Here is a 57,671-nt window from a genome sequence, read left to right as displayed (position 1 = left end):
TTACCTGTGCTTGATCAAAGCATGGATGCATGTACCAGTTTGTTTAGCCCAATTCCACAAGCAGAAATTGCACGTGTTTTAAAAGATGATGGCTATTTAATTGTTGTCACGCCTGCCTCTGAACATTTATATGCAATGCGTGAAGCTTTATTTGAACAAGTTAATCCTCACACGCCAGAAAAGTTTGTGGAGCAGTTGCAAGATTTGTTTGAGCTCAAGCAAGAGCAAATTATTGATGCCCCTTTTGTGCTTGATCAGCAGGCCTTAAAAAATCTAATTGCTATGACGCCTTATGCTTATAAAGCTTCTCCCGAACGTCGTTTGCAGTTAGAGCAGCAGTCACAATTAGAAGTAACGGCCTCTTTTCAAATTTATGTCTTTCAGAAGCGTAATAAAGAAGCTAGCTAATAGACTATTTTTAAAGCATAATAAAAAAGCCATCTAACGATGGCTTTTTTATTATTTATTCAATCTGATTAATCAGATTTTCTAGTTCATCTTTTTCTCGCTTAGGCGCAGGTTCCTGTGAAGGTCTCATGGCAGGAGGTGCAGCTTTTGATGGAATAACAATTTCTTCGCCAGGTAAATCGGCAAAGTCATTGTTATTGTTGAGCTTCGGTTGCGGTGGTGCTGGACGATATAGTGGACGAGCCAATGGTGGAGCCGCACGATAAGTTTTCTTGTCGCTAACTTCTACTACCGCTTGAGTTTTGTCACGTGAAATAGGTGCTTGAGCATCTTTGTCGAGGCGAACCCAAGCTGATGGTGTACCTTCCAATGCTTGACCCATAAAGTTGATCCAGATCGGTAATGCAGCAATACCACCGTACTCACGACGACCTAGTGTCGTCGGTTGGTCAAATCCAACCCACGTCACAGTAACTAACTTGCCATTGAAGCCAGCAAACCATGCGTCTTTTGCATCGTTGGTTGTACCTGTTTTACCGCCTAAGTCATTACGACCAATTTTAAGCGCAGCACGGCCTGTACCATGTTCAATAACGTCTCGTAAAATATTAGCCATGTCATACGCAGAACTTGATTTTAAAATACGCTGTGCCTGACGATATTCACTGTTCGCTTTATCAGTCTGTTTAAGATTAAGTTGCTTAGCTGCCTTTTCTTTCTGCTCTACATCTTTATTAGTAACTTCAATCACTTCATCATCTGTTGTCGTCGTTTTTTGCTCGTCATCAGTTGTGTCAGGCGCGTTAATACATGGAATACATGCATATTCTGGTTTAGCTTCATAAATCACTTTACCGTATGCATCTTCAATGCGTTGAATAAAGTGCGGTTGAATGCGGTAGCCGCCATTGGCAAAAGTCGAATATCCCGTTGCCATTTGAATTGGCAAGACTTGAGGCGTACCTAAGGCAATGGTGTAGTTACGTGGAATTTGATCTTCTTGTAAACCAAAATCCATAAATAACTGGCGAGTACGTTCAATTCCGACTGTCTGTAAAAGACGTACAGATACGGTGTTACGAGATAAATACAACGCACGGCGTAATGGAATCATTCCTAAATAACGACCGTCTGAGTTTCTCGGTGTCCACTTACCAATCGTGATAGGACTATCATTCACCATACTGTACGGCGTCATACCGCGCTCTAGTGCCAATGCATAGACAAAAGGTTTAATCGTCGAACCTGGTTGGCGCCAGCCTTGCAAAGCACGGTTAAATTTCGATTGATAGAAGTTATAACCACCTACAATTGCTTCAATTGAACCATCATTAGGGTTAATCGCAATAAGTTGACCTTGAACTTTTGGAACCTGAACTAAAGACCATGCTGTTTTTGCATCATTTGGACGTAAGCGAACGATATCTTTAACTTGAACAATTTGAGATGCACGGGAAGGAGCACCACCTACACTATTCGCATTGCGATAGGGGCGGGCCCATGACATACCTGACCACTGTACAGTAACCGTTGTACCATCTTGCATTAATGCTTCAAAAGAGCTGCTATTTACCTTAGTAACTTGTGCAGGGTAGGTGTTGGCATATGCTCTAAATTCACTTAATGGTTTGTCGTGTGCTTCAGCACCGCGCCAGCCATGACGACGGTCATAAGCTTCAAGACCATCTTGCACAGATTTTTCAGCAATCGCTTGGCGTTTAGCATTGATGGTTGTATAGACTTTATAGCCAGAATCAATTGCTTGTTCGCCAAAATGCTTTACGAGTTCTGAACGAACCATTTCACCTGCATATGGGTGAATATTATTTAGATCCCGATTGGGCATATTGAGGTTGATCGGTTCAGCCACAGCTTTTTGATATTCTGCTTGAGAGATATAACCCAGCTGTAACATGCGACCTAAAATCCAGTTACGTCTTTCAAGTGCACGCTCTGGATTAACCACAGGGTTGTATTTAGAAGGAGCTTTTGGCAAACCTGCGATCATTGCCATTTGAGCAATGCTTAGCTCATTAATACTTTTGTTGTAATAAATTTTGGCTGCTGCTGCGATACCGTAAGCATTTTTCCCTAAGAAGATTTTATTCACATAGAGACTGAGAATTTCTTCTTTGGATAAATTTTGCTCAATTTTTCGAGCCAAAAAGATCTCGGTTATTTTGCGTTTTAATGTTCTTTCTGGACTCAAATAATAGTTCTTTGCAACCTGCATAGTGATGGTTGAACCACCAGTTTGCACATCAGAACCAGTCACACTTTCACTTAAAGCACGCCCTAAACCCTTAAAACTGATCCCGCTATGTTCAAAGAAAGAAGAGTCTTCTGCTGCTAAAAATGCATGAATAAAAGCAGGAGGAATTTGTTTGTATTCAACTGGAATAGACAGCTTACCACCATACTCGGCAATCAGTTGATTATCTGATGTGTAGACCTGTAGTGGTTTTAAAAGCGGAGCTTTTTTTAGTGAACTCATTTCTGGGAGCGATGGGGCGATATAGAGATACATGCCATAAAAGCCCATCGGAAGTGAGACTAAGATAATAATAATGATCAAAAAAATTGGACGCACGAAGCCCAAACTGGATAGCTTTTTCATGATAAGTAAGCTTTAATAAGATCGAATACAAACTAATTGTGGTCAGTATAGCCTTTAGACATGCGGATTGTTAGATGAGATATTGTATCCGTGTAAAAATAAAGACCTAGATTATTGGTTTGTAATTTTTTTTGGGGATAAAAAAATAATAGGACAATAGTGTGCTCAGGTTATATCGTAAACCGAATAAGGGGTTAATGGGTGTCGATATTAGTTCGACTTCTGTTAAGTTGTTAGAGCTCTCTGTTAAGAACGGTAAATATTGGGTAGAAAGCTATGCTTTGATGCCTTTACCCGAGAACAGTGTAGTTGAAAAAAATATCTTGAATCCAGAGGCAGTTGCGGAAGCTTTGGAACGGGCGATGAATTTAGCAAATCCCCAAACCAGTAACGCTGCAATTGCTGTTCCAACATCGACGGTTATTCATAAAACCATCGAAATGGATGCAGATATGAATGATGATGAACGAGAAGTTCAGATTCGATTAGATGCGGAGCAGTATATACCGTTCCCTTTGGATGAAGTGAGCCTTGATTTTGAGGTTTTACCAGATCGACTGCCTAATCCAAACCGCGTGAATGTACTTTTAGTTGCAACAAGAACAGAAAATGTTGAAACGCGAGTAGAAGTGCTGGAACTGGTGGACTTAACTCCTAAGCTTGCTGATGTAGAAAGTTATGCTGTCGAGCGTGCTTTTAGTGTATTTGCTGATAGCTTGCCAATGGGTGCAAATACCATTGGTATTTTAGATATCGGCCATACCATGACGACATTATCGGTTATGCAAAGTGGCAAAATCATTTATACCCGTGAACAAGTCTTTGGTGGCAAACAGCTGACTTTGGAAATTCAAAGTCGCTATGGCCTGTCTTTAGAGGAAGCGGGACGGGCTAAAAAAGAGCGCTCTTTACCAGATGACTATGACCTCGAAGTTTTAGAGCCGTTTTTAGATGCAGTCGTGCAACAAGCAGCCAGATCTCTACAATTTTTCTTCTCTTCATCACAGTTTAATGAAATAGACCATATTTTATTAGCAGGTGGGAATGCCAATATTCCTGGGCTTGCCAAATTGTTGCAGCAAAAACTTGGTTACCGTGTGACCATTGCCAATCCGTTTTTACAAATGGGTTTTTCTCCTCAAGTCGACTTTCAAAAAATTGAAAACGATGCTTCATCATTAATGGTGGCATGTGGCTTGGCTTTAAGGAGTTTTGATTAATGGCAACAATTAATTTACTTCCTTGGCGTGATGAGCTTAGGGAACAGCGTAAGAAACAATTTATTATTTTTTGTTTTGGGGTAGTTTTTTTGGGGATCACCACTGTATTTTCTGGGTGGTTTTATTTGAATCAAAAATTAGATGATCAAGAACAAGCTAATCAACTCATCACCAGTACAAACCAGAGTCTAGATCAACAGCTTAAAACATTAAATGGCTTGCAAGAACAGCGTGATGCCATTATCGAACGTATGAAACTTATTCAGGGATTGCAAAGTCAGCGCCCTGTTGTTGTACGTTTGGTAGATGAATTGGTACGGATGACTCCGGCAGCGATGTATTTGACTAAATTTAGCAGAACTGGAGATAAATTTACCATTGAAGGTAAAGCAGAAAGTCCCAATACGGTCGCGGAGTTATTACGTAATCTCGAAGCATCACCATGGTATCGCAACGCTTTTATGAAGTCTTTCTTGGCGATTGAAGAGAAAAAAGATAAGACGGCGAGTTCGCTGCTTCCTAGAGTGGAAGATGGCTATGGTAGTTTTGTGGTGACTGTTGATTTAGGGGAAATGGGGGTGACTACAACAGATGATACCGCCAATACGTCTGTAAGTATGGATAAGGGGGCGGTTAAATGAATCCGGATGAACTTCATGAGTTGTCGTTAGAACAAGCTCCATCTAAGAAAAAACAGATCACTTTAGAAAAATTTCTTCAGCAATTTAACACATTAGATATGAACAGTTACGGTAGCTGGCCATTATCTGTGAAAACTACATGCTGGGGTTTTATTTTCTTTGCTGTGTTGGCTTTGGGATACTTTGTTGTTATTCAGCCAAAGCTACAAGCAATTGATACTGCGCAGGCGCAAGAAAGTAATTTGTTGAATGAATTTCGCGAAAAGGATTCAAAATTACGTAACTTGCAGCAATTTCAGCTTCAACTTCAAGAGATGCAAGCAAACTTTAATCAGCAGTTAGAGCAACTGCCAAAAGAAACCGAAATTCCAAGCTTGGTTGAAGATATTAACTTAACTGGGGTGAATTCTGGCCTGAAGTTTAAAAACATCCATTTAGAAGATGAAGTGAAGCAGGAAATTTTTATTGAACAGCCTATTACGATGGAAGCAACTGGCGATTATCACGCTTTTGGTGCTTTTGTCAGTAGTATTGCGGCATTACCACGTATTGTGACAATGCATGACTTTGTTGTAGAAGCTGCGCCTGTTAAAGATAGTAAGTCAGATATTCCTGTACTTAATTATTCTATTAAAGCAAAAACTTATCGCTATATGGGCGCCGTAGAAAATGCTGAACATCCGGAAAACAACGCTTCGGCTTCAGTAGCACCTGTTTCCTCTACTGCTAATACACAGTCGAAATAGGAGCATTACAATGAAACTTAAGCAAATTTCTTTTTCTATTTTAGTATGTTTAGTTTTAGTCGGATGTGACTCGAGAATCGACGCTGTAAATCAGCAAATGGCAGATATACGTAACCAGCCACCACAGGCAATAGATCCAGCACCTGTTTTCACACCTGTGCCACAGTTTAATTATGCGGCTCATCAGCTAAAGAGTCCATTTTTACCAAGCTCACTTGCTGCTGAGCTCAAAATTATGGCAGGAAAACGGGTATATCCGAATTTCTCACGGGCACCTCAGCCTCTAGAAAGTTATGCATTAGAATCCTTAAATATGAAAGGAAGTATCCGTAATAACCGCGGACAAATGCTGGCTCTTATCCAAACACCTGATCAACAAATTGAGCGAGTACAGGTGGGTAATTATATTGGGATGAATCAAGGGCGTATTACCCATATTGGTCCAACTCAGATTGATCTGGTAGAAATTGTCCCCGATGGGCGCGAAGGCTATGTGGAGAGACCAAGAACCTTAGTGTTAATTGGACCCGCACCCTAAAATTTAGGGAATAACAAAGAAAAAGTATTTTTAAAGATTATTTAATTGGGGATGGTCAGACAATGAATCACGTATTCCGTCAGTTTTCTATGGGGGCTGTAGCCATTGCAGTTATGCAGGTTGCATCTGCACAGGTCAGCATGACCAATATTGTACCGACACAAATTGCAGGTCAGGGTACAGAAATTAGAGTTATGTTTAATGGTTTGCCGCCGCAACCACAGGCATATCAACTTGAAAATCCTTCGCGTTTGATTTTGGATTTTAATAAAGCTCAGCAGACTTTAACACAGTCAAAAGTGGCAATTGGTACAAATGAAGCGAGCTCGGTCGATGTAAGTTCTGACGATCAGCGCTCACGTTTAACTGTAAATTTAAAAGAGGCAGGTGCGTTTACAACACGCATTGAAGGCAATACCTTCATCTTAAAAATTAATTCGGCCAAAACGAGTAATAAGCCTATACTCGTAGCTGCTGTACAACCACAAGGTGTTTCAAATATTGGTTTTCAGCGTGGTAGTCAGGGAGAAGGTTTAGTTGTTGTAGATCTTTTGGGAAGTAATACTCCTGTTGATGTTCAACAACAAGGTAGCAAAGTTGTCGTGCGAACATTGGGCTCTAAAATTCCCACCGACTTAGCTAAACGTTTAAATGTGAACGATTTTGCGACCCCTGTTTCAATCATCGAATCTTATAACGAAAAAGGCAATGGCGTTATTACGATCCAATCTACTGGTAGCTATGAATATATGGCTTATCAGGCAGAAAATAAACTCACCATTAGCTTAAAGCGCCCGCAGGACAAAAATGTAAGTTCTTCATCTAAGCCATCTAATTACTCTGGCAATAAGCTTTCTCTCGATTTCCAGGATATTGAAGTTCGTAGAGTTCTACAGTTACTTGCCGATTTTACTGGCATTAATATGGTGGCTGCCGATAGTGTGCAGGGTAATATTACTTTGCGATTGAAAGATGTTCCATGGGATCAGGCACTTGATATTATTTTAAAAACTAAAAATCTGGATAAACGTAAAAATGGTAACGTTATTTGGATTGCTCCCGTTGCTGAGTTAATTAAAGCAGAAGACGATCAGGCAAAAGCTTTAGCACAAACTATTAAGTTGGCGCCGATCCAAACAGATTATATCCGCTTGAGTTATGCGAAAGCGATTGATGTGCTGAAGCTAATTGAAGATACTCGTGATGGTAAGGGCGCTGTTGCAAACCGTACCACAAATTCAGACTCTCTTGCTTTAGAAAGTTTATTGAGCTCACGTGGCAGTGCTGTTGCCGATACGCGTACTAATACTTTGATTGTAAATGATACGGCACAAAATATTGATAAAGTTCGTAAAATGATTGAGTTGCTTGATGTACAAGTTAAGCAAGTTATGGTTGAAGCACGTATTGTCAGAGCTTCTACTTCTTTTACCAAAGAACTCGGCGTTAAATGGGGAATATTATCGCAAGGTATTACTAATAATAATAATTTGTTAGTTGGAGGTAGTGAAACAACCTTGTGGAATTTACGAGAGCCTAAAAAAGATGAGACTACGGGAGGCTATAAATATACGATTGAGCGCCCCGATAACTTAAACGTCGATTTAGGAGTTTCTAATCCGGCGGGAAGTATCGCCTTTGGTCTTATCAGCATGTCTGACTTTATGTTGGATCTTGAGTTATCTGCTTTACAAGCTGATGGCTATGGCGAAGTTATTTCAACTCCTAAAGTTATGACTGCCGATAAGCAGACGGCGAAAGTTGCAACTGGTCAACAAGTTCCTTATCTAATGACTACCACTTCTGGAGCGGGTACTACGGCAACGACCTCATTTAAAGATGCCCTCTTAAGTCTGGATGTTACTCCGAACATTACACCTGATGGCAAGATTCAAATGAAATTAGATATTTCTAAGGATTCGATAGCCGGTGAGGCACCTAATGGTGAGTTAATTCTGAATAAGAATAATATCAATACCAATGTGTTGGTTGATAATGGAGAAACTGTCATTTTAGGTGGAGTATTTGAACAGACAACAAAGAATTCTCAAACTAAAGTCCCTTTCTTTGGTGATATTCCTGTAGTTGGGCGTTTATTCAGAAAAGATGTGAAGTCTGATGATAAACAAGAGTTGCTGATTTTCGTAACACCACGAATTGTTAATGACACTTTAGCGAGAAATCATTAATATATTTTTCAATGAAAGCAATTGAAATAGGTGGCGCCTTGCCAAGCAAAGCGTTTGAAACCCTGCCAAATATTTATTTGGTAGGGCCCATGGGGGCAGGAAAAACAACCGTTGGACGTCATTTAGCCGAACTATTGGGGCGTGAATTTTTAGATAGTGATCATGAAATTGAGCGCAAAACGGGTGCTACTATTCCTTGGATTTTCGAAAAAGAAGGGGAAATTGGATTTCGTACTCGTGAAACCATTGTTTTGAATGAGTTGACTTCCCGTAATGCCTTGGTATTAGCAACTGGGGGGGGTGCCATCACTCAAGCGCCAAACCGTGAGTTTTTAAAGCAGCGCGGTATTGTTGTTTACCTCTACACTCCTGTGGAACTTCAATTACAACGAACGTATCGCGATAAAAACAGACCTCTATTACAAGTTGAAAACCCTGAACAAAAATTGCGTGATTTGTTAAAAACACGTGATCCTTTATATCGTGAAGTTGCTCATTATACGATTGAAACCAATCAGGGCGCTGCTCGTGATCTTGCTCAAAAGATTTTGCAACTTATTTTGTCTAACACGCTAATATAGCCAAACTTACTCGTGGTTTTATAAATTCATGCAAACTTTACATGTTGAATTAGGCGAACGCCGTTACCCTATTTTTATTGGCAGTCAACTTGATCCTAAACAGTTGCTTGAGCCTTATATTCATGGTCAACAGGTCATGATCGTGAGTAACGAAACGGTCGCTCCTTTATATTTGTCTCATTATCAAGAAGCGTTAAAAAGTTTGGGTAAAACTATAGCTACTTGTATTTTGCCTGATGGTGAAAAATATAAAGATATTCAACATTTAAATTTAATTTTTGATGCATTACTTGAAGCTGGGTTTAACCGAGACTGTACAGTTTTAGCTTTAGGTGGTGGTGTTATTGGTGATATGGCTGGCTTCGCCTCAGCATGTTTCCAGCGTGGTGTATATTTTGTTCAGGTTCCGACCACACTTCTTTCACAGGTAGATTCAAGTGTGGGTGGTAAAACTGGAATTAACCATCCACTGGGTAAGAATATGCTTGGCGCATTTCAGCAACCTCAAGTTGTTTTAGCTGATATGTCTCAACTCAACACTTTACCAGATCGAGAGTTGTCTGCTGGATTGTCAGAAGTCATTAAGTATGCCTTGTTAGGTGATGCCGATTTTCTAGTTTGGTTAGAACAAAATATGGATGGCTTGGTTGGTCGAGATGCCAATCTTTTAGCAGAAGCTGTTTATCGTTCATGTGCCCATAAAGCCCGTATTGTTGCAAATGATGAAAAAGAGCAAGGCGAGAGAGCTTTACTCAACCTAGGTCATACGTTTGGTCATGCTATAGAATCTTACCTTGGTTATGGTACTTGGTTGCATGGTGAGGCAGTTGCTACCGGCATGGTCATGGCAGCTGATTTATCAAAGCGTTTAGGATGGATTTCGAGCGATGATGTAGAGCGTACAAAAAAAATTATTCAACGCGCTAATTTGCCGATATCATGTCCAAAAATTCCATTGGATGAATTCCTTGGATATATGGCACATGATAAAAAAGTCCTCAATGGTCAATTACGTTTAGTGTTGTTAAAGCAACTTGGACAAGCGGTAATTACTAAAGACTTTGATGTTGAACTCATGAAACAAGCTATTTTGGCAAATCAACACGGATAATAAATTAAGGTAACACATGACTGTATCACGTACACTTTGGCAGAATGTTCAACAATATATCTGGTTGGTGGGTGGTATCGTCTGCTTGTTTCTGGCTTTTATTTTCTGGGTAATGACTGATAGTAAGAAGCTTGTCGAAGTTGAAAAAGCAGCCGATTCAGACACGCCAGTGCAAATTCAGCCAGAAAAAGTGGCAACAACGGCTAACTTGGGGGCTTTAGCTGATGAAGTTAGGCCTCTTGATTTAACGACTCGGACGGTTGTATCTGGTCAACATGAGGCAGAGTTCCGCGGTACAAAGTTTATTAACGAAAACAAGAAACAATGGACGCTTGAGCTGTTCCGTGCATCTGACGAAGATATTATTAAAAACTTTTTAAAGAATCGTTCAGACCGAAATAAATTTATCTACTTCCGATTAAGTGGAGAAAAGCAATCTGAACAATATGTTTTGACATATGGCGTATTTAAACGTTCTGAAGATGCAATTCAGCAGTTAACACAACTGAATCTTAATTTGCCTGAATCAATTAAGCCGCAACCTCAACAATTTTCGACTTATGTGCCACTCGTCAATGACTTAGGTGCAGATGAAATGAAAGGTGGGATTAGCCAAACTTATGAAGTGCGGTTACGCCCAGCTGCCTTGCCTAAAATTGATGAGTCTTTGCTCATGGGCGCAGGTGTAAATGGCGCTATAAATATGCAACCTAAAGTGGCTGCTCCATCAACGAACTCTACAACTCGGACAACCATTATTCGTCGAGATGCCGAGGGAAATGTTGTAGATGTACACCAGTCTAATTCTGCTGCTGATACTGCTAAAAAGGCTCAACAAAATCGTGCAACTGAAGTTCCTCCAAAAAATGCAACAAATGAGGGCACAAGAGGGAACTAACGGTAAGAATAATTTGCACAAATATAGTGCAATAATAAAAAATACATATACTCCTTGATCAAGCGTGGTGCATATTTGGTCATTTATTAAAATGATAGCCTGAATAAAACTGATCTATTTTTAATAAATATAAACACTTAAGTTGTAAAAAATATATTGGCATAGTTTTTGCTTTATTCTTGTGCTTATTAATGTACTGCTAACTATTTTGGCGCTCTAAAGAGTGAAGTCTATGCAGAGTCGTGGGGTCGAACTGCTTTAAAAGAGTGCGAAATAAGTCAAAACATTTTTCTAGCAAAAACCAGTGTACGCATTTATGGAACAGCGTATATTGGCTTATCAGCCCAAAATTTTTTTTTGCGAAACATTGAGCTAACTATCGTCCGTAGGCAATATCGCAGAAATAAGTTGTTTGTTTGACGCTCGAAAGAGCCTTATTGAAAGAAGGGTACGCTATGCACATGCCATCGCCTAATACTGTAGCTCCCGCTCAAGGTTTATATCAACCTGATGAGTTTAAGGATAACTGTGGTTTTGGACTGATTGCCCATATGAAGGGTGAATCAAGTCATCATCTTGTAGAAACCGCGATTCACAGTTTAAGTTGCATGACGCACCGTGGTGGTATTGCCGCAGATGGCAAGACGGGAGATGGGTGCGGCTTATTATTGGCGATGCCAAAGCAATTTTTTCGTGATGAAGCAAAAAAACTGAGTGATATTACACTGAGCGAAGTTTTTGCTGTGGGTACGGTATTTCTAAATATTGATCCGGCATTAGCGCAACATTCTAAAAATATTTTAAATAAAGAAATTGAAGCAGAAGGCTTACGCGTACTGGCTTGGCGTGTTGTGCCTACAAATAACGATGCACTAGGTGAAATTGCACTTCAATCTTTACCTGCTTTTGAACAGGTCATTGTGAACTGTCCAATGGGTGTAACCGAAGTTGAGTTCAACCGTAAGCTATTTTTGGCGCGTCGCCGTGCGGAACAACAATTACAAAAAGATCCGTTATTCTATGTGACTACGCTTTGTTCGACAGTGATCACTTATAAAGGCTTGATGATGCCTGCTGCGATTGCTGAGTTCTATACAGACTTGGCAGACGAACGTTTAAAATCACATATCGTCGTGTTCCATCAACGTTTCTCGACCAACACTTTACCACGTTGGCCGTTGGCTCAGCCTTTCCGTTATCTTGCTCATAATGGTGAAATTAACACCATTACAGCAAACCGTAACTGGTCATTAGCACGTACTCCTAAATTTGAAAATCCATTGTTGCCGGGCTTAACTGAACTTAACCCGATGGTGAACCGTACTGGTTCAGACTCATCAAGCTTAGATAATATGCTTGAGATCTTGGTCGGCGGCGGTATGGATTTATTCCGTGCGTTACGTATGCTCGTACCACCAGCTTGGCAAAACGTAGAAACTTTAGATGCGGACTTACGCGCATTCTATGAGTTCAACTCTAAGCACATGGAAGCTTGGGATGGTCCTGCAGGCTTGGTAATTCAAGATGGTCGTCATGCAATCTGTATGCTTGACCGTAATGGTTTACGTCCTGCACGTTGGGTAATTACTAAAAATGATTACATTACCTTAGCATCAGAAATTGGTGTTTGGGGCTATGAACCTGAAGACGTGGTTTCTAAAGGCCGTGTAGGTCCAGGTCAAATTTTGGTAGTTGATACCTTAACAGGCAAAGTACTTGATACAAAAGATGTAAATACTCATCTTAAAAACATGCGTCCGTACCGTGAATGGTTGCGTGATCATGCAATTCGCTTAAAAGCTAATCCTGAACTTGAAGAACAATTAGTTGATCAAGGTTTAACTGGCGATGCTTTAAAAGCAGCTCAAAAAATGTTTATGGTGACATTTGAAGAGCGTGACCAGTTATTGCGTCCAATTGCTGAAAGTGGTCAGGAAGCTGTAGGTTCTATGGGCGATGATACGCCAATGGCTGTATTGTCTCGTCAAGTACGTCATGTGACGGATTATTTCCGTCAACAATTTGCACAGGTGACTAACCCGCCAATCGATCCATTACGTGAATCGATTGTAATGTCCCTTGAGACGTGTTTAGGTCGTGAGCAAAATGTATTTGAGCAAGGTCCAGAGCACGCAGATCGAATCATTATTTCGAGCCCTGTTTTGTCTAACTCAAAAATGCAGCAAATCCGTAGTATTGATCGTGCAGGCTATGAGTCTGTTGACATCAATTTGAACTATGCTGAAGAAGAAGGTTTGCAAGCTGCGATTACACGTATTTGTGAAGAAGCGGCACAAGCAGTTCGTGATGGTAAAACTTTAATTGTTTTAACTGATAAAAATATTCGCCAAGGTTTCTTACCTGCAAATGCAGCACTTGCAACAGGTGCGGTACACCATTACCTCATTAAAACTGGTTTACGTACTGATGCTAACATCATGGTTGAAACTGGTTTTGCACGTGATCCGCACCAATTTGCGGTATTACTTGGTTTCGGTGCAACCGCAGTTTACCCATACCTAGCATATGACGTGATCAATGATTTGATTGCTAAAGGTGAGCTTTTAGGTGATCCAATCCATGCGCAAGCGAACTTCCGTAAAGGGATTGAGAAAGGCCTATTAAAAGTTCTTTCAAAAATGGGTATCTCTACAGTTGCGTCGTATCGTGGTGGTCAGCTTTTTGAAGCAGTTGGTTTGTCGTCTGAAGTTGTAGATCAGTGTTTCTTAGGTGTTCCAAGTCGTATTCAGGGCGCAACATTTGCTGACCTTGAAAAAGATCAGAAAAAATTAGCTGCTACAGCATGGTCAAATCGCAAACCGATTGATCAGGGTGGTTTGCTCAAATTCGTGTTTGATAAAGAGTACCACGCGTTCAACCCAGACGTGATTAACTCATTACATACGGCTGTTCGCTCTGGTAAGTATGAAGACTTTAAAGTATATGCTGAGTTGGTTAACAACCGTCCGGTTGCAACCATTCGTGACTTATTCAAGTTAAAAACAACGAATTCGATTCCGGTTGAGCAAGTTGAGTCAGTTGCAGATATCTTGCCTCGTTTTGACTCGGCAGGTATGTCTTTAGGTGCTCTTTCTCCAGAAGCACATGAAGCAATTGCAATCGCGATGAATACAATTGGTGGTCGTTCAAACTCTGGTGAGGGTGGTGAAGATCCTGTTCGCTACGGCACAATTCGTAATTCGAAAATCAAACAGATCGCATCTGGTCGTTTTGGTGTAACACCTGCTTACCTAACTTCTGCTGAAGTATTGCAAATTAAAGTTGCTCAAGGTGCAAAACCAGGTGAAGGCGGTCAGTTACCGGGCGGTAAAGTAAATGGCTTAATTGCACGTTTACGTTACTCTGTACCGGGTGTAACGCTGATTTCACCTCCACCACATCACGATATTTACTCAATTGAAGATTTGTCTCAGTTAATTTTTGACTTGAAACAAGTTAACCCGAAAGCAATGGTGTCAGTAAAACTGGTATCTGAACCGGGTGTGGGAACAATTGCCGCTGGTGTTGCTAAGGCATATGCAGACTTCATTACCATTTCTGGTTATGACGGTGGTACAGCAGCATCTCCACTTTCATCAATTCACCATGCGGGTTCTCCATGGGAATTAGGTCTCAGTGAGGCGCATCAAGCACTTCGCGTTAATGACTTACGTGGCAAAGTACGCGTACAAACTGATGGTGGTTTAAAAACTGGTCTTGATGTCATCAAGGCAGCAATTTTAGGCGCTGAGAGCTTTGGTTTCGGTTCAACACCAATGATTGCTTTAGGTTGTAAATATTTACGTATTTGTCACTTGAACAACTGTGCAACTGGTGTTGCAACTCAACAAGACCATTTACGTCAAGAACACTATATTGGCGAGCCAGAAATGCTCATCAACTTCTTCCACTTTATTGCGGAAGAGACTCGTGAATGGTTAGCAGCTTTAGGTGTTTCTTCATTGAAAGACTTAATTGGTCGTGTTGATTTACTTGAAGTATTACCGGGCGAAACTGAAAAACATGCTCACCTTGATTTAAGTGCATTGTTAACATCTCATCCATCTGCTGACGGTAAAGCACAGTACTGTGAAGTACAAGGTAATGCACCATTTGATAAAGGTGTATTGGCTGAGAAAATGGTTGAAGAAATGCTTCCTGCAATTGAATCAAGTGCAGGCGGTCAGTTCAACTTCAAAGTTGTGAACTGTGACCGTTCGATTGGTGCTCGTGTGTCAGGTGAAATTGCTCGTCGCTACGGCAACTTAGGCATGGAAGTGCATCCTGTAGTCATGAACTTAACTGGTACTGCTGGTCAGTCGCTTGGTGTATGGAACGCTGGTGGTTTACACATCCGTCTTGAAGGTGATGCAAACGACTATGTGGGTAAAGGTATGGCAGGTGGTCGTATCTCAATCTTCCCACCACAAGGTTCGCCTTTCCAAACACAAAACACAGCAATTATTGGTAATACCTGTTTGTATGGTGCAACTGGCGGTAAGCTTTTTGCAGCGGGTACAGCGGGTGAGCGTTTTGCAGTTCGTAACTCTGGTGCATTTGCAGTAATTGAAGGCGCTGGTGATCACTGCTGTGAATATATGACAGGTGGTGTGGTGACTGTACTTGGTAAAGTAGGCCATAACTTTGGTGCAGGCATGACTGGTGGTTTTGCTTATGTACTTGACCTTGATAATGACTTTGTAGATTACTACAACCATGAATTGATTGATTTAAATCGTATTTCAACAGAATCTATGGAAGATCATAAAGAGTTCTTGTTGCGTATTATCGATGAGCATATCAAAGAAACAGGTAGTGCTTGGGCTTATAAAATCCGCAATGAGTTCGATTTCTACAGCCGTAAATTCTGGCTTGTGAAACCAAAGGCTGCTAATTTGCAAACGCTTTTGAAAACAACACAAGCTGATCCACAATAATTCCACGACTGCAACGACATAGGCAGGTGCGGGCAACAGTGAAATCCGCGCCTACCCACGGAGAGAGACATGGCAGAACGCCTAAATAATGACTTTCAATTTCTGGATGTAGCACGCCAAGATCCAGAGAAAAAAGATATTACTGTCCGCAAAGCAGAATTTGTGGAAATTTATAAACCTTTTACATCGGAAACTGTCGCTAATCAGACTCACCGTTGTTTAGGTTGTGGTAACCCATATTGCGAATGGAAATGTCCTGTACATAACTACATTCCAAACTGGTTAAAACTCATCGCTGAAGGCCAAATTTTCCAAGCTGCTGAGCTTTGCCATCAAACCAACACATTACCTGAGGTATGTGGTCGTGTATGTCCACAAGATCGTTTATGTGAAGGTGCTTGTACCTTAAATGATGGTTTTGGTGCAGTGACTATTGGTAATGCTGAAAAATATATTAACGACACAGCCTTCGCTTTAGGCTGGCGTCCAGATATGTCAGGCGTGAAATGGACTGACAAAAAAGTTGCAATCATTGGTGCCGGTCCGGCAGGCCTAGGTTGCGCGGATATTTTAGCTCGTGGTGGTGTTAAGCCAGTTGTATTCGATAAGCGTCCTGAAATTGGTGGCTTACTTACATTCGGTATTCCAGAATTTAAAATGGAAAAAGATGTAATGAAACGCCGTCGTGAAATTTTCACAGGTATGGGCATCGAATTCCGCTTAAATACTGAAATTGGTACAGATGTCACCATTGATGAATTACTTGCAGAATATGATGCTGTATTCATGGGTATGGGAACTTATACCTACATGAAGGGTGGCTTCCCAGGTGAAGATCTTGCAGGTGTTTATGATGCACTTGATTTCTTGATCTCTAACGTAAATCGTTGCCAAGGTTGGGAAAAAGACCCAAGCGAGTACATTAGCTTAGATGGTAAAAAAGTGATTGTACTTGGCGGTGGCGACACTGCGATGGACTGTAACCGTACTTCATTACGTCAAGGCGCTCATGATGTAACGTGTGCATACCGTCGTGATGAAAGCAACATGCCAGGCTCTGCGCGTGAAGTAAAAAATGCTTATGAAGAAGGTGTGAAATTCTTGTTCAATCGTCAACCGATCGAAATCGTAGGCGAAAATGGCAAAGTGACAGGCGTTAAAGTCGTAACGACTCAAATGGGTGAACCCGATAGTCGTGGCCGTCGTAGCCCTGAACCAGTTCCAGGTTCTGAAGAAGTTTTACCAGCTGATGCGGTTTTACTTGCATTCGGTTTCCGCCCAAGCCCAGCTGACTGGTTTGGTAACGCGAATATTAATCTTGATGGTTCAGGCCGTGTTGTGGCAGCTGAAAAGCAAGAATTCAAATTCCAGACATCGAACCCGAAAATCTTTGCTGGTGGTGATATGGTGCGTGGTTCAGACCTTGTCGTGACTGCAATCTGGGAAGGCCGCCAAGCTGCTGAAGGCATTCTAGACTACCTCGGTGTTTAATCTAAAAAATTATTTTTAAAGTTTTTAATAAAGCCTGCTTGATGCAGGCTTTATTTTTACCGCTAGTCACTTTGATGTTTTTGGCAAATACAATAAGCTTTTTTGCCCTTTTTAGCCTTTAACCATCACGACATACTCAAAGCTTCCTTCTTCAATACAATAGGTGTTGAATATGAACATCGCAGGTATGACGGCAGAAAAATCATATTTAAATCGTCGAAAAGCGTTGGGTATTACTGTGCGTCGCCTTGAATTTAATCCTAAGGCGATCAAGCGGCACTATTTCGCGAATTCTCCTCTTATGTCTCACTTTTTAACTGCACTATCTTCAACGTTTCCTGTAGGAGAGCAGTTTTTTGTAAATAGCGTGCGCAATGTACGTGATAAGGTTTCCGATCCACAATTACAGGCTCAAATTGCCGCTTTTATTGGACAAGAGGCAATGCATTCTAAAGCTCATGGTGAGTTTAATGAAGCTTGGCGGCGTGATGATTATAATCTGGACAGCTTTCAAAACTGGCTAAATCAGCGTGATAAATATTTAAGAACGATTCCTCCTAAACTGCAATTGGCCCTTACCTGTGCTTTTGAACATTTTACTGCTCTACTTGGAGGATATGTTTTACAGCACCCAGAGTTATTAAAAACGTTAGATCAAGATGCACTAAAACTTTGGGTATGGCATGCGATTGAAGAAATTGAGCACCGTTCAGTGGCGTTCGATGTCTATCAACATGTGTATGGGGATGATCGTATTCGCCGCTTACTCATGCGTAGTGTCACAACAGGATTTGCCAGTATCGCTTTTTATGGAACAACCCGCTTATTTTGGCAAGATAAATGGAATAGCTTACCTAAAATTGGAGGTAATTTATTTGGTTTATATTTGCTGGTTAAAATGCTTGTTCAGCTCATGCCGGAATATTTCGCATATTACAAAAAAGATTTTCATCCTAGTCAAAAGGATTATGGCCGTATGGTCGATTACTGGAAAAGTTCTTTAGCAGATGAATATCGAATGGCAAGTTTTCAACAAGAAAAAGACCAACTATTAAGTTAATAAATAACCGGATTGAAAAATCCGGTTTTTAAATCAATAAAATAAAAGCAACACAATAATGCCAAAATCATCATACAATCGAGGAAAGAGGTTAAAAATATAAAGAAAAACTTGAGGATAATGTGACGATGAAAACATTGAAACAACTCGCGATCGCGACGACACTTGCCAGTACCTTATTGTTTTCAGGGTGTGGCTATAACACTTTACAAGTCAAAGATGAAGCAGTAACGGCAGCTTGGTCTGAAGTTCAAAACCAATATCAACGTCGATCAGATTTAGTACCAAACCTTGTGAATGTTGTAAAAGGCTATGCTAAGCATGAAGAACAAGTCTTAACCGAGGTTACACAGGCACGTTCGAATGTTGCTGGTTTGAAGGTTGATAAAGAAGTTCTAGAAGACCCGGCTTTACTTGAAAAATACCAACAGGCTCAAAGTCAATTAACAGGGGCTTTATCTCGTCTGATTGCTGTTTCTGAAAATTATCCAGATTTAAAAGCCAATACCCAATTCCAAGAACTTCAGGTTCAACTTGAAGGAACAGAAAACCGTATTGCTGTAGCTCGTAATCGTTATATTACAACAGTGCAAGACTACAACGGATATGTACGCCAGTTCCCGCAAGCAGTGACAGCAAAAGTAATTGGTATGCATCCAAAAGCTAATTTCTCTGCCGAAGCATCTGCACAGCAGGCACCAAAAGTTTCTTTTGATTAATTTTAAGAATCAAAGGAGTGCTGCATGAGAAATAATATATTGCTTCAGCTTAAGCAAATTAAGGTATTTGTTATTACCTTAATTTTGCTCTGTTGCGGTGTTCTTTTTCAGAATGCAGCATGGAGTGAGACTAATATTGCAACTGCTACTGATAAAACTGACACCATTGTAGCGGGCAAAATTATTCAGAAGCAGCAGGCTCAAGCTTCCGCTTCTAAAAGTGAGCAGTCTGCTTCTGGCGTAGCTCCCCAAGCTAAAGTCGCCAACGATATGGCAGATGGTGAATCGATTCGTGGTTTGCCAACCTTAAATCAGCCTGTTATTGATCAAGCAAATATATTAAGCGAGGCAGAGAAGCAGCAGCTCGACCAAAAAATTCTAAGTTTATATCAACAAGGCAAAGCACAAATCGGTATTGTTATTGTTCCAACTACTGGCCAAGAAGATATCTTTGATTATGCATTGCGTGTAGGTGAAAAATGGCAACTTGGTTCAGCAAAGCGCGATAACGGATTGCTCATTGCGGTTGCGGTAAATGACCGCCGTATACAAATTTTAACCGGATATGGCTTAGAGGGTGTATTACCAGATATTGTCTCGAGTCGAATTATTAGAAACCAAATCACACCCTATTTTAAACAAGCCCAATATGCGCAAGGTTTAAATGCAGGTGTTGATGAAATTGGAAGAATTTTAAATCTTGATCCAGAAGTCGCTCAGCAAGCCGCTCAAGATTTAAAAGAACGACAACACCAAGCCGCAGAAGAGCAACAAGCCAAACAAACAACCCTCACAATGGCTCTATTTATTCTTGTTGCCGGAATTGTGGGGTCATTTATTGTAGGACGACCTCTTAGTGCATCTACTGCTGGTGTTGCTGCTGCGGTAGCAGGTTTTGTAAATGGTGCTGGCTTGGTCACTAGCTTATTACTTGGTTTTGGAATCTTCTTTTTACTCATTACTTCAATTGCCCAGCTTATTTTACAGGTTATCCTGAGTGGTGCAGGTGGAGGAGGGCGTGGTGGTGGCTTCGGCGGCGGAGGCTATGGCGGCGGTGGAGGTCGTTTTGGCGGTGGAGGTGCTTCAGGCTCATGGTAACAACATCAGAAACAACACAAATTATTACTCAACCTAAAATTGAGGAATTTGTAGAGCCAAGCTTAAAACGTTGGTTTAAACATCTATGCTATTTTCCGGCCAGTAGCCGTTATTTTTCAAAACAAGATAAGCAAACGATTGCTGATACGGTACAACAAGCAGAACATGGGCATGTTGGAGAAATACAAGTTGTAATCGAAGGTCATATTCCATGCTCACAGGCCTACAGACAAAATACACGTTTAAGGGCACAGCAGTTATTTGCAGAATTAGGTGTTTGGGACACCGCATTAAATAGTGGCGTACTACTTTATTTGAACCTATGTGAACGTACAGTAGAAATTATATTTGATCGCGGTATTAGAAATGCCACTAATGATCAAGTCTGGCAACAGATTTGTGAGTCTATAGTTCAACAACTTAAACAAAAACAATATCAGCAAGCTGTAGTGATTGGTGTTCATCAAATTGGAGAGGTGATGTCACATTTTTATGATGAAAACATGCCAGATCAATCCAATGAATTGGGAAATGCTCCAATTATTATAAATTAAGTTATTTTCTAAAAGTTCCATATCTCATAATTTTTTATTTCTCAAGGTGACTGACAAAAAATGTCACCTATTTATTTATTTTTAAAGAGAATTTGTTCACAGAAATAAATATAAAGTTTGATAAGTTTTGTTTACTTTTTTTTATGTGTGATCTGTTATGACTAAAAGTTATGTGACGATTTTTGTCAGTTATTTGCAGTGATTTTATATTTAGTAAATTGAAAAAATAATATAAGTTTTTGTTTTATAAATAAAATAAAAGTTGGCATGAATGCTGCTATATGGTTGATAGCTGAAAAGCTTATATAAAAACATACATACAATCTTTGGGGAAAAGGCTATGAATGCACAAAAAGGTTTTACATTAATTGAACTCATGATCGTGGTTGCCATTATTGGTATTTTGGCAGCATTTTCGATTCCTGCATATCAAGATTATATTGCACGTTCTCAGGTGGCTGAAGGTGTTAGTTTGGGCGACGGTATGAAGTCTGATATTGCAGATAATTTACAGAATAATCAATGTGAACCGGCTGCTGGTCTATCTGCAACAGGTAAATATAGTACTGTTGAAGTTGCTGGTGCTCCTGCAAGTGCTAGTGGTGCAGGCGCTACAGATACTACAGGGTGTCAGGTTCAAATTACTTATGCTGCGTCTGGTACTTCAGGGAAAATTGCTGGGAAAAAATTGTTCCTTGATGTCTTAAATAATGGAACATTGAAAAAAGCAACCTCTGGTTCAGATTTGGAAGAAAAATACACTCCTAAAGGCGTGCTATAAGATCTTGACGGCAAGAGCATTTAATATGCTCTTGCTTCTTTATTGTAAAGAATCATAAAACGAAACATTTAAATTAATTAAATTTGTGGTTAATTAAAAGAAAAATTTATTAAAACAAAGATATATGGCTACTATTGGGCCGTTTGCAAAAAACCTAATTATGCTTTCTTCCATGTATAATTCTCTCAAGTTTTAGTCTCTAACCTTTTACTATGCAAGTATTCTTCCTATTCCTCGCTGCAATCCTGTTGGGTTTTGCATGGTTGTCTCCATTTCACTATAGCCCTTGGGTCATGTTCTCGAGTGAAGTGAGTACTTTTGGGGCTGGATTATGCGTATTAGCCGCTCTACTTCAGCAAAATATTAAAATTCCTAGAGCACAACTATTGTTGTTGCCATTTACTTTAATTCCAATAGTACAGTGGGGTTTTGGTTTAGTTTTTGATCTGAGCACAGCCTTATTGAGTTCATTTTACTTGTTTGGTTTTTGGTTTATGGTCTTAGCTGGTTACAACCTATCTTTAGATCAACAAAAGCGAGATCAAATCTTTTCGGGTTTTAGCTTACTCGTAATTATTGTATCCCTTGCCACTAGCTTCATGGCAATTTGCCAATGGTTGAATATCGAGTCTCATATTCCGTATGTGCTTAAGTTACTGGGTAATCGTCCTTACGGTAATTTTGGTCAACCCAATAATATGGCAACTTTTTTAATTATTGGGTTATTAGGGTGTTTGTATTTATATGAAAAGAACAAAGTAACTATCTGGTTGTTACTACCTTCAACACTCATTATTTTATTTACAGTTGCATTGAGTCAATCAAGAACTTCATGGATAGTTTTTCCATTTTTACTTATCTATTGGGTGATCAAGCAGTTTAGAAAGCAAAAAAGATTTGGATTTGCTCAGGGCTTCTTGTGGTGCTTAACATTTTTCTTAATTGCTGGATTCATCTTACCGTATATTACTCAATTCATTGAATTCTCTACCAATACAGAGATTACTGAAACAAGTACATTTGTTGCTCGTGCAGGTTCTGGACATGAGCGAGTAGGTATGTGGATACAGATATTACATGCTATAGCTCAGCAACCATGGGCAGGGTATGGGTGGAGCCAAACTAGTGTTGCTGTAGTCGATAGTATTCAATATGGAACTGTACATGTATGGTTTAATAGCGCCCATAATGTACTGCTTGATTTAATTATCTGGAATGGTATTCCATTGGGTGCTGTAGTCATTGCGTACTTTGCTTGCTGGTTTGTTTGGTTAAATCAGCAGGCTAAAAATACCATCTCGATTGTAGCTATTATGATGGTATGTACAGTGCTTATTCATGCCATGTTAGAGTTTCCACAGCGCTACGCTTATTTCTTACTTACTTGTGGGTTCTTACTTGGTATTGTGCAAGCACAGGTTCCTGTCCTTAAAGGAGTTGTACTTAATAAACACCTTCTTCGCTTAATATGGACTGTAAGTTTACTGCTTATTATTGCGATTTTACGTGATTACAATGTCTATGTTCTGAATAGTGATTTGCTTTTCAGTAATAAGCGTCCAAATGCAGAGTTCATGGGAAGCCGTAACATTCTTGTTTTAACACAGTTTGATAAACGTTTAAAATGGATTGAACTTAATCCAGAAACTAAATTACCTGAAGCTGATTTAGTTGAGTGGGGAAATTCAGTAAAGAATAAAGCGACTCCCTATAATTTACGTAAATATGCAAAATTGTTAGCTTATAATGGAAAAGTAGAGCAGGCAGAGCAGCAAATATTTATTTTACAGCATCTCTATAAGCAAAAAATAACGCTACCAGATTTATTAAAAGAAAAGTAATAAAAAAAATCCCCTTGTACTCAAGGGGATTTTTTTATTAGAAATTACATCTGACTCTGGATGTAATTTTCAATGCCAACGTTGCCGATAAGGTCAATCTGAGTATCTAACCAGTCCCAATATTCTTCTTCTTTTTCTAAAATTTCTTGAACGAGATCACGAGTTACATAATCTTGTTCCGTTTCAGCGAGTGCAACTGTTTTTTGAATAGCCTCTATATTTTCTTTCACTTTACGAATGTCACAGTGTAGAATTTCTTCTGTGTGTTGACCAATATAAAGTTTACCTAAATGCTGAAGATTAGGTAGGCCTTCTAAAAACAAAATACGTTCAATAATTTTGTCTGCATGCTTCATTTGACGAATTGATTCTTTATATTCGGCAGAACCGAGCTGTTCAATTCCCCAATCATTAAACATGCGTGAATGTAAAAAGTATTGATTAATTGCAGTTAAATGATGATACAGCACTTGGTTAAGCTGATTAATGACATCACGATTGCCTTTCATTGTAGCTACTCCAAAACAATTTCTGCCTTAATTCAATTAAGGCAATCTATAAAACCATTTTAGTGAACAATCATGGATATGGCGAGTAGTTTATGGAACAGCAAATGAAAATCGCAATCAAAAACAACACAATATTAGTACAGGAGAGTTTTCTGCCAAAAAAAACCGCTTGAATGAGGAACTATTAACGTTCCGCAAAAAGCGGTGGAGGAGCTAATAAATACGGTTAAATGTTTATAATTCTTTTAAGCAGCTACGGAAATACGAGCAGCGATTTCTGATAATTCTTCACTAATAATAGCACGTGCTTCTGGTGCACAGCGTCCACAACAAGTACCGAGATCAAGCAAGTCGCGAATTTCGCGATAGCTTTCAGCGCCATTTTCAACAGCGTCTTTAATATCTTGATCGGTAATGCCACGACACAAGCAAACGTACATGGGAGTGATCCCCAAATATAAATGCGATAATTAATATTATTGATAATTATTATCGTTTGTCAATGAAATTCATTTAAAATCTCATTTATTATTATTGGGATTTTGGATAAAAAAATACCACCTGAGCGGAAATCTGAGTGGTGTTTAGATTTTACGCAAGAGTGGTATCTAATTTAGAGCTAAATATTTTTTAATTTCGAGTGTTTAATATTTTGTATCTTATTGATTGATAATAACAATACCATCCATCTCTACTAATGCACCTTTAGGTAGACTAGCTACACCTAATGCTGCACGGGCAGGATACGGTTGAGCAAAATATTCACCCATAATTTGGTTTACAAGTTGGAAATTTGATAAATCGGTTAGGAAAATATTAAGTTTGGCAATGTCTGCAAGTGAACCACCAGCAGCTTCACAAACCGCTTTTAAATTATCAAATACACGGCGAATTTGAGCTTCGATACCTTCTACAAGTTCCATACTGTATGGGTCTAAACCAATCTGCCCTGAGAGATATAGCGTATTGTCTACTAAAATAGCTTGAGAGTATGTGCCGATAGCAGCAGGGGCATTTTCAGTATGAATCACTTGGCGGGACATTTGGTTCTCCTTGATTAAATCTCTTTCCATCATAATCGATGATAGGTTTGGACAAAAGTATCATCGATTTAATTGATTAAGTGGATTTGGAAAGTTTGATTTTGTTAAAGAAACATAAATCTGACCAATAGCTCTTGTAAAGACTAGCTTACTTTGGAAACTTCCATTTGGGGATTAGCAGCATCCAAACGTTCAATACGCGGGAAACCATAATGCATACGTAAGTCACGGATGACTTTTGCAATATGTTTACGGTTGTTGACTACAATATTAACAAAAGTTCTTTGCTCATTTGAATGAACCATCTCTACCCCAGCATTATTTTTACGACATTGATAGATCAGGTCTGATACCTGTTCATCATTCATTGCCATATCTATAGCGAGGTAGGCGGTAAAACGAACATCTTCTACATCATCTGCTTTCCATTGAAGCGGCATAATATTTTCAGGATGTAGATGTTGTTCATGTAGCAAGTTATGGCAGCGGATGCGATGCACAATTAACCCACGACGTGTTAAGTGCCCCTGAATTGGGTCACCCAAAACTGGATTGCAGCAATGCGCATATTTAACGTCGATACCTTCAGTACTTTGAATGAGTCGATCTGAATTTTCCACTTGAGGGTGTTTGTCATGAGCAAATAAGTGATTAGCTACAAGTTGAGGTAGTAGGTCGCCAACCGCAATTTGTTCAAACAGCGTATTTTTATTATCTATATGGCGCCATTGAAGTAAATCTAACCAGTCAGCATCAGAGAGATCACTGATCGAACGATTGAAGAGTTTTAATGCGCGAGAGAGTGCTTGCTCACCCACAAGACGCTGTTCTTCAATTTCCTGATCTTTAAGAACATGTTGTAAAGCACGACGCGCTTTTTGCGTATTAATAAAGCTTAACCAGTCTGGATTTGGTGTTGCTAAAACATCCGTAATAACTTCGATAACCTGACCGCTAATTAATGGTGTAGATAATGGTTTAATCTCACCATCCACTTTTGCACCAACTGCATGGTTACCTAAAAATAAACTTGCTGAATAAGCAAAATCAACTACGGTAGCACCTTGTGGTAACTCATGGAGTTGGCCATGTGGTGTGTAAACCCAAATTTTTTCTTGATGTAAGTAATCTAATAAATCATTGAAGGTTGTTTTTGCACATTCTCCATCGATAAGCGTATTCAGGTTTTGCATAGAGGCCTGAATGGCTGAGCGACAAGTTTGTGGTGCATTTTCACCGAGCACTACCCCAAAACGGGCAGCTTTACGCATAAGCTCAGTTTGAATAGTAAGAGAGAGTGTGGTTTTTTCGCCTTTAAGTTTAATCAATAAAGATTGGTTGCCACCTGGTAACGGACGACGGATATGGTCCTGATATTGAATGACCTGAAAATTTTCTCTTAAGGCATCAACTAGGCGGTCACAGTCGGCAATTGTTTGTAAAACAATTTCAAAAGCATGGCTATGGGTAAGTTCTTGTAGATCCATCTCATTTTTAACGAAATGGCGTAATAATTCGATATTGTTATTTTTCTTTTTAATGCGGCCTTGAATATGATAGTTGTGGAGAAGTTCAGCGAGGTTTTGTTCCCAGATACTTTGATACTTACATCGCTCTGGTTTGGTTTGACGTAGTGCATTTTGCACGTTATCAAACATATCAAGATCAAGATTCTGATAACAAAGATTTTCTAGATTATCGCCCATTTCATTCATGCCGACTAATCTTGCCATTGGCACAAAGATATCAAGAGTTTCTTGAGCAATACGGGCGCGTTTATCTGGACGTAAAGCACCTAGAGTTGTCATATTATGATAGCGATCGGCTAATTTAATAATAATGACACGTGGGTCCTGTAGCGTCGCTTGCAAGATTTTTCGGAATGAGGCGGCCTTATTATATTCTTTATCACTTGACTGGCTAAGTTTGGTTACACCGTCAACCAGCTCGGCAACTGTCAGACTGAACTTTTCAGTAATATCTTCTTTTGTATATTGAGTGTCTTCAATAACATCATGCAAAAGTGCTGCCATTAAAGTTTCAGCATCTAAACGCATGTTCGCAAGAATACAGCTGACAGCAATTGGATGCAGAATGTAGGGTTCACCACTTTTACGTGTAATGCCAGTATGCGCTAGATCGGCAAAATCACAGGCAGCAAGCACTTTCTCGACCTCACTTACCGATAAGTAAGGGTCGATAATCAATTTAAGCTGTTGCTTGGCTTGGCTGACCTCTTCGCCTGGCATAAATCACCCTTTTTCCTAATGCTGAGAAACTAAATCTATCTACTTCTTAATGAAAAGCATATTGCGGAACTTGTCAATTTTTTCATTTGAAAAAGTGTATTTTTTTTTCAATGAAAATAATTGCTTTTTTCAATATCTTTAAATTCAAGACAAAGCCAAATAAAAAACCACCGCAGAAAAACGATGGTTTTTTTATGAAACAGAATTAATTAGAAAGAAAAACCTTCTAAATTCAAGCTGTTTGTAGAAAGAGCAAGATCAAGACTAGAAGTTTGATAATCTTGTTCACGTTGTTTAAGAATTTCTTTCGTAACGTGTCCTGCCGCGATTTCGCGCAAAGAAACTACAGTCGGTTTGTCGTTATCCCATTCTACAGTTGGCTCCATGCCTTGACGTGCCAATTGACGAGCACGTTTACTTGCAACGAGCACAAGCTCAAAACGGTTGTCTACATGATCTAAACAATCTTCAACGGTGACGCGTGCCATAAAAGTTCTCGTTTTGGAATGGTGAATTTGAACAGACTAAACAGTATAAAAGGCTTTCGATCCAGACTCAAGTTATTCCTGTTTTGGTTGAGGAGTAATCAAGTCTTGAATTAATGTTTGATAACGTTTTGCTTGCTGGGATAACACTAAACGGTTTGCTGTAATCACAGCTTCAAGCTCATGTAAGGCTTTATTAAAATCATCATTAATAATGATGTAATCAAAGTTCGTGTAATGCTGCATATCTTCAACTGCACAGCTTAAACGATGTTCAATGACGTCAACTGAGTCAGTACCGCGATTAGATAAACGCTGACGTAAGTCGAACTGTGTTGGCGGTAAAATAAATATTTGCTTGGATTCAGGAAAAAGTTTGCGTACTTGCTCTGCACCTTGCCAATCAATTTCAAGTAGAACATCGTGCCCTTGAGCTAACTGTTGTTTTACAGTTGCTTGAGAAGTGCCATAGTAATTACCAAATACTTCAGCGTATTCGATAAAGCCTTCATGGTTTACTTGGTCTAGAAAGTCATCTTTTGTAGTGAAGTGATAGTGAACACCATCTAACTCACCAGGACGTTGACCTCGGGTAGTATGCGAGACTGAAACATGTAAATTGCTTACACGGTCAAGCAGGGCTTTCACCAAAGATGTTTTGCCTGTTCCTGATGCAGCAGAAACGACAAACAATAGACCCGACATGATATTTTTCCTGATATGATAAAATATCTTCGCTATTGTAGTGTACCGTGCGTTTAAACTGAATAGTTTTAATTGCAAATATTCAAGAGAAATTCCCCTGTTTTATTAATTTTGAGGCTGTTATGGAAATTGTGTTAGCTAATCCGCGTGGTTTTTGTGCCGGTGTTGATCGAGCCATAGCAATCGTCAATCGGGCTTTAGAATGTTTTAATCCTCCTATTTATGTACGTCATGAAGTTGTACACAATAAATTTGTGGTAGATGACTTACGTCAAAGAGGGGCCGTTTTTGTTGATGAACTAGATCAGGTTCCGGATGACTCAATTGTAATTTTTAGTGCGCATGGTGTTTCAAAAGCTGTTCAGCAAGAAGCGGAGCGTCGAGGCTTAAAAGTATTTGATGCGACTTGCCCTTTGGTTACCAAAGTTCATATTGAAGTGACTAAATATGCGCGTGAAGGTACTGAAGCCATTTTAATTGGTCATGAAGGACACCCTGAAGTTGAAGGGACAATGGGCCAATATGACAAATTGAAAGGTGGGAATATTTATCTGGTTGAAGATGAAGCGGATGTTGCTGCACTTGCAGTAAGACACCCTGAAAAACTTGCATTTGTAACTCAAACAACTTTATCAATTGATGATACAGCTAAAGTTATTGATGCTTTACGTGCAAAATTTCCTCATATTCAAGGGCCACGTAAAGACGATATTTGCTACGCAACTCAAAACAGACAAGATGCTGTACGTGACTTGGCCGAACAGTGTGATGTGGTATTGGTCGTAGGTTCACCTAACTCATCAAATTCAAATCGTTTACGCGAGCTTGCTGAGCGTATGGGCAAAGCAGCTTACCTTGTAGATAATGCTGATCAGTTAGAACAGTCATGGTTCAATGATACTTGCAAAATTGGTGTGACAGCGGGTGCGTCAGCGCCGGAAATTCTAATTAAGCAAGTGATTCAACGTTTACAAGACTGGGGCGCACAAGCACCTAAAGAATTAGATGGACGTGAAGAGAACATAACCTTTAGTCTTCCTAAAGAATTACGCATTCACGTGACTCAAGCATAAAGTGTGACTTATTTAACACACTGATTTTGAAATAGTAAAACAGATAATTGTTGATATGACAGTTATCTGTTTTTTTATACCCTTTATCTGCTTTGTATTTGTTTTGTAAATCTAAAAAGTAAAATTTAAATAATAAATAAAAATTTTTAAGTTTATTTGGGGTTTCTGGGGATGAGGGGAATTATTCCGCAAGAAGGGTTCACCTTGGTTGAGCTCATGGTGACGATTGCGGTAATGGCTATTATCGCAATGATGGCTGCGCCGTCTATGTCAAATTTATTAGAAAGTATAAAGTTTGATACTAATCAAAGAAACTTAATCAACACGTTATCTGATGCGAAAAGTCAGGCTGTAATAAGTCATGCAAATGTTTCTGTAAATTTAAACTCCAATGCTGCTAATACTTTAACAACTTTTAACTGGATTGCAGACGAAGATAATAGTTTTGAGCTAAAACTTTTAGCAGCAGATGGAACTACAACATCACTATCTACATCAAACATCATATTTATAGCAAATGGAACGGTTTCTAATATTTCACAAGATTTGCTTATTTCTATGTGCAATTCTCAATTACACGTTAAGAAAAGTTTTGTTTTATCAAAATTGGGTTCCATCTTTATGAATCCAAAGGAAACTTGCTAATGCTAAATTATAAAAATCAAAAAGGTATGGGGTTGCTGGAGATATTAGTTGCCTTACTTTTACTCGCTATAGGTGTTTTAGGGTATGTGGCCTTGCAATATCGTGCAATAGAAGCTACTTCGGAGGCTACATATCGTGCACAGGGAATTAATATTGCACGTGATTTAGCGGAAAGAATAAGGGTAAACCGTTCAGCCTTAAATAAATATAAAACAGAAATTAGCACAGCTGAAAATCAAAAAATATCTCAAAAAAATTGTTCAACAAGTAATTGTACTTCAACTGAGTTAGCAGATTTTGATGTTTCTCAGGTTGCAAAAAATGCAGATGCCTTAGGTATGACTATAAATATGATGACGTGCAAAGGTAATAATAATGGGCGTAATTGTATTTATGTTGCCTGGGCGGATACCAGTGCGACAGATGGTGATGGTGTAACAGATTGTACTAATGGCACAAGTTATAACACGGCATCAACTTGTTTAATCATGGAGGTTTATTAATGAAAAACCAATATGGTTTTACTTTAATTGAGTTAATGCTGTCCTTAACCTTAGGCTTGATTATTACTGCCGCAGCAATTTTATTATTTTTTACTGGACAAAAAAGTTTAACGTTACAGCACGGTGCGACGGATTTACAGGATAATGCTAATTTTGGTTTGAACTACATAGTTAAAGATATCAGACTAGCTAATCTAGATGCTGGTCGGGCATTTATGAATGATCAAACAACATATGGTGGAGTTGTACTTACTTCTACAGCGAATGCCTTTGTTGATACATTAAATGCCAATACTAAAATTGCTAATTTACCCAATTCTATTTTAGAAGCAAAAGTTCCTTTAACCTTACTAACTCAAAGCGATGGAGATAGTGTAGGCACTGCCCCTGCATGGGCGGGCGCATCAAATGTTAATGATTTTACCAGTGATCAGTTAGTTATTCAGTATGCTCCTACTGAAATAGGTGGTTTTGATTGTGAAGGGCAGTCAATTAATACAACAAATAATTATATTGTAGAGCGATATTTTTTAAGAGTTGATACAAGAGCATTAACAAGTGAACCTAATAAGGCATTGTCGTTAGCTTGTGACTCTGGTCATTATCCAAAATCAGGTTCGCCTACAGAAATTACGGGTTTTGGAGATGCTGGGCAGATCATTATGAAACGCGTTGATTATTTTAGGGTTCTATTAGGTATTGATGTTGGGAATGGACAGTATCGTTATATTAGTTCTCATGATTATTTAACGAATTATGCCTCACCGAGACCTCGTATTTTATCAGTTCAATTGGGAATACTGACGCGTTCTGTGCAGTCTGTGGGACCAGATGCCGCTATTAAGGATAATCAAACATTTAATGTGCTTGATCGTACAGTAACGGTTAAGACTCCACAGTCCAATAGCCCGAAATATATTAGGCAAGTTATTTCCCAGACAATTGCCTTGAGAAATGGTTTTGGAAGCCGATAAAAATGAAAAAAAATCAAATAGGTGCAACTTTAATCGTTGTGTTGGTTTTATTGCTTGTAATTACGATAATTGGCACATTAGCTATCCGTCAAAGTTTGATGTCATTAAATATTGTCACAAATAGTCAAGCACAGCAGTTGCTTGTTCAAAACTCGGATGCTGCCCTATTTAATGTGGAAGATGGTAGTAATTTACTGCGTAATTTAGCCCGTGATGGAATGTTTGGTTATATCCGTGGTGATGCCAATAAAGATAAAGAATTAGTGTTTTGCTACAGAGGTGATCAAAGCCAGTTTTTTAGTCTAGCAAATGCCAGCATTATGCAATGGATAGCTGGAGCATCTGCTCCAACGGGAAGTGCTTTAGGAACCGATGGCTACTGTAAATCTAATTCTAGTGATAGTACAAAAAATTATTTTACGAGTGGTCGTAGTGTCGTAATGACACAGGTAGCAGTAAAGTTTGCATCTACTGCAAGTGATCCATTTCAGCATAGTTTACGTGGCACAGATACTAAAAATGTCAAAATGGAGGATACGGAAAAAGTTGTTGTTTTTGCTACATCTTTTATTCCATCTTTGTCGACTGCATCCAAGGCAGATATAGATCAATGCCTTTCGAGCAAAATGAATCAAGTTATACAACCATCTGATGTATTAACACCTGCTACAGGAGCGACAGAAAGCGTTTCAGCTTGTTTACACAGACTAAATGTTCCATATACGACGCAAGTAGCTGAATACACGATTGCACAAGGTTTTACTTAATTGGGGAAAGCATGAAAAATTATAAAAAAGACAGAGATTCTATCTTTCAGAATGGTAGTAAATTGGGAGTAATGACGGGAACATCCCTTCTAACAACACTCATCTGTTCTAGTGTAGTACATGCTAGTGATATTGATATTTATCAACAAGCTAGATCTGGAAAAATTACCTTAATGCTAATGCTGGATATTTCGGGGAGTATGAAAGGTCAAACAGCATGTGATCTACCAAGTGGGGCAAGTTATATTACTTCAGGCACTGAAGCAATAACATCAACAGTACCTTATACACGGGCCTATTGTGAAGCAACTGGAAGTAATAAGGTTTATTTATATAGAAGTTATAGTAAAGGTACAGGTAGGAATAAAGTTTATTATTATGAGGAATGCACTAATAAACCAACTAAATATCAAGATTGTTCTGGAGCTTATTTAGGAAAAACCATGACAGGCTTACCTCCTGCTACCACAGGAACTGAGGGGCCTTATAGTGGATATACGTATAGTTACAGTTCAGATGTCGTGAGATATTATGATCGTATTACCCGTGTGAAAGATGGGGTATTTGATTTATTAAAAGGCAATACCGCTAAAGGTATCGATGCTTTATCAGATGATAAAGTAATTGGATTATCAACTTTAGGAGTTGTATATAACAATCAGTCTTACAGTACGGGACGAGTTCTTGTACCCGCAAGACCATTAGGGGATTTAGTCGGAGGCTCTACTCAAAGGTCATTACTACTTTCAGCAGTTTCAGGGTTGCCAGCACAAACAAATACACCTACTGCACGTTCTTATGCAGAGGCTGCTTCTTACTTAATGGGAACATCAACGAATAGTGCAAACTTGCAGGTATATTTCCAGAATAACTATGGCTATTATGCTGTATGTGATAATTGGGATGCAAATGGTGCATGTATCGGGACTTGGAGTAACTGGAATAGTGGGTCACTGCCATCTGGTTATACAAAGGGAAGCAGTGGGACTTTAGGGGGATATAGTGGATATTATTATTATGGTCCGCATCCCTATAGTGGTTTTCCATTATCTGTTGGGGAAAGTAAAAAAACAGATCTTTTATTTTATAAAACACCAGATTCTTTAACTCAAACTGATAGCATTAAGCAGTGTAGTGGACAGGGTGTTTATGTCCTAACAGATGGTGAACCTAACAATAATTTGGGTTCTCAAAATTTGATGCAAACTGCTTTGTCAAATAAAGGAAGTAGTTTTAGCTGTACAAATACTGCTGATGGTTGGGATTGCATTCATAAGTTTGCTTTAAAGTTACTTGATGCAACTGCAAATCCTTTAGGTTTAAAAATAAGAACTGCTGTTGTTGGGTTTGGTTCAGAATTTAATGATGCTCCTTCTTATAACAAAACGCTTACGCAAGCACAGAATATTGCTAATCTCGGTACGATTGATACCAATGTAAAAAAAGCCGCTTATTGGGGAATTGTTGGAGAGGGAGGGTGGTATTCAGGATCAAGTTCTCAGGATATTGTAAATAGCGTAAATGATTTTATTGATAATTTGAGTACAGACATTCCTGCGGTGACTACTGGGACACCTACTATACCCCAAGATGAGTTGAATCCAACTGCTATTCAAAATTATGCCTATTACCCTCAATTTCAACCCACTCCAGATAAGAATTATCAACTATGGGCTGGAAACCTTAAAAAATATAATGTAAATAATAGTGGCCGTCTGACAGATAAAAATAATACTTTAATCGTTGATAGTGCGGGTAAATTACTGGCAAATAATGATTTGTGGGCACCTGATGTACAAAATGATGTGAAAGATGCAGATGAGACAACTTATGGAAGCCAGAAGTTTGCATGGATGGGAGGAGTTAAATCACAGTTAGTATTACGTACATCTGCAACAAATACAGATACAGCCAATCGTAAGTTATTAACTAACAGAAGTATAAGTGGAACAGGGGCTACATTAATAATAAATGAAAGTTCAGCAACTGCATTAAAGCAAATAAATTTAAGTTACTTAACTGAGGATAGTTACAAGGAAGATCCTCAGCGTGGTTATTTAATGAATTTACTTGGCTATGCAGTTGATGCAACTAAGCCAGAAACTATTAATTCAACATTACTGTCTACAGCATCCGAACTTCGTCAAGTTGGAGCTGTAATGCATTCATCACCTATATTAATTACAAACAAAGGTGAAATTACATATAGCAATAATACCTTAGGTTCAAAAAATAGAGAGGATTATATTGTCTTTGGTACAACACAGGGTTTATTACATGTAGTTGATGCTTCAACTGGTAAAGAAAAGTTTGCTTTTGTTCCCAATGAAATGGTTGATAATCAATATAAAGCTTTTGCAAAATTTGATTCAACGAATGGGGGAATGCAGAATCTGTTCTATGGCGTAGATGGTCCTTGGAGTGCTTATACAGAGTACGTAGCGGATAGCAGTGGTAACTTAACAGTGGGAACTGGTAAAAATAACCTAAACGGAAAACAATACGTATATGGTGGTTTACGTATGGGAGGAAATAGTTATTACGCACTTGATTTAGCAGATATCAATAATCCAAAACTGAAATTTCATATTGACCCTCTTAATCAAAAAATATATGCCAATGGTAGTTCAAAGACAGTTTCGGCTCTACAGTACATGGGACAAAGTTGGTCTAAGCCAACAATTGCTTGGGTAAAATGGGGTGGAGTACGTAAGCTGGTTATGTTTGTCGGTGGAGGATATGACGCTGGTTATGAAAGTGACAGCTATAGTCAGACAAATAAAACTGGTGCGGGTGTATATATGTTTGATGCTGAAAATGGCGATTTGCTTTGGTGGGCGAGTGATAATGCCACTGCATCAAGTGCAACTACAACAACTTCAGGTTTGGTTGCGACAAAGAATAGTAATCTTCAATATAGCGTTGTTAGTGAAATTAAAGCAATCGATCGTGATGCTGATGGCTTAGTGGATCATCTTTATTTTGGGGACCTAGGGGGGCAAGCTTTTCGCATAGATTTAAATAATAATTCTACTACTATAGGTGGTTTTGCGACACGTGTAGTTCGACTGTTAAATTTACATAATGGACAATATAGTCCCCGCTTTTATGAAGAACCAGCTTTTTCAATTTATGACTATGAGCGTACTCCATTTGCAGTAATTACCTTGGGTAGCGGTAATAGAAGTAAACCTTTGGCAGAGTATACTGTTGGTTCGTCATATGATTACGATGCAATTTATAATATTTATGATAAAGACGTTGCTCGTCGTGATTTATATACAAGTATTACATTAAATACAGAGGCTAAAAATACAACAGCTGCAAATCCCTTAGCCGAAATCACCGATACAAACCGTTTTTCGAATAAGATTTTAGTGGCACCTTATAGTAGCAATGGATGGTTTTATCGGTTTAAGTCAAATAAACAGCAAAGCGAAAAGATAATGAGCGTGCCATTGGTTATTAATAACGATCTGTTCATCAGTACTTTTGATGCAAGTAAGTCGGGATTGGCTGGTGATTGTGGTGCGGGAGTAAAGGGAGAAAGCTTTGTAAATTTATTCTGTATGCCTTATGGCCAGTGTGCAAGTGGTACAACTACTACTAGTCGTTTAAGTCTGGGGGCCGGTATTACATCAGCTTCTATTGGTGCAGCAGATACAGCGGGATCTACTCGTCTTATTGTTGCAAATGTTGATACTTCGAATATACAGGGAAACCTGATTAAGGATAAACGATATGGTACAAAGTTATCTTTAATTCCACAGCGTTGGTATGAGAAAAACTAGTAGGAAGATGGCATGAAACAAATAAAAACGTCATATTCCAAAGGTTTTACATTAATTGAGCTAATGGTAGTAGTGGCGGGTGTAGCTATTCTGGCAGCAATAGCACTCCCTTCATATCGAGCCTATGTTCTGCGTGCTGATGCTTCGCACGCAGAACAGGAAATCCAGCAAACTTCCATACAGCTCAATCGCCATAAATCTAGAAATTTTAATTATAAAGGTTTTTCTGTAGGTGCTACTGCACCTGTAATTTTACCTGTTGGTGCGACTGGCAGTGCTGTTAAATATACAATAACGGTAAGAGATGGTGATGATACGTCTAAAACCTTAACAGATACCACAGCTCTAGGACAAAACTGGGTTATCCGAGCAGAGGCTTCCGATCCTAATAATTTTACTTTTTTATTTAATAGTAGCGGGGTACGTTGTAAGAATAAAACCACTAGCAATGTTACTTACACAACTTGTGGCACTGGAGGTAAGCCATGGTAAATAAAATCAGAGGTTTTAACTTAATTGAGTTAATGATTGTTGTGGCAATTATTGCGATTTTAGCGGCGATAGCTTACCCCTCATATAAAGAACATGTTCGTCATACCAAGCGTGTGGATATGCAAACTACGTTGCAACAGCTTGCTATGCAGATTCAGCGTTATAAGGTAGCTAATTTAAAAGTTATTGGAGCGACTGCTTCAGATTTGGGTATCGCAACATCTTATCCTATAAATGATACTCCTTTATATACAGTCAATTTGACTCCAGTGACGGCAGGAGCTTTAAATGTGGAAACATGGGTATTGACTGCGACACCAATTGTAAATACTTCACAGACTGGCGATGGGGATATCGTTTTAAATTATCGTGGTGAGCGTTGCTGGACAAAGGGAACCGATATTAACAGTGGTACGGCTTGTGTTCCTTCTACAACTTCGAATTGGGATGGCCGCTAAATTAAATTCAAAACTGCGGATAACTCAAAATTTAATCTTTCTTTCAGGGCAAAAATCACGTAGAATGTTGCCCTCTATGAAAGGGGTTTGAAGTGTTGCCGATGGTCGGCGCAGGGATAATCCGTAAGAATTATAAGGCTTTTATCATGGTTGTTATTCGTTTAGCACGTGGCGGCGCAAAAAAACGTCCATTCTATCAAATCGTTGTGACTGATAGCCGCAATGCACGTGATGGTCGTTTCATCGAGCGTATCGGTTTCTTTAACCCGACTGCACAAGGTCAAGCAGAAAAACTTCGTTTAGATGCAGACCGTTTTGCTCACTGGGTTTCTCAAGGTGCTCAACCTTCTGAACGTGTTGCTTCTTTAGCTGCTCAAGCTAAAAAAGCTACTGCATAATTTTTTTGTAGTAGGTAACCCATGACATCAACACAGAATGTTCCCGAAGATCGTATTCAGATTGGACAGTTACGTTCAGCTTATGGATTGAATGGGTGGCTCTGGGTGTATTCAAATACAGAACCCATGAGCAATATGTTTGACTACCTGCCTTGGTACATTGAGACCAAGGCCGGTTGGCAAACAATAGATGTAAAACGTTGGAAACCACATGGCAAAGGTCTAGTTGTTGCTTTGAAAGGTGTGAGTGATCGCACTGGAGCAGAAAACTTGGTTGGCGCTAATATCTGGGTTGCTAAGTCTCAACTGCCAAAAGCAGATGTAGATGAGTACTACTGGTCAGATTTAAAAGGCTTAACAGTGTTAGGTCTGGATGATGAAGAACAGGAAGTAAACTTAGGTAAAATTCATGAGTTGTTTGAAACTGGAGCCAATGATGTGATGGTAGTGCATGCTACCCCAGACAGCATTGATTCAGAAGAACGCATGATTCCTTGGCATAAAGATGTAGTACAACGTGTTGATCTTGAAGCTGGTCGTATTTACGTTAATTGGGGCGTAGATTATTAATCCTTTTAGGATTAATACAGCAGGAAAATAGAGGAGTCTGTGATGTTTTTTGCAGTCATTACGCTTTTTCCTGAAATGTTTGAAGCGATTACAGCCTACGGCATCAGCGGACGTGCGGCAAAACGGGATATTGTACAAGTCACTTGTATTAATCCTCGTGATTTTGCTGAGGGAAACTATAGAAGAGTGGATGAACGTCCATTTGGTGGTGGCCCTGGGATGGTGATGATGGCTGAGCCTTTGGCGAAAGCAATTAACCATGCTAAACAGCTTGCCTCACAAGCAGGACATGTTCATGTTCCTGTAGTGTATATGTCTCCACAAGGCAAAACCTTAAATGAACAGGCAGTACAGCAGTTTGTTGATTACGACGGCTTGATTGTACTGTGTGGACGTTATGAAGGAGTGGATGAACGTTTGATCCAGCAATATGTTGATCAGGAATGGTCAATTGGTGATTATGTTTTATCTGGTGGTGAACTGCCCGCTATGGTGTTACTTGACAGTATTATTCGCCGTTTGCCGAATGTAATGTCAGATGAACAGTCAGCAGTACAAGATTCTTTTGTTGATGGTCTTTTAGATTGTCCACAATATACAAAGCCAGACCATTTTGAGGGGCTGGAGGTACCAGAAGTGTTAAAATCTGGACATCATGGCAATATCGAAAAATGGCGCTTTTTGCAGCGGTATCAACGAACTTTAGAACGTCGACCAGAGTTGGCTGAAAAAGTAGAGTTGAATAAGCAGCAGAAAAAATGGCTAAAAGATGCGCAAGGGAGTGGTGGTAATTCTTAACCGCTATTCTCAGGAACGAAAGTTCTGCAAAAATACGAGAAGCAATGCTTCGAGTTAAAGCATGATTCTATTTAATGAATAGTTTTATGTATATTCTAAGGCTCTTTATAGACATATTGTCATAAAGGGAAAGATAAACGGGTTGATATGCGTTTTAGCCTCTATCCCCAGCGGAACCTCAGACCTCTTCTGACTCCGCACATATTGGAGATTCCCACAATGAGTGGTAAACATCCTTTAGTTCAAATTATTGAAAATGCACAGTTAAAAACTGATATTCCTGCTTTTGCTCCTGGTGACACTGTTATTGTCCAAGTTAAAGTAAAAGAAGGTGAGCGTGAGCGTCTTCAGGCATTTGAAGGTGTTGTAATCGCGAAGAAAAACCGTGGTTTAAACTCTGCATTTACAGTTCGTAAAATTTCTAGCGGTGTTGGTGTTGAGCGTGTATTCCAAACTCACTCACCAGTTGTTGCTAAAATCGAAGTGAAACGTCGTGGTGACGTTCGTCGTGCTAAACTTTACTACCTACGTGAGTTGTCTGGTAAAGCTGCACGTATTCGTGAAAAATTACCAGCTCGTAAAGCGTAAGCTTATACTGAGTAAAAAAATGCGCCTTTTGGCGCATTTTTTTGTTTGAAAATTATAGTCCTTGTAGTTTTAAACGGTTTGCATGTTGACGGTAAACCGAGACAGGATCTGAAGCAAAAATAGAGCGTATTCCTAGTACTTGGTTCACCTCATCTAAATGATTCCAGTTGTAATCATCACGAATGGTTTTACCAAATTTGGCGCTGCATCGTGAAACAAGCCCATCATTATCACCAAACGGATCGACTACTAGACTACTGCCTGTAAGGGCAATATCAAATGGGTCTAGTGGATTAGTCAGAGCTTTATTTCCTGAGAAAGAATACATATAAATGCCTTTGTCTTGATATGTTCCCTCACCACAAGAAGTAGTTGGCATACCCATAGGGAATTGAGCATTAAATTGAGCTGAACCTTGGGTTGATAAGCTATGGGCGGCTGCTAAAGAGTCGTGCGGATAGCTTGTCGGATTTAGGCCTCCTGCCCAAGTAATTGCTGCTGAAAACCAGTTTACTAAAGTTGCCACGCCTGCAAGAGGAGTACCCTCGACATTCAGGATGACATCTGCCATTGGTGATCCCTTATGAGGTGCGCCAATCGTAGTGAGTGATGCTACTTTTTCTGGCATGATACCAGCCACATAGCGAATTGTTGGCCCCCCGTGGCTATGACCGATTAAATTGACTTTGGGCTTACCGGTAATGGCAATAATTTCTTCTACTTGCTGTGCAAGTTGTTCTCCACGCACTTCTGTTGAGTTAAATGGTGAGACTCTTGTTGCCCAGACATTTCCTCCATTACGGGCAAGATCAGGAAGAATTTGGTACCAATAATCAAGACCAAGCGTATCTGTTCCAACTCGGCTAAAGCCTGCCATACCGTGGTTAAAAACCAGTGGATATTTTGTTTGTGCGTAAGATGAATATACGAACGAGCTTTTAACTTGCTCAGCATTTGTTGCATGGGCCGCTGAAATACTCAGTCCTGAGAGCATTGCAGCGCAGAAAAACATTAACTTCCTTTTCATTTTTTACTCACTATTTTTATTTTGTATGAAAAGCAGCTTCTTACTGCTAGTGAATGTTAGCCAGTTCCCAAAAAAGGAAAGGCTTAGTAATTAAATGGCAGTTCACCTCCCTGATCATGGACCGTTTCAAAAGTTCGAAGTCTTAGTTGTTCTTGTGATGAATTGAATTGTTGTTGACGTAACTGCTGAATCGCTTGGTTTTTGGCGCTATCACTCATGTTACTTTTAATAATTTCATCTCGACTATCGAGGTAACTGGTGACCCTTTGTTGCCAAGCATTACGCTGTGTATCTAAAGTTTCTAATCTTTGAGTCGCCTCAGCTCCAACAAGTGCTGTACGCATCTGCCGAAGTTCTTCTGCTGAACCATTGCGTGCTTTAATTTGTTTGGTCAGTGTATGTAAATCATCGAGTTTGGAGAGTTCTTGTAGGTTGTGTTGCCAGTCTTCTGGAAGTTCTTCAAAACGCTCTTTAAGCTTTCGTGCTTTTTCAATTTCGCTTAAAGAAGAGTCCTCAAGTATCTGCATTCGATCTAGTGTGTAGTTCTGATAGATATCTTCGCTCGAGAAAAGCCCTTCAATTTCAGAGGCCGAAAAAAAGCGTTTTCTTATATCTTGGATCGAGTTAAAAATCTTTTGAAAATAATTTTTATCTTGTTGTTTTGCTGAAGGTGCTTGGATTTGAGCAAGCTGTTCACGATATTTTAAATAACGCGTCCATAAGTCCATAATCTGTGAGCGAGCTGGCTCTAGATATTGTCCTTGAATAAATTTCCCAAAGTGAATTTTGATTTGTTCTAAATCATTTTCCCCATATTGGGTAATAAAATATTCAAAGCAGTCACGGGTTTGACTATTCACGACCAAATGTTGGGAACTATCAATTTTTAATTGGCAGTTAACTTCTGTGTCTTGCTGACTTTTACTATGGTACGCATCTTCGTTTAGCGATGAATGATCTGTATGAGGAGATGATGCTAAGTTTTGAGCTTTACTTTCACTCATCTGAGCTGATGTGTTTTTTGGGTCAGGACTTAACCAATATACACATGCAATGAGGCCCAAAATAAAAAATCCGAGCACACACCACAATACCTTCTTCTGCATCCCTTGCATAAAGATATCTTCCTTAAGTTTTAATTTGTTGTTTTTTTACTCGATTATTAATGTGCCATAAAATAAGTGAAAAGGCACCTAAATATTGTGAAAATATCTTGCCGAATTTGCTAACATGTCGGCACTTTTTTCTAGCTTTGTGTTCCAGTAAAAATGACGACAAAAAATCAAAAAATTTCTCGTCGCCATATCAGTGGTGTATTTCTATTAAATAAACCATTAGGGCTCAGCTCAAATGCGGCTTTGCAAAAAGTGCGTTGGTTATATCGCGCCCAAAAAGCAGGTCATACAGGAGCTTTAGATCCTTTGGCGACAGGGTTGCTTCCTATTTGTTTAGGAGAGGCCACCAAGTTCTCACATTATTTGCTGGACTCAACAAAGCGCTACCAAACCACTGTTCGATTGGGACAAACCACAACGACAGGTGATGTGGAAGGGGAGATTCTACAAGAACGCCCTATTCCTGTTCTGAACCGAGAGCTTATTGAACAAACCCTAGAAAAATTTAGAGGTGATATTCAACAAATTCCTCCAATGTACTCAGCTTTGAAAAAAGAAGGCAGACCGTTATATGAGCTTGCTAGAAAAGGTATCGAGATTGAGCGTGAAGCACGTCCAATCATGATTTATGCTTTAGAACTCATTGAATTTACCGAAAATAGTATCACTCTGGATGTAACTTGTTCTAAAGGAACATACATTCGTGTATTAGGTGAAGATATTGGCGAAGCACTTGGTTGTGGTGGGCATTTAACGATGCTGAACCGGACTCAAACAGGACATTTTGAGCTTATTCCGAGTTATACCATTGAATATTTAGAGAGCTTAACAGAAGAGCAAAGAGAAGCTTTGTTACTTCCAGTTTATGCTCCAGTTGATCATTTCTTAAAAATTCAGGTTCCAGAAGGGCGTGAAAAATATTTTTGCAACGGTTTAGAAAGCAATATTGAGCATTCTGCAGAAGCAGAAGTTTTAGTTTTTTCGGAAGAGCGCTGTCTAGGTTTAGCCGAGATTACCGATAAAAAACGGTTGGTACCTAAACGTATCTTAAATTTGTAGTAGATGTAGAGTATAGAGCATGGGCATGGGCATGGAATGGGATGTTATCCTGAGTTTGATCTTTTTTGCGTTTACTGCGGGAGCGATTGATGCTGCTGTTGGGGGCGGCGGACTTATTCAGATTCCAGGCCTTATGAGCACTTTCCCGACCATGCAGACTGCAACGGTGATTGGTACTAATAAGCTTTCTTCAATTTTTGGTACAGCATCGGCTGCTTATACTTTTGCGAAAAGAGTGAAGTTGCAATGGAAACTTTTAGCAGTTATTGCCATTTGTGCTTTGATTAGCTCTTTTGCTGGCGCTGCTTGTTTATCCTTAATTCCTCAATCTGTATTGCGTCCTTTCGTATTCGTAATGTTGATTGTGATAGCAATTTATACGCTAGTTAAAAAGAACTTTGGACAGGTCCATACTGAGCAAAAAATTACTAATAAAATGCTGGTTTTGGCAGGCATAGGCAGTTTAGCGATCGGTTTCTATGACGGTATTTTTGGGCCGGGAACGGGAAGTTTCTTTATCTTCTTCTTTATCCGCTTTTTACAAGTCGACTTCTTGCATGCTTCTGCCTTATCCAAAATTGGTAATTTTATGACCAATTTGGCTGCATTGAGTTTCTTCATTCCGACAGGACACGCTATTTTGCACATTGGCTTAATGATGGCAGTAGCGAATGTATTGGGTTCTATTATTGGGGTGCGTACCGCACTTAAATACGGTAGTGGTTTTGTCCGTATTATCTTTTTAATTTTAGTCAGTGTTTTAATTTGTCGTTTGGGCTATCAATTGTTTGTAACAGGCTAAATATTTCGAAAAGTATGAACTGATCAGGAGGCGAAGTTCATACTTTTTACGATGCCATTCAAAATCATAAATATAAAAATAATTACAGAAGTTTACTAGAAAGAAAACTGTGTAAAAAATAGTCTCATTTTAAGCTACTTAAACATTATAAATTTCAACGTATGATAAGCCTTGAAATAAAAAAGATTTTTTAGCTAAAAAATGAGGAAGAGAATGAATATTTTCGAAGCATTAAGAGAAAGCCATGAAAATCAACGAAATCTCTCTGAACAATTAGTTCAGACACATGGTTTAACCGAAGAAAGAAAAGAATTATTTGATGCATTAAAAAATGAACTGTATGCCCATTCTGTTGCCGAAGACCGTTATTTATATATCCCTTTAATGTTTGATGATGTTGGTTTAGATATTACGAGGCATGCTTTATCTGAGCACCATGAAATGGATGAGTTGGTCGAACAGCTCGAAAAAACAGATATGAGTAGTCCAAGCTGGTTAGCGACCGCAAAACAGTTGAGTGAAAAAGTCCATCACCATTTAAAAGAAGAAGAGCATAAATTTTTTCAACAGGCGGGAAAAATTCTTAAAGACAGTGAAAAAGAAACGCTTGGTAATAAATATTTAAAGGAATATAAAAAGTATAAAAAGCAGCAATAGTATTTAACTATGCTACTTTTTTAGTACTTCTTAAAGTAACCCCAATCGACGCTAGCATTACACAAGCTAAAGCCACCCATTGCAGCATGCTGATTTCTTCGTGAAGTAATAAGAAACCTGTTAATGCTGCCAATGCTGGTGCTAAACTCGTGAGGGTACCGTAAGTTAATTTATTAAGTTGTTTGAGTGCCATTAAATCAAGAGCGTATGGAATAGCAGTCGCTAAAATAGCAATAAGTAATGCTTTACCCCAGTACTGGGTTTCAAGTAATGCGGGAGCATTATGCCAGATGCCAATGGGTAGTAAGGTTAGTGCAGATAATCCAATTCCGATGGTTAAAGCATGCATACCTATATTTTGGGTCACAACTTTCTGACCAAAATAAATATAGAAGGCCCAGCAAAATCCAGCCCCTAGCGCGCATGCAGCACCTACATAGGAAAAGTGGTGTTGCGTTGGGTCTTGCCAAGGTACCATCAGTGCAATACCTAACATGGCAAGTGCGACCCAAATGTAGTCACTCTTTTGTTTAATAGAAAGTAGAGCAAGACCTAATGGTCCAATAAATTCTAAGCCAACTGCGATGCCTTGAGGTAATTTTCCAAGCGACGTATAAAATAAAATATTCATGAGACCTAAAGATGCGCAGTACATCAATAAATCACGCCATTTTAAATAGGGTAAACGTGACCAGATTTTCCACGAACGGAACATGATAGCGACAATAACCGTTGCAAAGCTCAGCCTTAAAATTGTAACGGTCAGAGGGTCTAATATTGCAATGAGCTGCTTAGCAAATGAAGCACTGATTTGATATGAGACCATCGACAGAATCATATAGAGCACAGCAATAATGGAAAGATTCTGCATGGAAAATACCCGAGGGCCTCATCTAATATTACTTAAAATAACAATGTTCAATTATAGCGAATACCATGTTCCAACTCGCAGGTTGAGTCGATTTAACTGACTGTTTTTTCACGTTCCTGACGTGCTTTTTGGGTAGTTATGGTACAACCGACGGAAGCTGCAATAATTGTTGCGAGTGCCAGCCATTGATTCCATAACAAATATTCGCCTAAAAAGATAAAGCCAGAAAGTGCAGCAACTGCGGGTTCTAGGCTCATCAATGTTCCAAAACTTAACGGCGTTAAATTACGTAGTGCTAGCATTTCTAAAGAGAATGGTAATGCACTGGCTAAAATTGCTAAGCCAATAAAATAAAAAAGATAGGGGAGCTCTATAACTTGGCCCATTGACCCTGAAAAAAAAGTAATTGGTAGCAATACACATGCGCCTACAGTCATTCCTAAACACACAGTGTGGTTACCTGAAATGCCAGAAGGTTTTTGACCTGCAATAATATAAAGCGCCCAGCATGCCCCCGCACTAACCGCAAATAATACTCCGATCCAATCCAGACTATGAGCTTGATTGAAAGGGAAAAGTAAAATGAGGCCAATAATCGCGAAACTGACCCAGACAAAATCATATTTTTGGCGTGCGTGATATAAGGCTACACTTAAGGGACCAATAAATTCAAAAGCGACGGCAATACCAATGGGTAATCGCTCAATTGACAGATAAAAAAGTGCATTCATTCCGGCAAGAGCAAATCCATAAGCCAAGATCGCTTTCCAACGAACCTGACTAAAATTAATTCGCCAAATTTGGAAAATAAAGGCAAGAATCATTGCACCTAAACATAGGCGCATTGCGGAGACAGTGAGCACAGGAAAGTTCTGAAACAGAATTTTAGCTAAAGATGCACTGCTTTGTACGCTTAGCATAGCGAGAATGAGAAAGCCCAAAGCATGTAGCTGAGATTTCTGGTTCGAACTGGACATTTTATTATTTGATCGATTGGTATACTTTTCACATGATAATGTAAATGCCCATAAAAAAGCCACAGACAATGCTGTGGCTTTTAAATTTACAGTTCGTATTAGAACAATACGCGAACGCGAATTGTGCCTTCAACTTCATGCAACATATCTAAAGCTTCGTGAGAAGCAGAAGCGTCAACGTCCATTACGAGGTAACCAATGTCACCTTTAGTCATGAGTGATTGACCAGAAATGTTGATGCCTTGCTCAGCAAACAAGTTGTTGATTTTAGACAATACGCCCGGTACGTTTTTGTGGATGTGCAATAAACGGTGTTGGCCAGCAGTAAGTGGTAACGCGATTTCTGGGAAGTTCACCGCAGAAAGCGTCATACCCTTGTCAGAGTAAGCAACAAATTTCTCTGCAACTTCTAAACCGATGTTTGCTTGCGCTTCCATGGTTGAACCGCCAACGTGAGGAGTTAAAATCACATTGTCTAAGCCACGAAGTGGAGAAACAAACTCTTCACCATTTGCTTTTGGTTCTTTAGGGAATACGTCAACCGCTGCACCAGCAATATGACCAGACTTGATTGCATCTGCTAAATCTTCAATCACTACACATGTACCACGTGCAGCATTTAGGAAGATTGCGCCTTCTTTCATTTTTGCAAATTGTGCTTTAGTGAAGAAGTTACGTGTAGATGGAACATCAGGCACATGTAATGTAACTACATCAGCAGTCGCTAAGAGTTCGTCTAACGAACCAACTTGGCGAGCATTACCCATTGGTAATTTAGTTACTGCATCGTAATAAATCACATGCATACCTAAGCTTTCAGCAAGAACAGAAAGCTGAGAACCGATGGAACCGTAACCTACAATACCTAAAGTTTTGCCACGAGTTTCGAAAGAACCGACAGCAGACTTATCCCAACCACCACGATGACAAGCCGCCGATTTTTCAGGAACACGGCGAAGAAGAAGAATCGTTTGAGCAAGTACAAGTTCTGCAACCGAACGCGTATTTGAATACGGTGCGTTGAATACAGGAATACCACGTGCCATTGCTGCTTTAAGATCAACTTGGTTTGTTCCGATACAGAAACAGCCCACTGCGATCAATTTATTTGCAGCTTCGAAAACTTCTTCAGTCAATTGGGTACGCGAACGAATACCAATAAAGTGAGCATCTTTAACCGCTTCTTTTAGCGCTTCGCCTTCAAGAGCAGTTTTGCGATAGTCAATATTGGTGTAACCCGCAGCGTTTAAAGTATCGACTGCGTTTTGGTGAACGCCTTCTAACAAAAGGAAACGGATTTTATCTTTAGGTAGTGAAAGATGTTGGCTCATTACGGCTCCGCTACAAAGGCCAAATTTGGTGGCGGTATAATAACATAATGGGCGGTGCTATAGATATTTCGTTTGCGCCATCGTCTTATGGCAATTTTATCTAAGTCTAATCACTTCTATTTATGGCTTGTTGATAGTTTTAAAATGTGTTTGTCATTTGAACTTAAAAAATATTGATGCTTTGAAGGTTCATAAGTCATTTATGAAGGTTAAACATGTTTTGTAGTGACAGTATCTCTATTCTGAACTTTATCGCTTGTGCGGTTACATGTAGAATATAGCTTATGGCTTTGCTCAGTTGAAAACTCTGAGAAATATTACGCCATAGTCCCACCACAGTTTACTTCTTGCTAGGTCTGCAAACGATGAATGCTCCAGTCGCTTTAACACCTGAGTTACTTACCCAATTAACAGCAATCGTCGGTGAAAACCGCATTAAAACCGATGCTGATAGTCTCGAAAACTGGGGTAAAGATCATACTAAGCATTTTAATCCGAACCCATCGGTCATCGTTTTTCCATCGACCACTGAGCAAGTTCAAGCTGTTGTGAAGCTTGCGAACCAGTTTAATATCGCAATTACCCCTTCAGGTGGCCGTACTGGTCTCTCTGCTGGTGCTGTAGCAACGAATGGTGAAATTGTCATTAGCATGGACAAAATGAACCAGATTCTTGAGTTCTTCCCAGCAGATCGTATGGTTCGAGTACAAGCTGGTGTTGTGACTGAACAATTGCAAAATTATGCTGAAGAACAGGGTATGTATTATCCGGTGGACTTTGCGTCAGCAGGTTCTAGCCAGATTGGTGGTAATATCGGAACCAATGCTGGTGGTATTAAAGTCATTAAATACGGCATGACACGTAATTGGGTGCTTGGTTTAACCGTTGTCACTGGTAAAGGTGACATCCTACGTTTAAACAAAGGCATGGTTAAAAATGCAACTGGTTATGCATTACAGCATTTGTTTATTGGTGGTGAAGGTACATTAGGTTTAGTAACTGAAGCAGAAATTAAACTTGAGCGTCAACCGCAAAACTTACAAGTTTTAGTTTTAGGTGTTCCTGATTTTGATGCAGTAATGCCTGTCTTACATGCTTTCCAAAAAGATATCGACTTAACTGCATTTGAGTTCTTTGGTGAACTTGCAATGCAAAAAGTTTTAGATCATGGACATGTACAACGTCCATTTGAAACTCAATGTCCATTCTATGTATTACTTGAGTTTGAAGCTCCATATGAGCCGATTCTTGATAAAGCAATGGAAATTTTCGAGCATTGTATGGAGCAGGGTTGGGTACTTGATGGTGTAATGAGCCAGAGCCTCGACCAAGTAGAAAGCTTGTGGCGTTTACGCGAAGATATTTCTGAATCAATCGCGCCGTTCACTCCATATAAAAATGATATTTCAGTATTAATTACTCACGTACCTGCATTTATTCGTGAGATTGATGCAATTGTTCAAGAGAACTATCCTGACTTTGAAATTTGCTGGTTCGGTCATATTGGTGACGGTAACTTACACTTAAATATTTTAAAACCTGAAAACTTAACCAAAGATGAGTTCTTTGCGAAGTGTCAGGTTGTGAATAAATATGTGTTCGATACCGTTAAAAAATACGATGGTTCAATCTCTGCCGAGCATGGCGTAGGCATGACTAAAAAACCGTATTTGGAATATTCACGTTCGCCTGAAGAAATTGAATATATGAAAGCTTTGAAGAAAGTATTTGATCCGAATGGTTTGATGAACCCAGGTAAATTATTTGATCTTTAATGCCTGATTAGACAAAAGAATCTTTGTTAAAAGCGTATCGAAAGATGCGCTTTTTTTATCTATCATTTTTTATAAGCTTTCCAACCCGTCAAAATATGATAAATCAGCGGTAAAAGACAAAGAGCAAAGAAGCTACAAAGTCCAATGGCCCATATAGGCAAATTACGCGGATTACCTAAAAAGAAATAGGCAAAAATAGAATAAGACAACATTGCAAACATCGCCGTTGTAGCTAACGGAAGCACCACTCTAAAAATTAAAATGCTAGCAAATGTTTTGTAGGGTTCCATGTTCCGATTGAGGCTATAGGCAATAATCATGAGCAATACATAACCTAAAATAAACAACATAAATAAGGCGGCTGCAAACAATAGAATTGCTCGCCAGCTCTTTTCTTGCGCGGTGTGATCACCAGTTTCATAAACAACAGTAATATGTTCTCCCACTACCGGCATATCGCCAGAGCGGACCGGATTATCTAAAGTTAGTGTTTTGTTTTGATTATCTTTGAACTGAACCTGAGCGGTGTGCATGAGAGTTTGAGTTTTATATTTACGCCCATTGGAATCTGTACGTTCAGTATCGACCCACTCAGAGGTATAGTTCACTACAGTTGCATCGTAACTTGGTTTAGTCGCTAAACCGTATACTGCTTGCGAAACCCAATAAGTAAAAGGGAAAAATAAAGCGCTAATACTAAAAACAACTGCAAATAAATATGTAAATTCAAACTTACTACTTTTGCGATTTTTTGCTAAACGCTTGACCCAAAATTTGGTAAGCACAAATGACCAAACCATTAAAATTGCAACGACTACTAATAAAACTTGCCCTGCATAAGTCAGTTGCATGGATGATCCTATTTGTTGGATGAAATAGAAATTAATCTTATCAAATCATAATCGCTAAGGTTGGGTGAACAGGATAAATTATTTGATCTTTAAGTGATTAGGCATCTTTAGAACTACATAGTTTCTACAGAGTAACCGACCAAGGCATAGCATCATAAAGCTATGCCTTTTGTTTTTTGGTGATAAAAATGCAACGTTTATTTTTAATTTCAGCTCTCTGTGCTGGACTTTTCACTGGGTGTGCGACAACCAGTAAATTCATACCTTTTGTGGGTTCAGAAACCCCAATGCAACAAGTACTTAAAGCTCAACCTGAGATTGTAAAAGAGCACAATAATACCTCAGTTCAGCAAGTGTTTAACCGTGTGGAATCACCAACCGTTTCTCGTATTACTGTCATTCAAACAGGTTTAATGGACGACTCAGTCTCTGCAATCCGAACAGAGTATGCATTCAAATTGGTTGATGAAAAGTGGCAATTGCAAAATAAGCAAAAGAGCTATCAATGCGCTAGAGGGAAAGGCTCTAGAGGTTTCCAAACACAGCTTTGTTCTTAAAAATAAAAAAGACGATAAATATATCGTCTTTTTTTATGGGCTAAATTATACGCCACTTTCTAAAATTTTAATTTTGACATCAATTACATCATCTTTAACTGCTGCATGATGGGCTTGCATATGAGGTGTAGCCAAATGTGCTTCAAGATGGCTAACACTTTCCCATTTTTCTAACATCACAATCGTGTCAGGTTCTTTTGTTTGGAAACTGGCATTTGATATGTGATCAATCAAAGGCTCGTAGCCATGGCACCCATCTTCCGCTAAAACAGTAGGAATGATTTTTTGAAAGGCATCCAATACATTTTGGCGATGCTGTCCACCCGATTTAGTACGAATTTCCGCAATAATAGTAAGCATGGATTTTTCCTTATTAGGCTGCTGCAAATAGAGAATTTAAGTGGGTTTTATATTCTTCAACATAACTATCAACGTCAGGCATTTTAATCACATCATTGACAATAAAAGTTGGAAGTGTGCTCATGCCTAAGAACTGATTCGCTTTATGAAATGGTAAATAAACACCATCAACACCTACCCCATGGAAAAACTGATCTGCATCATCAAATGCTTCCATCGGAGCATTCCATGTTAATGACAACATATATTTTTTGTCATGAATTAAACCACCTGAACCATATTTTTTTGATGTATCAGAACGGCTACGACCATCGTTTGCGTAAAGTGAACCGTGACCCACAGTAAATACGTCATCAATATATTTTTTTACAGTCCATGGAGCACCCATCCACCAACCTGGCATTTGATAGATCACCACGTCAGCCCATAAGAATTTTTCAACTTCATTTTCTGCATCGTAATTGCTATCGGCACGGGTCACTTGAACTTCATGTCCGAGTTCGGTGAGATATGAGGTTGCCAGTGTGGTTAATGTGTCATTTAATTCACCATTTGAATGTGCAAATTGTTTGGCGCCGTTAATGACTAAAATCTTACTCATGGGAGTTACTCTAATTAAATTCCTAAATTTGAAATCTACTCTACGGAATTTACTCTTATAGAAAAATGCATGAATTGGAAAAATATTCTTGATTAAAAATCAATAATTAAATAGGAATTCGAATTGTGAAATAAATTTAGATGAATAATATCAATAACTTTAATCTTATTTTACAAAGTGCTACGGAAAAAACTATTTATGAGCTTTAGCATTAAGTTTGAGTAGGGCTAAGAGATTACATATGAAAAAAATGAGTTTGCTGACTGTTTTTAGCTTAGCAATGTTAACGGCTTGTGCTCCAGCTAAAAATTCTTCTGCTCAACTTGCTGATAGCCCGATTCAAGCAGTATTACTTGATCAACCAGATCTTCTAAATGATGCAAGTAATTTGGACATTTCACAGCAAATGAATGCTGCCGATGATCCCTCTAATGCTCAAGTCACTATTTTACAGACAGATCCTAGCGAAGATGCGATAACAAAAGTTCGTACGGAATATTTATTAAAGCGAGACCAGCAAGTCTGGAAAATTGTGAATAAAAAGCAAAGTTATCAATGTACGAAAGGGCAGGAAACCCCAGATTTCCAAGTTAATCCTTGTCCTTAATGATTACTTTTTATTAAAGATGTGGATAACTTTAAGGTTATTCACAATAAAAAAAGTATGGCTGTGGGTAAAAAAATAAGATTTAAACTTCTTATAATTGTCCGATTGCTGAGCAATTCAAAAAATGCTATTGTTGCGCTCGGTAATTATGCCAACTGGTAAAAATTATCAAATCTCACGTCATATAATTTTTCTATTCTTAGACACCCTGTGAATACGGTGTTTCACATTCTAAACATGCACTCTCACGGCATATAAAAACTTAATTAAAGATTGATTGACCATACTGTCATCATCATGACTACATCCTATTTTATATGTAGTTGTAGAGACATATGGCCGCTATTTTGAAGTGTACAACTCATGAAAAATATTCAAACGACAACGTTGAACCGTACAACGTTGATGTTTCCTTTGGCCTTAGTGCTATTTGAATTTGCGGTTTATATTGGTAATGACCTGATTCAGCCAGCAATGTTGGCAATCACTGAAGATTTTGGTGTAAGCGCAACTTGGGCACCGTCTTCAATGTCATTTTACCTATTAGGCGGTGCCTCGGTTGCATGGTTACTTGGGCCTTTGTCAGATCGTCTTGGGCGTAAAAAAGTACTTTTGGCTGGTGTCTTATTTTTCGCCTTATGTTGTTTTTTAATTTTATTAACCCGACAAATGGAACACTTTCTGACATTACGCTTTTTACAAGGTATTGGTTTAAGTGTAATTTCAGCAGTGGGTTATGCTGCTATTCAAGAGAGTTTTGCTGAACGTGATGCAATTAAAGTCATGGCACTCATGGCAAATATTTCATTGCTTGCACCTTTGTTGGGACCTGTACTCGGTGCTTTCTTAATTGATTATGTGTCTTGGCACTGGGGCTTTGTAGCCATCGCTGTATTGGCATTACTCAGTTGGGTGGGTTTAAAAAAACAAATGCCAAATCAGCAGGTCAGTGTTACCAAGCAACCTTTTAGCTATCTTTTCGATGATTTTAAAAAGGTATTTAGTAATCACCGCTTTTTAGGTTTAAGCCTTGCTTTGCCTTTGGTGGGTATGCCTTTAATGCTTTGGATTGCCTTATCTCCAATTATTTTGGTAGATGAGTTGAAGCTAACGAGTGTGCAATATGGTTTAGCTCAATTTCCGGTATTTCTAGGTCTAATTATCGGGAATATTGTTTTAATTAAAATTATTGATCGCCTGTCTTTAGGTAAAACGGTCATGATCGGTTTACCTATCATGCTGATTGGCACACTCATTTTAATATTAGGTGTAGTGTGGCAAACCTATTTAATTCCTTGTTTACTCACAGGCATGACATTAATTTGCTTTGGTGAAGGAATTAGTTTCTCAGTTTTGTACCGCTTTGCACTGATGTCATCAGAAGTATCAAAAGGAACTGTTGCGGCAGCCGTTTCGATGCTGCTTATGATGAGTTTCTTTGCCATGATTGAGCTGGTACGTTATCTCTATACTCAATTTCATTTGTGGGCCTTTGCATTATCTGCCTTTACATTTATTGCGCTCTGGTTTACCCAACCACGAAATGTTTTAAAGCAAGAAATGCAAGAAAGAAAGCTCCAAGGAAATGATTAAATTAAAAATACCGGAATTTATATTCCGGTATTTTTTTAACTATTCTTTTAACATTTTTTCCATTTCTTCACGGTCTGTTTCATAGGTACAACCTAGTAATGTCATCGGACTTTTTCCGGTCATTTCTGATAAGTTGAGATTATGATAAACAGTAAAAGAATCTGCCGTTGCTGGTTCTGTCTTGACGGTGCGAACACCTCTAAAAAAAGGTAATGTTTTAAAGTCTGGATGTTGAGGTATATCAAATTTTTTCGAAAGTTGATTAATATTTGCATTTCGGAAAACGGCTACTATGCCTTGACCCGCCAAAGCAATTTCATGAGTTTTAATACCAAATAACTGAATGGGCTGAGCTGTTTTATATAAATAGATGAAAGGCTGTTCTGGATCATCAACTTTTTTAAAACCAAGGGCTGATAAATTTTCATCATATTCAGAAGCAAAATTGGTATAAGTTTCCTGATCTGATTGACACTCTATAATCTTTTTTAAATCATTTATTTCAAATGCATATGATGTGCTACTCAGCAATAAAAAAGTGGCAGAAAGAAATTTATATATCTTTGGAAAGTACATTTTTATCCTCAATAAAGTGTTATAGCTATTTAATTTCTTGCTCTAAAAGTTTGTCTTTAAGCATTAGCAATTCTGGTAATGTTTCTAATAATAAACTGATTTGTTTCAAGACTAATGTATATTTCTCGGAAAGTTGTTCATGAGTGGTTAGGCCTCGAATTTCTTGTAATGTTTGCTCAATGTGTGTGTTGTCGGGTAGTGACTGCCCAAGTACGCTTTGACTAAGAATTTGCTGGCAACGCAGTAATAATTGTAAAACTTGTTCTTCATCAATTTTTTGTCGTTGACTGCCTAACGCTGCCACATAGCTGAGTTGACTGTGGCTATAAACTAAATAACGGAAAGCATAATGAATGAGCTCTGGATTAGGATTGGGCTCGGCACTTAAGCTTGAGATCATGTTTGATAGCTCAATTTGAGCATTATGGGCCGCACGACGAATTCGACGGTACTCTATATCTTGATTTTTGCCATATTGGTATTGCTCAACAATTACATTGAAATAGTCGAGCGTTGCTTTGCTGCTTTTCTTAATATTGTTAGGAATATTGCGAAAATTCCAATCAGGCCATATAAAACTTACCGCGAGCCATGCAATAAAACAGCCCAATAGGGTATCTATCAGGCGAGGTAAAATAATGCTGTAGCCTGCACCCTTTAAATTAAAAATTAATAGCACCATGAGGGTAGCCATAAGAGTGGCCAAAGCATATTTCTTTTGCCGTAAGTAAAAAAAGCATACTCCACAAATAATCGTAATGATGAGCTGGCCTTCAATACTCGGTACAAAATATAAGATTGGTATTCCTAATAAGACACCGATTAATGTCCCAATTGTTCGGAGCTTAAGGCGGCTTTTAGTCGCAAAATAAGTAATCTGACAAACAAATAAACTAGTCAGTAAAATCCAGTAGCCATGCTGAGCAAAGGGTAATAATGAAATGGCATAGCCCGCGGCGAAAACGACTGCAATTCTTATCGCATGTCGGAACAATGCAGATTGAGGTGTAAGCTGTTGCCGAAGTTTCAAGATCAGATCTGAAAACCCTTGAATATCATCATCAAGTAAATTTAAGTGCTCTTGCCTTGTTTGGGTATTATTTTCAGGGAAGGGCTGTGCATATTGCAGTTGTTCAAACTGTTCATGCATTCCTTTTAAATTATCAAAAATGAGTTTTAAATTTTTAACTTCAAAATTTTGTGGATGCTGTTGTATCCAGTCCTTTAAAGAACTCTCTAGGTGATTTAATCCTGTCTGGCTTTCTTGCGAAGGCTGAGATGGCCGATTATATAAAATACATTGGGCTAAGTCCTGACAAGCTTGTGCTTGTAGGCGCAGATTTTTTTGGAAACGGAAAATAAGATCACTACGGCTAAAGTTCTGTTGAATATGTTCGTAATGTAAATAATTAGAGGTGGCTTGCTCGTGAATGTCTCGCGCAAAAAAATACAGGTTTAGCCAATAGATACTTTTATTACTCACCCGTGAAGCCTTTAGCCGAGTGAGCAGGGAACTGCGTATTTGATTCAGACTTTGAGCAACTTGTGTATTTTGTAAGGACAGTTCATATAAGAGTTGTTCTACATTCTCTTTATTGTCTGGATCAAATAAACGTGCTTTTGCCTGTAGTAGAACAGAAATTTCTTTAAAAATTTGTGAGAGTTTATCTTGTAAGGGTAGTGTAGGTTTAATAATAAAAAATAAAATAGAGGTGAAACCGTACCACAAAGCTCCATAGACAAAGTAGGTAGGCTGCTGATACCAATGAGCATATTCTCCTAAACCAAACATGCTATAAATGGAAAGCAAAATAGTGCCAAACGAAATCGTGGCATAACGTTGCCCTAAAGCCCCTAATAAAATGAAAAAAGCGCTAGAAATTGAAAGATAGAGAATAAAGAAGATTTTGTAGGGAGCTAGAAATCCAAGAATGCTACTGACTGTAAAAAATAGCAGGCAGACATAGACTAAGTTGCGTAATCGAATACTTAAACGGTCATCAAAGTCGGTTAACGCTGCTGCAATTGCCCCTAAAGTCACAGGAACAATCAGCTCGTTATGGCCTAGCGAAAGCAAACCTAAAGTTGTGCCTGTGAGTACAATCAAAATTTGCAGGCAATAAATTAAAATCGAGTTTGTCTTAAAACTATTAAATATGTGGGTCAAATAATTCACGGCTTTTGTTCTAAATTAGAGAATACGTGAGAAAGCAGTATGTAACTTTAAATTTTTATTACTTCAAAAATATTATTCTTTTTATCTACAAAAGTCAGTCACTTTTTAAGATTTTATTAGGCTTAAACCAAGTTATAGTGATCAATAAATTAACAAAATTGTGGATATCTTTTTAGATACCCACAATTTAATAAACAGATAAATTATTTAATCACGCCACATGCAATTCGTGCTCCGCCACCGCCGAGAGGCAGAGGAGAGTCTGAATAATTATCTCCACCCGCATGAATCATGATCGCTCGGCCTTGAATATCTGCAAATTTCAAGCGAGGTGCGATCACAGCAGTTGTTGCAACACCAGTATTATCGACCACTAAAGCAGGTAAATCACCTAAATGGCCAGTCGTTGGCGTACCGTGATGAGGAGCTTGATTCGGATTGTAGTGACTACCAGCAGCTAAAGCAGCACCAGGTTTTCCATCTTTCTCAGCAGGGGCACAAGAGGCATTTTCGTGAATATGGAAACCACGAGTACCGCTAGGTAAGTCAGCTAAAGCAGGAGTAATAATTAAACCTTTGTCGCTATCTTGAAAGCTAATGGTACCTATTTTTTTACCAATACCATTTGCGGTAACTTCATTTACATCAACCACTTTTTTCGTATGCATTGTGGTTAATGAGTGAGCCGTGTCGGATACAGTTTTTGTGACTGAACTACAGCCGACTGCAAAAAAAGCTGTAAGCGCAAAGACTGCGCCAATTTTATTAAAAGTCTGCATGGTTGGATGCCCTTATAAATATATATGTCTGATTATTAGATTCAAACAAAGGAAGGCTTAGCCTACAAGTTAATTTAAATAGTCACTTTGTATCTTGAAACATTTTTAAATTAAATAAGTATGTCACTCTTTATGATTGGAAGATTCATTATCAGAATCATAAATCATGGTCGTTTTGGGCATAGGTTCAGGTTCAATAGTTTCATGTAACCATTCACGCCAAATCGCCAGTAAAATAGCTAAAATTACAGGTCCAATAAATAATCCCACCAAACCGAAACTCGCAATACCACCTAACACACCAAACATAATTAATAGGAATGGAATTTTAGTGGCACCGGAAATAACAAGCGGGCGAATCACATTATCTGAACTACTAACAATCACCACACCCCATACAATTACACCAATTGCTTCCATGGTTTGTCCCTGAGAGAATAACCATAAGCCGACGCCTAAATAGGAGATTGGAGTACCAA

General features: G+C 38.9%; 55 protein-coding genes and 1 pseudogene (2 of these 56 only partly in view). 36 read left to right on the top strand and 20 right to left on the bottom strand.

What is annotated here, in order from left to right; translation table 11 throughout:
• Window positions 1–408, top strand: the final stretch of a protein-coding gene (locus tag ACPF64_RS02615; protein WP_347019400.1) for a putative RNA methyltransferase. It extends 417 nt beyond the left edge of the window; 408 of the gene's 825 nt are visible here — the last part of the coding sequence; its start codon lies beyond the left edge, outside the window; it ends in the stop codon at window positions 406–408.
• Window positions 409–463: 55 nt separating this feature from the next.
• Here the strand turns inward: ACPF64_RS02615 and ponA are convergent, their stop codons facing one another.
• The gene (ponA, locus tag ACPF64_RS02610) at window positions 464–3,025 is read right to left on the bottom strand and encodes a penicillin-binding protein PBP1a (protein ID WP_426455508.1); all 2,562 of its coding nucleotides are present in this window, start codon (window positions 3,023–3,025) and stop codon (window positions 464–466) included.
• Between the two features lie 161 nt (window positions 3,026–3,186).
• Here ponA and ACPF64_RS02605 point away from each other — a divergent pair, with 161 nt between their 5' ends.
• The 16 genes from ACPF64_RS02605 (at window position 3,187) to ACPF64_RS02530 (ending at window position 23,430) form a co-directional block, all read left to right on the top strand.
• Window positions 3,187–4,245: a pilus assembly protein PilM gene (locus tag ACPF64_RS02605; protein WP_198078482.1), complete on the top strand. Its 1,059-nt coding sequence runs from the start codon at window positions 3,187–3,189 to the stop codon at window positions 4,243–4,245.
• Window positions 4,245–4,886 (top strand): PilN domain-containing protein, encoded by a 642-nt coding sequence (locus tag ACPF64_RS02600; protein WP_426455507.1) that lies wholly within the window; start codon window positions 4,245–4,247, stop codon window positions 4,884–4,886. The genes ACPF64_RS02605 and ACPF64_RS02600 overlap by 1 nt, the downstream gene beginning before the upstream one ends.
• Window positions 4,883–5,632, top strand: a complete 750-nt coding sequence (locus tag ACPF64_RS02595) for a type 4a pilus biogenesis protein PilO (RefSeq protein WP_198078484.1) — start codon at window positions 4,883–4,885, stop codon at window positions 5,630–5,632. The genes ACPF64_RS02600 and ACPF64_RS02595 overlap by 4 nt, the downstream gene beginning before the upstream one ends.
• Window positions 5,633–5,642: 10 nt before the next feature.
• A complete protein-coding gene (locus tag ACPF64_RS02590) occupies window positions 5,643–6,170 on the top strand; it encodes a pilus assembly protein PilP (RefSeq protein ID WP_426455506.1) in 528 nt (175 codons plus the stop codon).
• A 62-nt stretch (window positions 6,171–6,232) separates the two neighbouring features.
• The gene (gene pilQ / locus ACPF64_RS02585) at window positions 6,233–8,359 is read left to right on the top strand and encodes a type IV pilus secretin PilQ (RefSeq protein WP_426455505.1); all 2,127 of its coding nucleotides are present in this window, start codon (window positions 6,233–6,235) and stop codon (window positions 8,357–8,359) included.
• 11 nt (window positions 8,360–8,370) lie between these two features.
• Entirely contained in the window at window positions 8,371–8,940 is a 570-nt protein-coding gene (gene aroK, locus ACPF64_RS02580; RefSeq protein ID WP_003653807.1) for a shikimate kinase AroK, read from the top strand.
• Between the two features lie 28 nt (window positions 8,941–8,968).
• Entirely contained in the window at window positions 8,969–10,051 is a 1,083-nt protein-coding gene (aroB, locus tag ACPF64_RS02575; RefSeq protein WP_426455504.1) for a 3-dehydroquinate synthase, read from the top strand.
• Between the two features lie 16 nt (window positions 10,052–10,067).
• The gene (locus tag ACPF64_RS02570) at window positions 10,068–10,949 is read left to right on the top strand and encodes a hypothetical protein (RefSeq protein WP_426455503.1); all 882 of its coding nucleotides are present in this window, start codon (window positions 10,068–10,070) and stop codon (window positions 10,947–10,949) included.
• Between the two features lie 461 nt (window positions 10,950–11,410).
• Window positions 11,411–15,886 (top strand): glutamate synthase large subunit, encoded by a 4,476-nt coding sequence (gltB, locus tag ACPF64_RS02565; RefSeq protein WP_199989527.1) that lies wholly within the window; start codon window positions 11,411–11,413, stop codon window positions 15,884–15,886.
• A 69-nt stretch (window positions 15,887–15,955) separates the two neighbouring features.
• Window positions 15,956–17,377 (top strand): FAD-dependent oxidoreductase, encoded by a 1,422-nt coding sequence (locus ACPF64_RS02560; protein WP_056482450.1) that lies wholly within the window; start codon window positions 15,956–15,958, stop codon window positions 17,375–17,377.
• 172 nt (window positions 17,378–17,549) lie between these two features.
• The gene (locus tag ACPF64_RS02555; RefSeq protein WP_005044026.1) at window positions 17,550–18,437 is read left to right on the top strand and encodes a metal-dependent hydrolase; all 888 of its coding nucleotides are present in this window, start codon (window positions 17,550–17,552) and stop codon (window positions 18,435–18,437) included.
• A gap of 128 nt (window positions 18,438–18,565) precedes the next feature.
• Window positions 18,566–19,156 carry a LemA family protein gene (locus ACPF64_RS02550; RefSeq protein ID WP_003653797.1) on the top strand — a complete coding sequence of 197 codons (591 nt, stop codon included), beginning with the start codon at window positions 18,566–18,568 and terminating at the stop codon, window positions 19,154–19,156.
• A gap of 24 nt (window positions 19,157–19,180) precedes the next feature.
• Window positions 19,181–20,254: a TPM domain-containing protein gene (locus tag ACPF64_RS02545; RefSeq protein WP_426455502.1), complete on the top strand. Its 1,074-nt coding sequence runs from the start codon at window positions 19,181–19,183 to the stop codon at window positions 20,252–20,254.
• Window positions 20,248–20,808, top strand: a complete 561-nt coding sequence (locus ACPF64_RS02540; protein WP_426455501.1) for a TPM domain-containing protein — start codon at window positions 20,248–20,250, stop codon at window positions 20,806–20,808. Before ACPF64_RS02545 ends, ACPF64_RS02540 begins: the two co-directional genes overlap by 7 nt.
• Before the next feature lie 340 nt (window positions 20,809–21,148).
• Window positions 21,149–21,589, top strand: coding sequence for a pilin (locus ACPF64_RS02535; protein WP_426455500.1), 441 nt, complete (start codon window positions 21,149–21,151; stop codon window positions 21,587–21,589).
• A 212-nt stretch (window positions 21,590–21,801) separates the two neighbouring features.
• On the top strand, window positions 21,802–23,430 hold the full coding sequence (locus tag ACPF64_RS02530; RefSeq protein ID WP_426455499.1) for a pilin glycosylation ligase domain-containing protein: 1,629 nt from the start codon (window positions 21,802–21,804) through the stop codon (window positions 23,428–23,430).
• A 44-nt stretch (window positions 23,431–23,474) separates the two neighbouring features.
• Here the strand turns inward: ACPF64_RS02530 and bfr are convergent, their stop codons facing one another.
• The 7 genes and pseudogenes from bfr to gmk form a co-directional block, all read right to left on the bottom strand.
• Window positions 23,475–23,939, bottom strand: a complete 465-nt coding sequence (gene bfr / locus ACPF64_RS02525; protein WP_426455498.1) for a heteropolymeric bacterioferritin subunit Bfr — start codon at window positions 23,937–23,939, stop codon at window positions 23,475–23,477.
• A gap of 245 nt (window positions 23,940–24,184) precedes the next feature.
• Window positions 24,185–24,379: a bacterioferritin-associated ferredoxin gene (locus ACPF64_RS02520; protein WP_004639703.1), complete on the bottom strand. Its 195-nt coding sequence runs from the start codon at window positions 24,377–24,379 to the stop codon at window positions 24,185–24,187.
• A gap of 219 nt (window positions 24,380–24,598) precedes the next feature.
• Window positions 24,599–24,982, bottom strand: coding sequence for a RidA family protein (locus ACPF64_RS02515; RefSeq protein WP_002116996.1), 384 nt, complete (start codon window positions 24,980–24,982; stop codon window positions 24,599–24,601).
• 143 nt (window positions 24,983–25,125) lie between these two features.
• The gene (locus ACPF64_RS02510) at window positions 25,126–27,231 is read right to left on the bottom strand and encodes a RelA/SpoT family protein (RefSeq protein ID WP_426455497.1); all 2,106 of its coding nucleotides are present in this window, start codon (window positions 27,229–27,231) and stop codon (window positions 25,126–25,128) included.
• Between the two features lie 39 nt (window positions 27,232–27,270).
• Window positions 27,271–27,360 (bottom strand): annotated as a pseudogene (locus ACPF64_RS02505) (hypothetical protein); the annotation flags it as partial.
• An 80-nt stretch (window positions 27,361–27,440) separates the two neighbouring features.
• Window positions 27,441–27,719 (bottom strand): DNA-directed RNA polymerase subunit omega, encoded by a 279-nt coding sequence (gene rpoZ / locus ACPF64_RS02500; RefSeq protein WP_002116990.1) that lies wholly within the window; start codon window positions 27,717–27,719, stop codon window positions 27,441–27,443.
• A gap of 72 nt (window positions 27,720–27,791) precedes the next feature.
• Complete coding sequence (gene gmk, locus ACPF64_RS02495) at window positions 27,792–28,421, bottom strand: guanylate kinase (protein WP_005044005.1); 630 nt, start codon at window positions 28,419–28,421, stop codon at window positions 27,792–27,794.
• 122 nt (window positions 28,422–28,543) lie between these two features.
• On the opposite strand from gmk, the gene ispH reads away from it, so the two are divergent.
• From ispH to rplS, 12 genes are all read left to right on the top strand, one after another.
• Window positions 28,544–29,494, top strand: coding sequence for a 4-hydroxy-3-methylbut-2-enyl diphosphate reductase (ispH, locus tag ACPF64_RS02490; protein ID WP_198078162.1), 951 nt, complete (start codon window positions 28,544–28,546; stop codon window positions 29,492–29,494).
• A 171-nt stretch (window positions 29,495–29,665) separates the two neighbouring features.
• Window positions 29,666–30,139 (top strand): pilus assembly FimT family protein, encoded by a 474-nt coding sequence (locus ACPF64_RS02485; RefSeq protein ID WP_426455496.1) that lies wholly within the window; start codon window positions 29,666–29,668, stop codon window positions 30,137–30,139.
• Window positions 30,139–30,642, top strand: a complete 504-nt coding sequence (gene pilV / locus ACPF64_RS02480) for a type IV pilus modification protein PilV (protein WP_056482475.1) — start codon at window positions 30,139–30,141, stop codon at window positions 30,640–30,642. The genes ACPF64_RS02485 and pilV overlap by 1 nt, the downstream gene beginning before the upstream one ends.
• Window positions 30,642–31,616, top strand: a complete 975-nt coding sequence (locus tag ACPF64_RS02475; protein ID WP_056482478.1) for a PilW family protein — start codon at window positions 30,642–30,644, stop codon at window positions 31,614–31,616. Before pilV ends, ACPF64_RS02475 begins: the two co-directional genes overlap by 1 nt.
• Before the next feature lie 2 nt (window positions 31,617–31,618).
• On the top strand, window positions 31,619–32,383 hold the full coding sequence (locus ACPF64_RS02470) for a PilX N-terminal domain-containing pilus assembly protein (RefSeq protein ID WP_198078159.1): 765 nt from the start codon (window positions 31,619–31,621) through the stop codon (window positions 32,381–32,383).
• A 71-nt stretch (window positions 32,384–32,454) separates the two neighbouring features.
• The gene (locus tag ACPF64_RS02465; protein WP_426456099.1) at window positions 32,455–36,174 is read left to right on the top strand and encodes a PilC/PilY family type IV pilus protein; all 3,720 of its coding nucleotides are present in this window, start codon (window positions 32,455–32,457) and stop codon (window positions 36,172–36,174) included.
• A 12-nt stretch (window positions 36,175–36,186) separates the two neighbouring features.
• Window positions 36,187–36,666 (top strand): type IV pilin protein, encoded by a 480-nt coding sequence (locus ACPF64_RS02460; RefSeq protein ID WP_056482487.1) that lies wholly within the window; start codon window positions 36,187–36,189, stop codon window positions 36,664–36,666.
• Window positions 36,660–37,124 (top strand): type IV pilin protein, encoded by a 465-nt coding sequence (locus ACPF64_RS02455; RefSeq protein ID WP_426455495.1) that lies wholly within the window; start codon window positions 36,660–36,662, stop codon window positions 37,122–37,124. The genes ACPF64_RS02460 and ACPF64_RS02455 overlap by 7 nt, the downstream gene beginning before the upstream one ends.
• 146 nt (window positions 37,125–37,270) lie before the next feature.
• A complete protein-coding gene (rpsP, locus tag ACPF64_RS02450; RefSeq protein WP_000260334.1) occupies window positions 37,271–37,522 on the top strand; it encodes a 30S ribosomal protein S16 in 252 nt (83 codons plus the stop codon).
• Window positions 37,523–37,543: 21 nt separating this feature from the next.
• A complete protein-coding gene (gene rimM / locus ACPF64_RS02445; protein ID WP_003653772.1) occupies window positions 37,544–38,092 on the top strand; it encodes a ribosome maturation factor RimM in 549 nt (182 codons plus the stop codon).
• Between the two features lie 42 nt (window positions 38,093–38,134).
• Window positions 38,135–38,890 (top strand): tRNA (guanosine(37)-N1)-methyltransferase TrmD, encoded by a 756-nt coding sequence (gene trmD, locus ACPF64_RS02440; RefSeq protein WP_426455494.1) that lies wholly within the window; start codon window positions 38,135–38,137, stop codon window positions 38,888–38,890.
• Window positions 38,891–39,109: 219 nt separating this feature from the next.
• Window positions 39,110–39,478, top strand: coding sequence for a 50S ribosomal protein L19 (gene rplS, locus ACPF64_RS02435; protein ID WP_231762436.1), 369 nt, complete (start codon window positions 39,110–39,112; stop codon window positions 39,476–39,478).
• A 52-nt stretch (window positions 39,479–39,530) separates the two neighbouring features.
• Here the strand turns inward: rplS and ACPF64_RS02430 are convergent, their stop codons facing one another.
• Both ACPF64_RS02430 and ACPF64_RS02425 read right to left on the bottom strand, forming a co-directional pair.
• Complete coding sequence (locus ACPF64_RS02430) at window positions 39,531–40,472, bottom strand: lipase family alpha/beta hydrolase (RefSeq protein ID WP_426456098.1); 942 nt, start codon at window positions 40,470–40,472, stop codon at window positions 39,531–39,533.
• 116 nt (window positions 40,473–40,588) lie between these two features.
• Complete coding sequence (locus ACPF64_RS02425) at window positions 40,589–41,620, bottom strand: lipase secretion chaperone (RefSeq protein WP_426455493.1); 1,032 nt, start codon at window positions 41,618–41,620, stop codon at window positions 40,589–40,591.
• A gap of 153 nt (window positions 41,621–41,773) precedes the next feature.
• Between ACPF64_RS02425 and truB the strand changes: the two genes are divergently transcribed.
• From truB to ACPF64_RS02410, 3 genes are all read left to right on the top strand, one after another.
• Window positions 41,774–42,679 carry a tRNA pseudouridine(55) synthase TruB gene (truB, locus tag ACPF64_RS02420; RefSeq protein ID WP_426455492.1) on the top strand — a complete coding sequence of 302 codons (906 nt, stop codon included), beginning with the start codon at window positions 41,774–41,776 and terminating at the stop codon, window positions 42,677–42,679.
• Window positions 42,680–42,704: 25 nt separating this feature from the next.
• Complete coding sequence (locus ACPF64_RS02415; RefSeq protein WP_198078153.1) at window positions 42,705–43,481, top strand: sulfite exporter TauE/SafE family protein; 777 nt, start codon at window positions 42,705–42,707, stop codon at window positions 43,479–43,481.
• Between the two features lie 213 nt (window positions 43,482–43,694).
• Complete coding sequence (locus ACPF64_RS02410; protein ID WP_003653765.1) at window positions 43,695–44,138, top strand: hemerythrin domain-containing protein; 444 nt, start codon at window positions 43,695–43,697, stop codon at window positions 44,136–44,138.
• Between the two features lie 7 nt (window positions 44,139–44,145).
• On the opposite strand, the gene ACPF64_RS02405 is transcribed toward ACPF64_RS02410, so the two are convergent.
• The 3 genes from ACPF64_RS02405 to serA form a co-directional block, all read right to left on the bottom strand.
• Complete coding sequence (locus ACPF64_RS02405) at window positions 44,146–45,009, bottom strand: EamA family transporter (protein WP_426455491.1); 864 nt, start codon at window positions 45,007–45,009, stop codon at window positions 44,146–44,148.
• Between the two features lie 92 nt (window positions 45,010–45,101).
• Entirely contained in the window at window positions 45,102–45,986 is an 885-nt protein-coding gene (locus ACPF64_RS02400) for an EamA family transporter (RefSeq protein ID WP_198078151.1), read from the bottom strand.
• Window positions 45,987–46,084: 98 nt separating this feature from the next.
• Window positions 46,085–47,317, bottom strand: coding sequence for a phosphoglycerate dehydrogenase (gene serA, locus ACPF64_RS02395; RefSeq protein WP_003653762.1), 1,233 nt, complete (start codon window positions 47,315–47,317; stop codon window positions 46,085–46,087).
• 365 nt (window positions 47,318–47,682) lie between these two features.
• On the opposite strand from serA, the gene ACPF64_RS02390 reads away from it, so the two are divergent.
• Complete coding sequence (locus tag ACPF64_RS02390) at window positions 47,683–49,092, top strand: FAD-binding oxidoreductase (protein WP_005043994.1); 1,410 nt, start codon at window positions 47,683–47,685, stop codon at window positions 49,090–49,092.
• A 62-nt stretch (window positions 49,093–49,154) separates the two neighbouring features.
• On the opposite strand, the gene ACPF64_RS02385 is transcribed toward ACPF64_RS02390, so the two are convergent.
• On the bottom strand, window positions 49,155–49,943 hold the full coding sequence (locus ACPF64_RS02385; RefSeq protein WP_426455488.1) for a xanthine permease: 789 nt from the start codon (window positions 49,941–49,943) through the stop codon (window positions 49,155–49,157).
• Between the two features lie 188 nt (window positions 49,944–50,131).
• Between ACPF64_RS02385 and ACPF64_RS02380 the strand changes: the two genes are divergently transcribed.
• Complete coding sequence (locus ACPF64_RS02380; RefSeq protein ID WP_151745439.1) at window positions 50,132–50,500, top strand: hypothetical protein; 369 nt, start codon at window positions 50,132–50,134, stop codon at window positions 50,498–50,500.
• A 45-nt stretch (window positions 50,501–50,545) separates the two neighbouring features.
• Here the strand turns inward: ACPF64_RS02380 and ACPF64_RS02375 are convergent, their stop codons facing one another.
• A complete protein-coding gene (locus ACPF64_RS02375; RefSeq protein ID WP_132070426.1) occupies window positions 50,546–50,860 on the bottom strand; it encodes a putative quinol monooxygenase in 315 nt (104 codons plus the stop codon).
• 13 nt (window positions 50,861–50,873) lie between these two features.
• The gene (locus ACPF64_RS02370; RefSeq protein WP_426455485.1) at window positions 50,874–51,461 is read right to left on the bottom strand and encodes an NAD(P)H-dependent oxidoreductase; all 588 of its coding nucleotides are present in this window, start codon (window positions 51,459–51,461) and stop codon (window positions 50,874–50,876) included.
• Window positions 51,462–51,702: 241 nt separating this feature from the next.
• Here ACPF64_RS02370 and ACPF64_RS02365 point away from each other — a divergent pair, with 241 nt between their 5' ends.
• Together ACPF64_RS02365 and ACPF64_RS02360 are read left to right on the top strand one after the other, a co-directional pair.
• A complete protein-coding gene (locus ACPF64_RS02365) occupies window positions 51,703–52,068 on the top strand; it encodes a hypothetical protein (protein WP_426455483.1) in 366 nt (121 codons plus the stop codon).
• A gap of 363 nt (window positions 52,069–52,431) precedes the next feature.
• On the top strand, window positions 52,432–53,661 hold the full coding sequence (locus tag ACPF64_RS02360) for an MFS transporter (RefSeq protein WP_003653752.1): 1,230 nt from the start codon (window positions 52,432–52,434) through the stop codon (window positions 53,659–53,661).
• Window positions 53,662–53,700: 39 nt separating this feature from the next.
• Here ACPF64_RS02360 and ACPF64_RS02355 read toward each other — a convergent pair whose 3' ends face one another.
• The 4 genes from ACPF64_RS02355 to ACPF64_RS02340 all read right to left on the bottom strand — a co-directional run.
• The gene (locus tag ACPF64_RS02355; RefSeq protein WP_347019424.1) at window positions 53,701–54,237 is read right to left on the bottom strand and encodes a hypothetical protein; all 537 of its coding nucleotides are present in this window, start codon (window positions 54,235–54,237) and stop codon (window positions 53,701–53,703) included.
• 25 nt (window positions 54,238–54,262) lie between these two features.
• Window positions 54,263–56,413, bottom strand: coding sequence for a YccS family putative transporter (gene yccS, locus ACPF64_RS02350; RefSeq protein WP_426455480.1), 2,151 nt, complete (start codon window positions 56,411–56,413; stop codon window positions 54,263–54,265).
• A gap of 203 nt (window positions 56,414–56,616) precedes the next feature.
• Window positions 56,617–57,192 carry a superoxide dismutase family protein gene (sodC, locus tag ACPF64_RS02345; protein WP_045433290.1) on the bottom strand — a complete coding sequence of 192 codons (576 nt, stop codon included), beginning with the start codon at window positions 57,190–57,192 and terminating at the stop codon, window positions 56,617–56,619.
• Window positions 57,193–57,315: 123 nt separating this feature from the next.
• A protein-coding gene (locus ACPF64_RS02340) for an AI-2E family transporter (protein WP_045433287.1) crosses the window boundary here: on the bottom strand, window positions 57,316–57,671 show its 3' end. 763 nt of this gene lie beyond the right edge of the window; the window shows 356 of its 1,119 coding nt (coding positions 764–1,119); its start codon lies off the right edge, out of view; its stop codon occupies window positions 57,316–57,318.

The sequence above is a fragment of the Acinetobacter sp. KB005 genome, from assembly GCF_049949095.1.
Lineage (GTDB): Bacteria > Pseudomonadota > Gammaproteobacteria > Pseudomonadales > Moraxellaceae > Acinetobacter > Acinetobacter calcoaceticus.
The sequence above is the reverse complement of the archived record's forward strand: the minus strand, read 5'-3'. Positions and strand labels throughout refer to the sequence as shown.

What these genes read in the sequence shown, in the direction of transcription:
- ACPF64_RS02590 (WP_426455506.1), top strand. Translation starts at nt 5,643, where the DNA reads ATGAAACTTAAGCAAATTTCTTTTTCTATTTTAGTATGTTTAGTTTTA.
- ACPF64_RS02560 (WP_056482450.1), top strand. Translation starts at nt 15,956, where the DNA reads ATGGCAGAACGCCTAAATAATGACTTTCAATTTCTGGATGTAGCACGC.
- ACPF64_RS02570 (WP_426455503.1), top strand. Translation starts at nt 10,068, where the DNA reads ATGACTGTATCACGTACACTTTGGCAGAATGTTCAACAATATATCTGG.
- ACPF64_RS02390 (WP_005043994.1), top strand. Translation starts at nt 47,683, where the DNA reads ATGAATGCTCCAGTCGCTTTAACACCTGAGTTACTTACCCAATTAACA.
- ACPF64_RS02360 (WP_003653752.1), top strand. Translation starts at nt 52,432, where the DNA reads ATGAAAAATATTCAAACGACAACGTTGAACCGTACAACGTTGATGTTT.
- bfr (WP_426455498.1), bottom strand. Translation starts at nt 23,939, where the DNA reads ATGAAAGGCAATCGTGATGTCATTAATCAGCTTAACCAAGTGCTGTAT.
- pilV (WP_056482475.1), top strand. Translation starts at nt 30,139, where the DNA reads ATGCTAAATTATAAAAATCAAAAAGGTATGGGGTTGCTGGAGATATTA.
- ACPF64_RS02385 (WP_426455488.1), bottom strand. Translation starts at nt 49,943, where the DNA reads ATGCAACTGACTTATGCAGGGCAAGTTTTATTAGTAGTCGTTGCAATT.
- serA (WP_003653762.1), bottom strand. Translation starts at nt 47,317, where the DNA reads ATGAGCCAACATCTTTCACTACCTAAAGATAAAATCCGTTTCCTTTTG.
- ACPF64_RS02550 (WP_003653797.1), top strand. Translation starts at nt 18,566, where the DNA reads ATGAAAACATTGAAACAACTCGCGATCGCGACGACACTTGCCAGTACC.
- ACPF64_RS02365 (WP_426455483.1), top strand. Translation starts at nt 51,703, where the DNA reads ATGAAAAAAATGAGTTTGCTGACTGTTTTTAGCTTAGCAATGTTAACG.
- ACPF64_RS02595 (WP_198078484.1), top strand. Translation starts at nt 4,883, where the DNA reads ATGAATCCGGATGAACTTCATGAGTTGTCGTTAGAACAAGCTCCATCT.
- ACPF64_RS02530 (WP_426455499.1), top strand. Translation starts at nt 21,802, where the DNA reads ATGCAAGTATTCTTCCTATTCCTCGCTGCAATCCTGTTGGGTTTTGCA.
- ACPF64_RS02425 (WP_426455493.1), bottom strand. Translation starts at nt 41,620, where the DNA reads ATGCAAGGGATGCAGAAGAAGGTATTGTGGTGTGTGCTCGGATTTTTT.
- ispH (WP_198078162.1), top strand. Translation starts at nt 28,544, where the DNA reads ATGGAAATTGTGTTAGCTAATCCGCGTGGTTTTTGTGCCGGTGTTGAT.
- ACPF64_RS02520 (WP_004639703.1), bottom strand. Translation starts at nt 24,379, where the DNA reads ATGTACGTTTGCTTGTGTCGTGGCATTACCGATCAAGATATTAAAGAC.
- rpsP (WP_000260334.1), top strand. Translation starts at nt 37,271, where the DNA reads ATGGTTGTTATTCGTTTAGCACGTGGCGGCGCAAAAAAACGTCCATTC.
- ACPF64_RS02465 (WP_426456099.1), top strand. Translation starts at nt 32,455, where the DNA reads ATGACGGGAACATCCCTTCTAACAACACTCATCTGTTCTAGTGTAGTA.
- aroB (WP_426455504.1), top strand. Translation starts at nt 8,969, where the DNA reads ATGCAAACTTTACATGTTGAATTAGGCGAACGCCGTTACCCTATTTTT.
- ACPF64_RS02540 (WP_426455501.1), top strand. Translation starts at nt 20,248, where the DNA reads ATGGTAACAACATCAGAAACAACACAAATTATTACTCAACCTAAAATT.
- ponA (WP_426455508.1), bottom strand. Translation starts at nt 3,025, where the DNA reads ATGAAAAAGCTATCCAGTTTGGGCTTCGTGCGTCCAATTTTTTTGATC.
- rplS (WP_231762436.1), top strand. Translation starts at nt 39,110, where the DNA reads ATGAGTGGTAAACATCCTTTAGTTCAAATTATTGAAAATGCACAGTTA.
- pilQ (WP_426455505.1), top strand. Translation starts at nt 6,233, where the DNA reads ATGAATCACGTATTCCGTCAGTTTTCTATGGGGGCTGTAGCCATTGCA.
- ACPF64_RS02600 (WP_426455507.1), top strand. Translation starts at nt 4,245, where the DNA reads ATGGCAACAATTAATTTACTTCCTTGGCGTGATGAGCTTAGGGAACAG.
- ACPF64_RS02410 (WP_003653765.1), top strand. Translation starts at nt 43,695, where the DNA reads ATGAATATTTTCGAAGCATTAAGAGAAAGCCATGAAAATCAACGAAAT.
- gmk (WP_005044005.1), bottom strand. Translation starts at nt 28,421, where the DNA reads ATGTCGGGTCTATTGTTTGTCGTTTCTGCTGCATCAGGAACAGGCAAA.
- ACPF64_RS02375 (WP_132070426.1), bottom strand. Translation starts at nt 50,860, where the DNA reads ATGCTTACTATTATTGCGGAAATTCGTACTAAATCGGGTGGACAGCAT.
- aroK (WP_003653807.1), top strand. Translation starts at nt 8,371, where the DNA reads ATGAAAGCAATTGAAATAGGTGGCGCCTTGCCAAGCAAAGCGTTTGAA.
- rpoZ (WP_002116990.1), bottom strand. Translation starts at nt 27,719, where the DNA reads ATGGCACGCGTCACCGTTGAAGATTGTTTAGATCATGTAGACAACCGT.
- ACPF64_RS02510 (WP_426455497.1), bottom strand. Translation starts at nt 27,231, where the DNA reads ATGCCAGGCGAAGAGGTCAGCCAAGCCAAGCAACAGCTTAAATTGATT.
- gltB (WP_199989527.1), top strand. Translation starts at nt 11,411, where the DNA reads ATGCCATCGCCTAATACTGTAGCTCCCGCTCAAGGTTTATATCAACCT.
- ACPF64_RS02475 (WP_056482478.1), top strand. Translation starts at nt 30,642, where the DNA reads ATGAAAAACCAATATGGTTTTACTTTAATTGAGTTAATGCTGTCCTTA.
- ACPF64_RS02400 (WP_198078151.1), bottom strand. Translation starts at nt 45,986, where the DNA reads ATGTCCAGTTCGAACCAGAAATCTCAGCTACATGCTTTGGGCTTTCTC.
- ACPF64_RS02415 (WP_198078153.1), top strand. Translation starts at nt 42,705, where the DNA reads ATGGGCATGGAATGGGATGTTATCCTGAGTTTGATCTTTTTTGCGTTT.
- ACPF64_RS02535 (WP_426455500.1), top strand. Translation starts at nt 21,149, where the DNA reads ATGAATGCACAAAAAGGTTTTACATTAATTGAACTCATGATCGTGGTT.
- ACPF64_RS02380 (WP_151745439.1), top strand. Translation starts at nt 50,132, where the DNA reads ATGCAACGTTTATTTTTAATTTCAGCTCTCTGTGCTGGACTTTTCACT.
- ACPF64_RS02430 (WP_426456098.1), bottom strand. Translation starts at nt 40,472, where the DNA reads ATGCTCTCAGGACTGAGTATTTCAGCGGCCCATGCAACAAATGCTGAG.
- ACPF64_RS02515 (WP_002116996.1), bottom strand. Translation starts at nt 24,982, where the DNA reads ATGTCCCGCCAAGTGATTCATACTGAAAATGCCCCTGCTGCTATCGGC.
- ACPF64_RS02545 (WP_426455502.1), top strand. Translation starts at nt 19,181, where the DNA reads ATGAGAAATAATATATTGCTTCAGCTTAAGCAAATTAAGGTATTTGTT.
- trmD (WP_426455494.1), top strand. Translation starts at nt 38,135, where the DNA reads ATGTTTTTTGCAGTCATTACGCTTTTTCCTGAAATGTTTGAAGCGATT.
- sodC (WP_045433290.1), bottom strand. Translation starts at nt 57,192, where the DNA reads ATGCAGACTTTTAATAAAATTGGCGCAGTCTTTGCGCTTACAGCTTTT.
- ACPF64_RS02485 (WP_426455496.1), top strand. Translation starts at nt 29,666, where the DNA reads ATGAGGGGAATTATTCCGCAAGAAGGGTTCACCTTGGTTGAGCTCATG.
- ACPF64_RS02355 (WP_347019424.1), bottom strand. Translation starts at nt 54,237, where the DNA reads ATGTACTTTCCAAAGATATATAAATTTCTTTCTGCCACTTTTTTATTG.
- ACPF64_RS02405 (WP_426455491.1), bottom strand. Translation starts at nt 45,009, where the DNA reads ATGCAGAATCTTTCCATTATTGCTGTGCTCTATATGATTCTGTCGATG.
- ACPF64_RS02470 (WP_198078159.1), top strand. Translation starts at nt 31,619, where the DNA reads ATGAAAAAAAATCAAATAGGTGCAACTTTAATCGTTGTGTTGGTTTTA.
- ACPF64_RS02460 (WP_056482487.1), top strand. Translation starts at nt 36,187, where the DNA reads ATGAAACAAATAAAAACGTCATATTCCAAAGGTTTTACATTAATTGAG.
- ACPF64_RS02455 (WP_426455495.1), top strand. Translation starts at nt 36,660, where the DNA reads ATGGTAAATAAAATCAGAGGTTTTAACTTAATTGAGTTAATGATTGTT.
- truB (WP_426455492.1), top strand. Translation starts at nt 41,774, where the DNA reads ATGACGACAAAAAATCAAAAAATTTCTCGTCGCCATATCAGTGGTGTA.
- ACPF64_RS02370 (WP_426455485.1), bottom strand. Translation starts at nt 51,461, where the DNA reads ATGAGTAAGATTTTAGTCATTAACGGCGCCAAACAATTTGCACATTCA.
- rimM (WP_003653772.1), top strand. Translation starts at nt 37,544, where the DNA reads ATGACATCAACACAGAATGTTCCCGAAGATCGTATTCAGATTGGACAG.
- ACPF64_RS02555 (WP_005044026.1), top strand. Translation starts at nt 17,550, where the DNA reads ATGAACATCGCAGGTATGACGGCAGAAAAATCATATTTAAATCGTCGA.